The sequence below is a fragment of the Actimicrobium sp. CCC2.4 genome (assembly GCF_034347385.1).
Classification (GTDB): domain Bacteria; phylum Pseudomonadota; class Gammaproteobacteria; order Burkholderiales; family Burkholderiaceae_D; genus Actimicrobium.
Genome location: NZ_CP133777.1, coordinates 3965752 through 4023422 on the forward strand (window position 1 = coordinate 3965752; position 57671 = coordinate 4023422).

Below are 57671 nucleotides of genomic sequence, written 5' to 3' on the forward strand. Positions count from 1 at the left end.
ACCCAGACCCAGTGCGGTCAATTGGCCAACGGCTTCATAGGTCAGCGTGCCGGAGCGCGAGACCACGCCGATACGGCCGGCCTTGTGGATATGACCTGGCATGATGCCGATCTTGATTTCGTCAGGTGTGATCAGGCCGGGGCAGTTTGGTCCGAGCAGCAAGGTCTTGCTGCCGGATTTGGCCATGCGGTCCTTCAAGGCCATCATGTCGCGGACAGGAATGCCTTCGGTGATGCAAATGGCCAGATCGAGTTCGGCTTCGACGGCTTCCCAGATCGCGGCAGCAGCGCCGGCGGGCGGCACGTAAATGACCGACACGTTGACGCCGGTCTTGGCCTTGGCTTCAGCGACGTTGGCAAAAATCGGAATGCCTTCGAAGTCTTCACCGGCTTTTTTCGGGTTGACGCCGGCGACAAAACAGTTCGCGCCATTGGCGTAGTCGCGGCACATGCGCGTGTGGAATTGACCGGTCTTGCCGGTAATTCCCTGGGTTACGACTTTGGTATCTTTATTGATCAGAATCGACATAGTTGTTCCTAGTGGCTCGTGGTGGGGCGCGCGGGTTAGTGTGCTTTGGCGGCAGCGACTACCTGGCGGGCGGCGTCTTCCATCGTGTCGGCGGCGATGATCGGCAGGCCGGACTCGGCGAGCATTTTTTTGCCCAGGTCTTCGTTGGTGCCCTTCATGCGCACGACCAGCGGGACGGTCAGCGAGACGGCTTTGGACGCCACGATGACGCCTTCGGCGATCACATCGCACTTCATGATGCCGCCGAAGATGTTGACCAGGATGGCTTTCAGGCCCGGGTTCTTCAACATGATCTTGAAGGCTTCGGTCACTTTTTCTGCCGTGGCACCGCCGCCGACGTCCAGGAAGTTGGCCGGCTCGCCGCCGAACAGCTTGATGGTATCCATCGTGGCCATGGCCAGACCGGCACCGTTGACCAGGCAACCGATGTCGCCGTCGAGCGAGATGTAGGCCAGGTCGAACTTCGAGGCTTCGACTTCGGCTGCATCTTCTTCGTCGAGATCGCGGTAAGCGACGATTTCAGGCTGACGATACAGCGCGTTGGCGTCGAAGTTGAACTTGGCATCGAGCGCGATGACCTTGCCGGAACCGGTCAGGATCAGCGGGTTGATTTCGGCCAGCGCGGCGTCGGTTTCCCAGTACGCCTTGTACAAGCCTTGCAATTGGGTGCGGGCATCGACGATCGAGGCAGCCGGCACGCCGATCTTGGCCGCAATACCGTCGGCTTCGGCATCAGTCAGGCCGACAGCCGGATCAATGGCGATGTGGTGCAGCAGTTCGGGATGGCTCTCGGCGACTTCTTCGATGTCCATGCCGCCTTCGCTTGATGCCATCAGCACCACGCGTTGCGTGACACGATCGGTCACCAGGCTGACGTACAGTTCCTTGGCGATATCAGCGCCTTCTTCGATCAGCAGACGACGCACTTGCTGGCCTTCCGGGCTGGTCTGATGCGTGACCAGTTGCATGCCGAGAATGGCCGTGGCGTATTCGCGTACTTGCTCGAGGGTCTTGGCGACCTTGACGCCGCCACCCTTGCCGCGACCGCCCGCATGAATCTGAGCCTTGACGACCCAGACCGGACCACCGAGTGTCTCGGCTGCCTTGACGGCGTCCTCGACGGAATTGCACGGAATGCCGCGCGGGGTGGTGACGCCGTATTTGCGGAGGATTTCCTTACCCTGATACTCATGAATTTTCATGCGAGCTTCCCTTCAGACGCTGATCGTAAAAATGCTGGTTGACTAACTGGATTGAAACGGTTCCGCGACCTTGATGGCCCATCGCGGATAGTAGAGCGCGACCGCTGCGCCATCCGTGCGCAAGGCATGACAGCGGTCGAGTTGAAATGGTTTTTGTTGCTGATCGCCAGCGGCACTGCTGCCGTCGCGCGTGTCGATGACATCGCCGGCAAAGGCCTGGATCGTGGCGGTCGGCAGGATCTGCGCGAGCTCGGTCAGATGCGTGCAGCCACCGGTGCCGCCGATGCGGGCTGTCAGTTGCTGGCGAAAACTGCGCATCAGGTTCAAGCCGACCATAGCCTGATAGGCCGGGCTGATGGTGTCGCAATAGCCGGGGTACGGCACCGCATCCGAGACCGCTTCGACGGCCAGGATGTCGAGATCCCGGTTGATGGACAGGCGCAGCTTGAGGTCGTGGATGGGCGCGCCGGCCGGGCGTTCACCGGAGGCTAGTTTGACGATGCGGGTTTTGGTGTCGGTGATGCGGGCTTCGATATCCCACAGGCCGTCGTCACGCGCATACGCCTCGACCGTGAGGGTACGGGTATGTTTGAGTGCGCGACGGGAAACGGGTGGAGATAGGGGCATGCGGACCACTGCCATAAAAGAGCGACAACGAAGATAACTGCCGCATTTGCGTTCAGTAAAGGCAGATTCTGCGTTCACAACCGCTCATGCGGCACTGCAAAAACCGAGAAAGTGTAGCACAGCTCGATTTGCCGTTACCACCCGGTAGACCGGCAGCGACGATATTTCGCTTCGCTTACGGCCGCTTGTCCATGGCCTATTGCCTAAAGCCTGCGCAACTCATCTGATGCCGGCCCCAATCAGTCGTCATCGCCTGGCAACCACTCGTCGTCACCGCGCAGGCGCATCGCCGCCTGAATCGCCTTGTGCGAGAACCCGCGTTGCTGCATGAAGCGCATTTGCTTGCCGCGCGCGGCGGCGTCGGCGGGTGGCGCGCCGAATTTGCGCAGCCAGACTTCGCGGGCACGCGCCAGCTCGTCGACTTGCAGGCGTCCTTTCAGATCGCTCAAGGCTTCGCCCTGGATGCCATGGCTTTGCAGTTCGGAGACGATGCGGTTGTTGCCGAACCGGGCGGCACGACGATGGATCAGGGATTCGGAGAAGCGGGCTTGCGAGAGAAATTTGGCGTTTTCCAGCCAGTCGAGCAAGGCGTCGACATCGTCGCCCTCTTGCGCATGGCGCTGCAACTTGCGCGCCAGTTCAAGACGGCTGTGTTCACGCATCGACAGAAAGCGCAAGGCCCGCGCCTTCAGACTGACTTTAACGCTGCCACCCGGCCTTGCCATCAGGCCGGTAAGACGGTTGTCAGTCTGTCAGCGCGGGTGACATCGCTCATTCGGCGACGACATCCTTGCCTTCGATCGCGGCTTTGTCGGCGGCTTTGTCAGCCGCTTTTTTCTTGGCCGGCTCGGTACCTTTGAGGGCGCCCAGTTCAGGCACGCCCAGCGAGACACGCACCTTGTTTTCGATTTCGCGGGCCAGCTCGGGACGCTCTTTCAGGAAGGTCCGTGCATTGTCCTTGCCCTGGCCGATCCGTTCGCCGTTGTAGCTGTACCAGGCTCCGGCTTTTTCAACGATCTTGGCATCGGCACCGAGGTCGAGGATTTCACCTTCACGGGATACGCCTTCGCCATACAGGATGTCGAAATGCGCTTCTCGAAATGGCGGCGCGATCTTGTTCTTGACGACCTTGACTTTGGTTTCGTTGCCGATGACTTCGTCGCCGGACTTGATCGAACCGGTACGACGGATGTCGAGCCGCACCGACGCATAGAACTTCAGGGCATTGCCGCCGGTGGTGGTTTCGGGATTGCCGAACATGACGCCGATTTTCATGCGGATCTGGTTGATGAAGATGACCAGCGTGTTGGTGCGGTTGATCGAACCGGTCAGCTTGCGCAGTGCTTGCGACATCAGTCGTGCCTGCAGGCCCGGCAGCGAGTCACCCATGTCGCCTTCGATTTCGGCACGTGGCGTCAAGGCCGCGACCGAGTCGATGACGATCAGGTCGACGCCGCCCGAGCGCACCAGCGCATCGGTAATTTCAAGGGCCTGTTCGCCGGTATCGGGCTGCGAGATCAGCAGTTCGGACAGGTTGATACCCAGCTTCTGGGCGTAGCCGACATCGAGCGCGTGTTCGGCATCGATGAAGGCACAGGTGCCGCCCAGCTTTTGCATTTCGGCGATGGTTTGCAGCGTCAGCGTGGTTTTGCCGGAGGATTCTGGACCGTAGATTTCGACGACACGGCCGCGTGGCAAGCCACCGACGCCGAGCGCGATATCGAGGCCGAGCGAGCCGGTCGAGACGACCTGGACTTCTTCGACCACTGCACCGTCAGCCATGCGCATGACCGAACCTTTGCCGAACTGTTTTTCAATCTGGGCCAGCGCTGCGGCCAGCGCCTTGCTTTTATCTGAACCGGATACGGCTTTTTTGTCGTCCATGAATGTACTTTCAGCGGTAGGTAGCTAACGAGATGGCGTCAGCAAAGTGAATCACAACCCGAACTGTATAAAAAAACAGTGGTTTATGCAAGCAGGGGTTTTTGCGGGAGATCAACGATGATTGACGGCGTCGCTCCGGCGACGGCGCGCAGACCGGGATCATCATGCTCCACGGGGCTAGAAGATACATGACGAAATAATAGTCTGTGCGTCCAATGGTAATCTTCGACCTCACTACCCTGATCGCTACCCTGTACCGGCCTGTGCCGTGGCCATTTATTCCACCGGATTCGCACCGCCCCTTGCCCTACGACACCACTCCTGCTATCCATTCACCGCGCCGGCGTGCCAGCGACCGCATCGTGCCCGTCGAGCCGCCGCGCTCCAGGCCGGTGACGACGACGGTCGCGGCCATCCTCATGCTGCTGTTGCATGGACTGGTGCTATGGCTGATCCTCTACCATCAAAACAATCTGCCATTGCCTGTGCAGGGCAAGCGCGATGTCGAGACCACGCTGATGATGATCCCGAATACGCCGGACCGGTCCGCCCAACCGAAGCGGGCGCGTGGCGCCGATGTGCCTGCCAAGCCCGTGGTCAAGCCGGTCGCCAGGCCGCGACCGCCGCCGCAGCGGCAAGCCGCAGCACGTCCGAGCAAGCCACGTGCGGCACCCGAACCCGCCATCACGCAACAGCCACTGAAACGCGCCGTACCGCCGCCGGAGCCCGATCCCGCAGATGATTTTTCAAGCCGGCTGGCAGCGCGCCAGCAACAACGTGCCGAGGCCGAATCGCAGGAGCGTCAGACCCAGGCCGCGCGCGGTACCCCCGAGCAGCAGGATAACGAACGCGGCCGTCAGGCCGCACTGGCCAATATTGCGACCAGCATGAAGGCGGCCGGCATTGAAAAGGAAAGTGGCGGCGGCCTGTTCCAGTTGCGCAGTGTCGGCGCGCACAATGCGGAGTTCCTGTTCCGCGGCTGGAAAAAAGAAGCCAGCCGTAACTGGAGCCAGATTCTCAATGTCGAACAGGGCAGCGAAGAAGACGTGCGCATCGCCGTGGTCAAGAAGATGATCGAGATCATCCGCGAGCACACACAGGAAGATTTCACGTGGGATTCACGCCGCTTGGGCAAGACCATCACGCTCAGCGCCAAACCGGCAGATCAGGCCGGACTGCAGCAATTTCTGCTGCGCGAGTTTTTTCCGGATTACAGTCCGACGCGGCGCTAGCGCTGTCTTGTCTGAACCCACCGAACGCAGATCGTAGGGTGCAACAACCGCAGGGCATTGCACCGAATGGATCACTTGCGGTTGATGAGACTGTAAGCACTCCGTCATGACCAAGCCGGGGGCGGCCCGCATAAACGCTAACATCCCTAGACAGCACGCGTCGTAAGTTGGGTTGGGTTGGGTTGGGAAGCCCAGCATTCATGCGGGTTACGGTCGTCGGTAGCTTGGCTTGTCTGTGCTCCGCCACGACCTAGCCGGGGGCGGCCCGGCAGCCGGACCGGCATGCGGTCCCTTCTTTTTGCTTCGCCAAAAAGAGAGTAACCAAGAAAAAGGCGACCGCGAGACTGCTGCCCTTCGGGTTCCCAAAAGCCGGAGCCAGTCAGGGGGAAGGCCGCAAACTCGCTACGCTCAGACAGTGCGGCCTTCTGATCCCCTGCCTGACTCCGGCTTTTGGCAGCTATCTCAATGCGGAACAGGTCAACGGCCACTTCAACGGCAACGGCAACGGCAACGGCAACGGCAACGGCAACGGCAACGGCAACGGCAACGGCAACGGCAACGGCAACGGCAACGGCAACGGCAACGGCAACGGCAACCCCGTGTCGTTGCCGTTGAAGTTGAAGTTGTTTTTGAAGTTGCTTTGGAAGTTGCGGTTGCTTTTGACGTGGTTGTTGACCTTGACCTGCTCCGCATTGAGGCAGCTGCCAAAAACGGTAGTCAGGCAAGGGATAAGAGGGCCGCACTGTTTGAGGTGAAGCAGGGGTTTCGGATCGCATGCGATCCGCCTGCGTAACGGGATTCGCTTGCAAGCGAATCTGCGCCCTGCAAGGGCAGCGAGTTTGCGGCACTCCCCTTGCCTGACTACCGTTTTTGGGAACCCGCAGGGCAGCCGCATCGCGGTCGCCTTTTTCTTGGTTACTTACTTTTTGGCGAAGCAAAAAGAAGTGACCGGCTGCCGGGCCGCTCCCGGCTTGGTCGTGGCGAAGCACATAAAAACCAAGCTACCGGCGACCGTAACCCGCATGAATGCTGAGCTTCGCAACCCAACCCAACTTGCGAAGCGTGCTGTCCAGGAACGCTAGCGCCTATGCGGGCCGCTCCCGGCTTGGTAGTGGCGAAGCACAAACAAACCAAGCTACCGACGACCGCAACCCACATGAATCCCGGGCTTCGCAACCCACCGATGAACCGTGCAAATGAGGAAAGTTAGCGCTTATGGGTTGTCATCCTGCCTTGCCCGAACCCGCCGAACACAATAGACTCTGCGCATTCCAACCCGGGCCAATAACGATGCGTATCCTGCTTGCCGAAGACGACAGTGTGCTGGCCGATGGCTTGACGCGTTCGCTGCGCCAGTCCGGGTATGCGACCGATTGCGTGCATAACGGGGTCGAAGCCGATCTGGCCCTGTCGACCCAGGATTTCGATTTACTGATCCTCGACCTCGGCCTGCCGCGCATGTCAGGGCTGGAAGTGCTGCGCAAGCTGCGCGCCCGCAACTCCCATTTGCCCGTACTGATCCTGACCGCCGCCGATTCGATAGAGCAGCGCGTCAAGGGTCTCGATCTGGGTGCCGACGACTACATGGCCAAGCCGTTTGCACTGTCCGAACTCGAAGCCCGGGTGCGCGCCCTGACCCGCCGTGGCGTCGGCGGCGGACCGACCGTAGTGCGGCACGGCCCGCTGTCGTATGACCAGGTTGGCCGTATTGCCTACCTGAACGAGCAGATGCTGGACTTGTCGGCACGCGAACTGGGTCTGCTGGAAGTGCTGCTGCAACGCACCGGCCGGCTGGTCTCGAAAGAGCAGCTGGTTGACCACTTGTGCGAATGGGGCGAAGAAGTCAGCAACAACGCCATCGAAGTCTATGTCCACCGGCTGCGCAAGAAGATCGAGTTCGGCGGCGTGCGCATCGCCACCGTGCGCGGCCTCGGGTATTGCCTCGAAAAATACATCGACGCTCCGGCAGCGACCTGACGTGCCAACGCGGGACACTTCTGATCCGGCGCTTCACGCCGGCATCGATGGCACCGACGAGCCCATCCGGCGCTCGCTGTTCGGCGAAATCCTCGACTGGATGCTGGTGCCGTTATTGCTGCTGTGGCCGATGAGCATCGCCATCACCTATCTGGTGGCAAAGTCAATTGCCAACCAGCCGTTCGACCGCGCTCTCGATGACAGCGTGACCGTGCTGTCGCAGCAGGTGCGCGAAGTCGATAGCAAAGTGGTCGCCCTGTTGCCGGGTGCCGCACGCGACATCCTGCGTGCCGACGAGATCGATACCGTGTACTACCAGGTGCGCGACGTCGATGGCGACTATGTCGATGGCGACCACGACATGTCGGTGCCGGCCGACGAAGAAAACGCGCCGACCGGCACGGTCCAGTTTCGCGATGACCGCATCCACGGTACCGACGTACGCATCGCCTATGTGCAGGTCGACCTGCGCCCTTCCCGGCTCATGCGCGAACAAGCCAGCGATACCATCAGCGAACCGCGCATGGCGCTGGTGCAGGTCGGCGAAACCCTCGACAAGCGGGCCAGACTGGCCAACGACATCATCAAGGGCGTGATCCTGCCGCAGTTCATCATCCTGCCGGTGGCGCTGGCGCTGGTCTGGTTTGCGCTGGCCCGCGGGCTGGCGCCGCTGGCCGAACTGCAGCAACGTATCCGGGCGCGCCGTCCGGATGATCTCAGTCCGATCGATTCGGGCCAGGTGCCGGAAGAGATCTCGCCGCTGGTGCGCTCGCTCAATGACATGCTCGAACGGCTGTCGCAGACCATCGACTTACAAAAACGCTTCATTGCCGATGCCGCTCACCAGATGAAGACACCGCTGGCCGGCATGCGCATGCAATCCGAGCTGGCGTTGCGCCAGACCTCGCAGGATGAAATCCATCGCTCGCTCGAGCAGCTCTCGAAAAGCTCCGAGGCTGCAACGCGTCTGATCAACCAGCTGCTATCGCTGGCGCATGCCGAAAACCGCTCCGTGCGGGCGCGCGCTTTCGAGCCGATCGAACTGTGCGAACTGGCCCGCACTGTCGTGCAGGACTGGGTGCCGGCCGCCCTCGCGCGGCAGATCGATATCGGCTTCGAGCAACCCGGACATCCGGTCATGACGGTTGGTAATGCGATGCTATTGCGCGAATTGCTGAGCAACCTGATCGACAACGCACTGCGCTATACGCCGTCGCTCGGCAGCGTGACCATCCGCGTGCGCATCGACGAAGGTCGCCAGCAGGCGATGCTGGAAATCGAAGATACCGGACCCGGCATCGCCGCCGCCGAGCGCAGCCATATCTTCGAGCGCTTTTACCGCATCCTCGGCAGCAATGTCGAAGGCAGCGGCCTGGGCCTGGCGATCGTGCGCGAGATCGCGTTGCAGCACGATGCCGAGATCGATGTCTTCAGCAACCCGCACAGCCATGACCCCAAAATTCCGGGCAGTCTGTTCCGCGTTGCGCTGCCGATGGTACAGCCGCTGTCGTTCATCGAGGACATCGGCTGATGCGCGAATTCCTGCCGGGCGCGCCACTCGACGCCGCTGCCCACTGGCGCCTGACCCGGCGTTTGACGCTGCAATTGCTGGCTGGCTGGCTGGTCATGACGGTCGGTATCATCTGGTTTGCACGCGAACTCGATGCGCTGGTCGTCTTCGGCTGGCCGCTGTCGTTTTACCTGGCCGCGCAAGGGGCGACGCTGGTCTATGTCGCCATGATTGGCTGTTATGCGTGGCGCATGCGCACGCTGGATCGCCGTTACGTACCGGAGCCTGCCCATGACGACTAGGTCATTTTCCAGCCGCCTGAAAATTTACTACGGCTGGTTCACGGCCTGCTTCGTGCTGTTTCTGCTGGCACTGGCCATTCTTGAAAAGGAAGGCATGCCGCGCATCTGGATCGGCTACCTGTTCCTGTTCGCCACTATCGTCATGTATGCCGGCATCGGCGTCATCAGCCGCACCGCCGATGTGTCCGAATATTACGTCGCAGGGCGACGCGTGCCGGCCATCTTCAATGGCATGGCGACCGCCGCCGACTGGATGTCGGCAGCGAGTTTTCTGAGTCTGGCCGGCGGCCTGTATTTGCAGGGCTTCGATGGCCTGGCCTACGTGATGGGCTGGACCGGCGGCTTCGTGCTGGTGGCCTTGCTGGTGGCACCGTTCCTGCGCAAGTTCGGCCAGTACACGGTGCCCGATTATCTGGCCGCCCGGTACGGCGGGCGCTACGGCAATGACATGGTGCGCACGCTGGCCGTGTTCGCTACCGTGATCGTATCGTTTACGTACGTGGTGGCGCAGATCTACGGTGTCGGGCTGATCACGTCACGTTTTACCGGCGTCGATTTTTCGGTCGGTATATTTTTGGGACTGGCCAGTATCCTGGTCTGCTCCTTCCTCGGCGGCATGCGCGCAGTGACCTGGACCCAGGTGGCGCAGTACCTGATCATGCTCATCGCCTACATGATTCCGGTGGTCTGGATGTCGGTCAAGCACACCAGCGTGCCGGTGCCGCAGGTGGCGTACGGCACCGCGCTATCGGCGCTGGGCGAGCGCGAAAAAGTGCTCAATGCCGACCCCAAAGAGCAGCAAGTGCGCGACGTATTCCGGCAGCGCGCCGCCGAGCTCGACTTGCGCCTGCGCGAGTTGCCGGCGGCCTGGTCCAACGGCCTGTTCGATGCCCAGCGCCGGGTCGAACAGCTCAAGCGCGACAACGCCACACTGATCGATATCAAGAGCGCCAGCCGGGCCCTGGCCGCTTATCCGAAGGATGCCAACGAAGCGCGCCAGGTCTGGACCGAGTCGCGCAACAATTATCTGGCACGCGCCGCGCCCATCCTGCCGCATGCCACGCCCTTCCCGGGCACCGACGCGGCGACCTCGGACAGCAAGCGGAATAATTTTCTGGCGCTGGTGCTGTGTCTGATGATGGGCACGGCCGCGCTGCCGCATGTGCTGGTGCGCTACTACACGACGCCGTCGGTGCACCAGGCCCGCAAGTCGGTGTTCTGGACGCTGTTCTTCATCATGCTGCTGTACATCACGATTCCGGCGCTGGCGGTGCTGGTCAAGCTCGACATCTACAGCACGCTGGTCGGTTCCGAGTTCTCGCACCTGCCGGGCTGGGTCTCGTACTGGGCCAACCTCGACAAGCTCCATCCGCTGGTGAGCATCGTCGACATCAACCATGACGGCATCGTGCAACTGGCCGAGATCGTCCTCGATGGCGATATCGTCGTGCTGGCCACGCCGGAAATCGCCGGCCTGCCCTATGTGGTATCGGGTCTGATCGCCGCCGGCGGACTGGCAGCGGCACTATCGACCGCTGATGGCTTGCTGCTGACGATTTCGAGCGCGCTGTCGCACGATGTCTATTACCGGAAAATCGATCCGACTGCCTCTACCCAGAAGCGCGTGACGATCTCCAAGCTGTTGTTGCTGGTGGTGGCGCTGGTGGCGGCTTACGTCGCTTCGCTCAAGCCGGGCAATATCCTGTCGATGGTTGGCGCGGCATTTTCGCTGGCGGCATCGATGCTGTTTCCGGCGCTCGCGCTGGGCATGTTCTGGAAACGGGCGAACCAGCCCGGCGCGGTTGCCGGCATGCTGGTCGGGCTGATCGTCTGCGTGGTCTACATGCTGCGCACCTATCCGGCACTGGGCGGCTCGATTGCGGGGCAGTGGTTCCAGATTGCACCAATATCGGCCGGCATCTTCGGCGTACCGGCCGGCTTCCTCGCGTTGATTGTCGTCAGTTTGCTGACGCCAGCACCAGACCAGCACACCCTGGCACTGATCGATCGCTTGCGAAGACCGCAATAGCGTCCCGGGTCACATAGGCCGGCAGATCGTCATATCGGCTGGCACATTTCTTGATACCCTGTCATCAGGCCCGCTGCCCGCAATGCGTCGCAGCGTCATCAGAAAAACTGCAATGGGACACAGCATGGCGAATTTTTTCGATGAGATGTACTCCAGTGGCACCACCGGCGTACGAGAGCACTATCACGAGTTTCAGGCCTGGCTGACCGAACAGCCCGCCACGATCATCGCCCGCAAGCAAGCCGAAGCCGACCTGATCTTCCGCCGCGTCGGCATTACCTTCGCCGTCTATGGCGACGATGCCGACAACGATGCCGGCACCGAACGGCTGATTCCATTCGATATCATTCCGCGCATCATCACCGCGGCCGAATGGGCCCAGCTGGAAACCGGGCTGGTACAGCGCGTGAAAGCGCTCAACATGTTCCTGCACGATATTTATCACGACCAGAACATCATCAAGGCCGGCGTGATCCCGGCCGAACAGATCTACAAGAACGCCCAGTACCGTCCCGAGATGCAGAACGTCTCGGTAGTCAACGACATCTACGCCCATATCGCCGGCGTTGACATCGTGCGTGCCGGTGCCGGCGAATTCTATGTCCTCGAAGACAACCTGCGGGTGCCGTCCGGCGTGTCGTACATGCTGGAAAACCGCAAGATGATGATGCGGCTGTTCCCCGAGCTGTTCGCGCGCCACCAGATCGCGCCGGTCGCGCACTATCCCGACATGTTGCTTGATAACCTGCGCTCGGTAGCACCGGTGGGCGTGATCGATCCGACTGTCGTCGTGATGTCGCCGGGAATGTACAACTCGGCCTATTTCGAGCACGCGTTCCTGGCCCAGCAAATGGGCGTCGAACTGGTCGAAGGCAAGGACATGTTCGTCGACAACAACCTGGTCTTCATGCGCACCACGCGCGGACCGCAACGGGTCGACGTGATCTATCGCCGCCTCGATGACGACTTCCTTGATCCAAAAGCTTTCCGGCCCGACTCGGCGCTGGGCGTGCCGGGCTTGCTGGAAGCGTATCGCGAAGGTGGCGTCACGCTGGCCAATGCGATCGGCACCGGTGTCGCCGACGACAAGTCGATCTATCCGTTCGTGCCGGACATGGTGCGTTTTTATCTGAGCGAAGAACCTATCCTCAACAACGTACCGACCTTCCAGTGCCGCAAAAAAGAAGATCTGGCCTACACGCTGGCCCATCTGCCGGAGCTGGTCGTCAAGGAAGTCCACGGTGCCGGCGGTTACGGCATGCTGGTCGGTCCGGCCGCCTCGCAAGCCGAGATCGAGGACTTCCGTGCCCGCCTGATTGCCAAGCCCGAAGGCTACATTGCGCAGCCCACGCTGGCGCTGTCGGCCTGCCCGACCTATGTCAAGGCCGGCATTGCCCCGCGCCACATCGACCTGCGCCCGTTCGTCCTGTCCGGAAAAACCATTTCGATGGTACCCGGCGGGCTCACGCGCGTGGCCCTCAAAGATGGCTCCCTGGTGGTCAATTCCTCCCAGGGCGGCGGCACCAAAGACACCTGGATCCTGGAGAAATGACATGCTGAGCCGCACCGCTGACCACTTGTTCTGGATGGCCCGTTACACCGAACGCGCCGAAAATACCGCGCGCATGCTCGACGTCAATACCGAAACCGGCCTGCTGCCGCAATCGAAAGATGCCGCCATGCGCGGCTGGCGTGCACTGCTCGAGATCTCCGAACTACAAACTTTGTTCGACCGCAAATACGCAAAAGTGACGCCGAAGGACGTACTCGATTTCATGGTCAAAGACATGAGCAATCCGTCCTCGATCGCGTCCTGCCTGAAGCAGGCGCGCGAAAACGCCCGTGCCGTGCGCGGCACGCTGACCACCGAAGTCTGGGAAACCCACAATGCCACCTGGCTGGAATTACAGGGCAAGCTGCGCGATGGCGAGCTCGAAGACGATCCGATCAAGCTCTTCGAATGGGTCAAATACCGCTCACACCTGTCGCGTGGCGTCACTATCGGCACCACGCTCAAGGACGAGGCGTTCTATTTCATCCGCATCGGCACCTTCCTGGAACGGGCCGACAACACCGCCCGCATCCTCGATGTGAAATTCCACGGCACCGGCCCGAACCAGACCACAGTCCACGACCAGCAGATCGATTTCTACTACTGGGCCGCGCTGCTGCGGTCGGTCTCGGCATTCGAGATCTACCGCAAGGTCTACCGGGACGTTATCACCCCGGCCCGCGTGGCCGAGCTGCTGATCCTGCGCGAAAACATGCCGCGCTCGCTGCTGGCCTGCATGACTGAACTGGTCAGCAACCTGCAATACGTCGGGACCGATGCCTCGCGTGAGACCGAACGGCTGGCCGGCATGCTCAAGGCCGAATTGCAATATGGCCAGATCGCCGACATCCAAGCCGCCGGTCTGGATAATTACCTGACCGAATTTCTCGAACGCATCGGTGACCTCGGTGCACGGGTCAGCCGTGACTTCCTGGTGCCGCTGGCAGCCTGATGAATCGGGATGCCCTGCGCAGACAGCACCGGACATCCTGATTAATTTTAATTTCCAAAAAGAAAATACCCGCCAGAGTCTGTAAAATCGTTTACTCGATTTATTACCGGTATGCACCATGACTTATTGCGTTGCCATGCGTCTCGACGCAGGTCTGGTTTTTCTCTCTGATTCCCGTACCAATGCCGGCGTCGACCATGTCGGCACCTTCCGCAAGATGAGCGTGTTCGAGATTCCCGGCGACCGGATGATGGTCATGCTCACCGCAGGTAATCTGGCCATCTCGCAATCGGTACGACAACTGCTGACCGACCACAAGAACAAGGCCGGCCGCACGCTCTGGACCGCGACCTCGATGTATGAAGCGGCCCAGATCCTCGGCGACGCGATCCGTACCGTACATGACCGCGACTCGCAGGCACTCGACAAATTCGGCATCTCGTTCAATGCCAGCATGATCTTCGGCGGCCAGATCAAGGGTGAACGCTGCCGGCTGTTCCAGATTTACAGCGCCGGCAATTTTATCGAATCGCTTGATGACAGTGTCTACCTGCAGATCGGCGAAGCAAAATACGGCAAGCCGATCATCGACCGCGTGGTCAGCCTCGATACCTCGCTCGATGAAGCGGCCAAGTGCGCGCTGATCTCGATGGATTCCACGCTGCGCTCGAACATCTCGGTCGGCCTGCCGCTCGACCTGCTGGTCTACGAAGCCGATCGGCTAGCCGTCACCCGTTTCGTCACTATCGATGAAAAAAATCAATACTTCCGCATGATCCGCGACAGCTGGGGCCAGCAGCTCAAGCGCGTCTTTGACGGCATCGACAACCCGGTCTGGGATGCCGCGCCCGAGGTCATCGGCAACGTACTGAGCAACACCGACATGCGCGGCAAACCGGTGCGGGTGCCGGCACCGTCCGAACTGTCGGTCACGGTTGCGCCAGTGGCGTTGCAAGTGCTGGCGCAGGACGCGGTAGGCGGGGTGCAGCAGTAGCTGCAAAGAACGGGGCGGGTGTGCGCAGGGCTTTGAATGGTAGAAAAAGTTTTGCTACCGAAAGGCGTACTATCTCTCCCCACGATATCGTCACGAGGCACCGCATGAAAGGCATTGTTTTTAATCTGCTCGAGGAAGCTGTCAGCAAGGAGTTCGGCGAAGCAACCTGGGACAAGCTGCTCGATGAAGCGAATTTGTCCGGCGCCTACACTTCCCTCGGCAACTATGCCGACGGTGAAATCGTCGCCCTGGTCGGCGCGGCATCGGAGGCGCTGAACTTGCCGCCTCAGGATATTCTGCGCTGGTTCGGCCAGCGCGCCATGCCCATGCTGGCTATCCGCTATCCCGATTTTTTCATCGGCCATGAGGGAACGCGCAGTTTTTTGCTCACCCTCAACAACATCATTCATCCCGAGGTGCATAAGCTGTATCCGGGGTCGATGACACCGGTGTTCGATTTCGGGGCAAGCGACGATGGCAGCCTGCTCATCGGCTACAGCTCAGCGCGCAAGATGTGCACATTGGCGGAAGGTTTCGTGATGGGCGCCGCAGAACATTTCCATGAGCGGGCCGAAATTACGCAACCACAGTGCATGCACGACGGCGCTTCCAGGTGCGTGCTCCATGTCCGATTCCACTAACAACGCTCTGGCGACACCTGCCGACGCCGAAATTACACGCCTGAACCGGCGTTTGCGCCGCGAAACCTCGGCGCGCCAGGAAGCAGAACTGATTGCCGAACGCGGCCTGCGCGACCTGTTCCAGCGCCAACAGGAAATCGTCTTGCTCGAAACGATAGCCGCGTCAGCGAACGCCGCTGCCAGCGTCGAAGAAGCGATGCGCCATGCCCTCGCCGCCATATGCAAGTTCGCCTACTGGCCGCTGGGCCATTTGCTGCTGGTCGACGACGACGCCAGCCGCCCCCTCAATTCCACCCCCATCTGGCATGACGAGAGCAACGGTCGCTACGACACGCTGCGCACGCTGACCGAATCGATCGCTTTCGGACGGTGCATCGGGCTTCCGGGCAAGGTATGTGAAGGCAGCGCACCGGCCTGGATCAACGCCGGCAGTCCCGATGCAGGTGCCTATCCGCGCCTGCCGGAAGCGCAGCGCGCAGGCCTGTGCTCCTTGTTTGCGTTCCCGGTCATGATCGACACCGAAGTGGTGGCGGTGCTCGAATTTTTCAGCATGGCCTACCAGACTCCCGATGAGGCGCTATTACGCCTGATGGCGCAGATCGGCATCCAGCTCGGGCGCGTGGTCGAGCGCGAGCGCACCAGAGAAAAGCTGATGCATGACGCGCTGCACGATCCGCTGACCCGTTTGGGCAACCGCAAGCTGTTCCTCGACCGTTTGCAGCAGGCCCAGTTGCGCGCCCGGCGCATGCCCGGCTACCAGTTCTGCGTGCTATTTCTCGACCTGGACCGCTTCAAAGGTATCAACGATGGGCTGGGTCATCAGGCCGGTGACCAGCTGATCATCGCCACAGCCAACCGCCTGAGCGCCTCGCTGCGCCAGACGGACCTGGTCTCGCGCGGTGCCGGCGACCAGAGCGGCAGCAGCAGCGGCAGCGGCGATATCCTGGCGCGTATGGGCGGCGACGAATTCACCATCCTGCTCGACAATATCAACAGTGCGCAGGTTCCTGTGCGCGTGGCCGAAAGACTGATGAGCGCCATGGCCGACGCCTTCGTGCTTGACGGGCAGCAGGTCATCGTCACGGCCAGCATCGGCATCGCACTCAACAAGAACGGCTACGACGACGTGCAAGACATGCTGCGCGACGCCGATATCGCCATGTACCATGCCAAGCAGCAGGGCCGGGCGCGCTGGGTCATGTTCGACAGCGCGATGCAGGAAAAGGCCTTGCGCCGCCTGCAGCTGGAATCGGAACTGCGCCTGGCGCAGGAGCGAGGCCAATTGTGGCTGGCCTACCAGCCGGTTGTCACCCCGCGCGACGGCGTGATCCGCGGGTTCGAGGCACTGCTGCGCTGGGAACATCCGGTGTACGGCGCTGCCGGCCCGGCCGAATTTATCCCGGTGGCCGAAGAGATCGGCCTGATCAGCGCGATGGGTGGCTGGATCCTCGGTCAGGCCTGCCGCCAGTTACGCCTCTGGCAGGACGAGAGTGGACAGCCAATGACCATGAGTGTGAATCTGTCGGCGATACAACTGTCCGGCAATGGCCTGGTCGCACTGGTCGCACAGACCCTGAAAGAGACCGGCATCCTCGCCGGCACCCTGACACTGGAACTGACCGAAAGCATGGTGATGGCAGACCCTGAGCACGCGCTGGACATTTTCCGGCAGCTCAAGGAGTTGAACGTCAAGCTGTCGCTTGATGATTTCGGCACCGGCTATTCGTCGCTCAGTCAATTGCGACGCCTGCCGATCCATACCTTGAAAATCGACCGGTCCTTCGTCAGCCAGATGGATCGCCACGACGACAAACGCCAGATCGTCGAAGTGATCGTGATGCTGGCCAACACCCTGGGCCTGGACGTGGTCGCCGAAGGCGCCGAAACGGCCGCCGAGGTCGACCTGCTGCAGGCGATGGGCGTCGATTTCGTGCAGGGCTACCACTTCTTCAAGCCTATGCCAGCCGATGCAGCCGGTGCGGCCTGGCGCGAACAACAACCATCTGTGCAGCACACATGACTCCCTCCTGATTTCCAGCGCAACCACCGGGCTGCATTGAACTTGACAGGCATAACCGTATCTGCGATCCGGCGGTGTCAGCGGCCATTCGTCGCTGAGCGATTCGCCATCGCCACGACTTCCTGCATGGTCCGGGCCGAGGCTTCCAGTGCATTCACGCCTCCATCAGCGTGCGTGCAAAAGCGATCAGCGACTGGTCGCTGCCGGCCGGACCGATCACTGAAAAACCGAACGGCGCACCATCGATGGTCATCAGCGGCAGCGATATCTGCGGCATTCCGGACAAGCCCGACAGGCACAGCATGCGGATGGCCTGGTTGCGATAATTTTCAAGCGCGGTTTCGGAGTCCGTCAGCAGCGGCGCGATGTCGGGCATGCTTGGCAGGACCATGACCTTGTCGTTGCCGAGCAGCGCCGCAAAGTGGGCTGCGAAGGTGGTGCGGATGGCCGAGTATTCCCGCATCTGTGCGGCGGTGACGGTACTCGACCAGCGGAAACGATCGGCCACGCCGGGGCCGAGTTGCAAGCAGTATTGTTCGATGCACGCGCCATGCTGCTGCCAGGCCTGATAACCCTGGATATGCCGGAACGCCCAGTACAGCGCATCGAACGATGGTGCCGCCGCGGTGACTTCGTGCAGCGTACCGAGGACCGGCGACAAGCGCCCCAACGCATCGGCAAAAACTTGCTGCACGCGCGGTGAGAGCAAGTCGAGCACGTCGACGGCCAGCAGCACTTGCGGTGCGGCGGGCAAGGCACAGGTATCAACGCCGAGCAGCACGTCGCCGACCCGCGCGAAGGTGGCGATGTCGCGCGTGAACCAGCCGCAGGTATCGAAGTCCGGTGCGAGGTCCATCGCCCCTTGCAGGCTCACGCGGGCATGGGTCGGACGCAAGCCGACCAGGCCGCAATGGCTGGCCGGAGCCCGTACCGAGCCGCCGGTATCGGTGCCCAGCGCGATATCGGCCAGCCCGTTCGAGACCGCCGAGGCCGAGCCTGAACTGGATCCACCGGGAATACGATCCGGTGCGCCGCCATTGCGCGGCGTGCCGAAATGCGCGTTCTTGCCGTTCATCGAAAACGCCAGTTCGTCGGTGCAGGTCTTGCCGACGAAGCGGGCGCCGGCACCTGCCAGCGCCCGCACTACCGACGCCGATGTGGGCTTGATGCCGGACAGTGCCAGCATGTGCGGATTGCCGCAACCGGTCGGATAACCGGCGACGTCAAAGATATCCTTGACCGCGAACGTCAGGTCCGACAGCGGGCCGGTGCCGGCGGCGACCGGTGCATCGGGATACGGAATGAAGCAATGGGCAGAAGGGGTCATGTCGATTCCTGTTCGGGTAATTCAGGTGCGGGGAGTGCAGGGACTACGGAACGGCCCGGCGAAAATCTCTTGCGAGGATGTACCGTCACGCCGTCGCCGCCGCCGCAAGAATACGTCGCCCGGAAATAATCCGTGTGATGATGCGCAGCGCGGGCCTGATCGCTGTAGAACAGATCCCGGATCCCGCCAATCACGACCAGGTTTTTCGAGAGACCGGTTGCCTACTCCCCCCCGAAAGCGAGCGCCAGCATGGATAGACTAACGACGCTGCTGAATCATTTTTCGCTGCGTGCCGGCGTCTTTTATACCGGCAAGCTGTGCGGCATCCACCACTTTGAGGAAGATGCCATGCACGGGCATATCCATCTGATCAGGCGAGGGCCGGCACAGGTGGTCGGGGTACGCGATGATGTCATCGATATCAGCGAGCCGAGCATCCTTTTCTTGCCGCGCCCGCAACAACATCATCTGGTTGCCGATGACGGTGCCGGGGCCGATGTGGTGTGCAGCACCGTCCTGTTTGGCATTGGCGGGCGCAATCCCGTCACGGACTCGCTGCCGGATGTCGTGCTGGTGACGCTGGCCACACTGCCCGGGGTGGAGGCGCTGTTGGGATTGATGTTTGATGAGGCGTTTTCCGGACAGGCGGGCAGTCAGGCGGCGCTGGACCGCCTGTGCGAAGTGTTGATGATCCGTTTGCTGCGGCACTGTATCGATCAAGGCGTGACACAAGGCGGCACCCTCGCCGGACTGGCTGACAGCCGGCTGGCCAAAGCGCTGATCGACATCCATGCCGATCCCGCCCGCGCATGGCAACTGTCGGACATGGCCGCCGCGGCAGGCATGTCGCGTGCGCGCTTTGCGGTCAAGTTCCGCGCAGTCACCGGCGATACGCCGGCCGACTACCTCGCCACCTGGCGTCTGCTGACGGCGCAGCGTTTGCTCAAACAGGGTCAGCCACTTAAGCAAGTGGCCTGTGATGTCGGGTACGGCAGCGCCAGTGCACTGACCCGGGTGTTCGTGCGCAAGCTGGGTTGCTCGCCGACCGACTGGCTCAATGAACGGAAAACATCGTCCGTCACCGCAACTTGAAACGCAGGGAAAACAGAACGAGACGCTCGGTTCACTGCGCAGGAGACAGCGGCCCTAAAATGAAAGCCTGCCGGACGCAGCCACGTGATGTCACGCTGGCATGCTGTCCCCACCCACTTTCAGGAGCCATATCCATGTCCAAAACTATCATTCACAACATCCCGCCGGTCGATCACGCGCACGCCACCGGTGCCCAAAAAGACGTCCTTGATCTGGCCTTGAAGCAGGTCGGTTTTATTCCCAACATGTACGCCAACATGGCCAACGCACCGGGCCTGCTGGGCACCTATTTGCAGGGCTACGATGTCTTCCGCAAGGAGTCCGGTTTCACGCCCTGCGAGCAGGAAGTCGTGTTTCTCTCCATCAGCCAATTTAATGGCTGCGACTACTGTACGGCAGCCCACAGCATGATTGCCGACAAGATGTCGGGCGTGCCCGCCGACGTACTGCAAGCCATCCGCGCCCGCCAGCCGATTCCTGATGCCAGGCTGGCCGCCCTGTCGGCGATGGCCGTCGAAATGTTTGCCAAGCACGGCCAACCGGAAGCCGCCATCGTCACGGCATTCATGGATGCCGGCTACCAGGAACGCGACCTGCTCTACATCATGCTGGCCGGCTCCGTCAAAGTGCTGAGTAACTACAGCAATCAAGCTTTTGGTACCGAAGTAGACAAACAGTTTGCCGCGTACAAGGTCGACTGATAACTGTCGCTCAAGGCCCTGTTTTTCCGGGCGGGCTGCCGCCGATATCTGCGCCCGCCCGCCGGGAAAGTCAGGCCGTGACGAGGCACCGCATTGCCCGTAATGTTCGGCAAGCATGGTCATGAAAAAGGATGGGATATGGTAAAGGTCAATCGGAACTTACCCTTGTCGCTGTTGTTCTTGCGCCTGGGAGTATTTATTGTGATGTTGATGTGGACGCTCGACAAGTTCGTCAATCCCGGTCACAGCGCGGCAATTCTTGAAAAATTTTACTTTTTGGCGGGTGCCGGCACACAAATTGTCTACGCACTTGGTGCGCTGGAAATGCTGCTCATTCTGGGGTTCGTGCTCGGCTACAAGAAGCAATGGACTTACGGCATCGTGTTATTGCTGCACGCCAGTTCCACCTTGTCTTCCTTTGGCCAATATCTGGATCCATGGAAGCACATGCTGTTCTTCGCCGCGTGGCCGATGCTCGCTGCGTGCGTCTCGCTTTATTTGCTGCGCGATGACGATACCTTGTTCGTAGTCGAAAAGAATCGGCTTGCACGCGTTGATGCCTGAATAAATCGCGGCATGTCATCGCAATGTGCAGCGCTTTTTTGGTTGGGGACGCGGAACCGGACGGCAGGTGCTGCCCCGAAAGTCATCGGCAACGCACTCGCCCTTCCAGTTCCACCGGCTCGGCGGTGCATCCGCGTAGGCACGATACCCCCGTGCCCATTCTACGAAAGTGTTGCCAATGGTGAGGACTGGTGCGCGTACGCCTAACCCTCTACCAGCTCCGCAATCAACCCGACAATCTCCGCCCCGTACGTCTCCAGCTTCTTCTCGCCGACGCCGCTGACACCGCGCAAATCATCGAGCGAGCCCGGTCGCGCCTTGGCGATTTCGCGCATCGTGGCGTCGTGGAAAATCACGTAGGCCGGTACGTTGTGCTTGCGGGCGGTCTCGACGCGCCACCAGCGCAGCTTGTCGAAAATGACCTGATCGAGTCCGGACAGTTCGTTCTCGACATAGCCCTTCGGTGCCTTGCCGGAAGCGGCCCGCTTGGCCTTGACCGGTTTCTGGTATTCGCGCAACTGGACCTGCTCACCGCCGCGCAAAACCGGCCTGGCGGCATCGGTCAGCTTGAGGGCGTTGTACGACTCGTAATCGACAGCAACCAAACCCAGCGCAATCGACTGGCGCAGGATGGCGCGCCACTCGGCTTCGCTGGTGTCCGAGCCGATGCCGAAGACCGACAGCTGGTCATGGCGCCATTGCTTGATCTTGTCGGAATCAATACCGCGCAACACATCGAGCACGTGGCCGGCACCGAAGCGCTGATCCACCCGGTAAATCGCCGACAACAACTTTTGCACCGGCACCGTGGCATTGAACGACACCGGCGGATTGAGGCAGGTATCGCAATTGCCGCAGGGCTGCGAACTCTGGCCGAAATACTCGAGCAAATGGCGACGCCGGCAACCGAGCGTTTCGCACAGACCCAGCATCGCGTCGAGCTTGACACCGAGCACGCGCTTGAAAGTTTCGTCGGCTTCGGATTCATCGATCATGCGGCGCTGCTGCACCACATCCTGCAAACCATAGGCCATCCACGCATTGGCAGGCTGGCCATCCCGGCCGGCACGCCCGGTTTCCTGATAGTAGCCTTCGATACTTTTTGGCAGATCCAGATGGGCGACGAAGCGCACATCGGGTTTGTCGATGCCCATGCCGAAGGCGATTGTGGCGGTCATCACGATGCCTTCTTCGCGCAGGAAACGCGCCTGGTTCCGGCTGCGTTCCTCGAACTTCATACCGGCGTGATACGGCAAGGCGCGGATGCCGCTGGCGTTCAGGAATTCGGCGGTCTCTTCGACTTTCTTGCGCGACAGGCAGTACACGATGCCGGCGTCGCCCGTGTGCTCGGCCTGGATAAAGTCGAGCAACTGCTTGCGGCCGTTGGCTTTCTCGACGATCTGGTAGCGGATGTTGGGACGATCGAACGACGAGATGAACATCCTGGCGGCGTCGAGCTGCAGACGATGGGCGATCTCGGTACGGGTTTGCTGGTCGGCGGTGGCCGTCAGCGCAATGCGCGGCACGTCCGGAAAACGCTCGTGCAGGATAGACAGCTTGATGTATTCGGGACGGAAATCATGGCCCCATTGCGACACGCAATGCGCCTCGTCGATCGCAAATAGCGCGATCTTCGAGGCCGACAGCAGGTCCAGGCAGCGCGGCGTCATCAACCGTTCCGGCGCGACATAAACCAGATCGAGTTCACCGGCACGCACCATGCGTTCGATGCGCGAGGCTTCTTCGTAGGTCTGGGTCGAGTTCAGGAACGCAGCCCGCACGCCGACTTCGGCTAGCGCATCGACCTGGTCCTGCATCAGCGCGATCAGCGGTGAAATCACCACGCCGACGCCGTCGCGCAGCAGCGATGGAATCTGGTAACACAGCGATTTTCCGCCGCCGGTCGGCATCAGCACCAGGGCGTCGCCGCCCTGTGCGATCAGCTCGACAATTTCGGCTTGCTGGCCGCGGAAAGAGGAATAACCGAAGACTGTTTCCAGCAAGTGCAAGGCGCGTTCGGGGGTACTGGTGTCGGTCATTCCGTCTTCAAAAATGTGTTGGTGATGGATCGTAGCGCGGCTCGGTCAGCTCACTTAGTCAGCTCACTTAGTCAGCTCACTTAGTCAGCCCAAACCACCAAACCACTGTAAGCGGTCGCGAGGATGACAAACCCGAACACGATGCGGTACCACGCGAAGATGGTGAAATCGTGCGAGCTGATGTAACGCAGCAACCAGCGCACGCAAAAGAATGCCGACACGAAGGCCGCCAGCGTGCCGATACCGAACAGTGGCAAGTCCTCCATCGACAGCAATTCACGCGCCTTGTACAGCGAGTACACGGTGGCCCCGAGCAGGGTCGGGATCGCCAGGAAAAACGAGAACTCGGTGGCCGCCTTGCGCGATAGACCGAACAGCATGCCGCCGATGATGGTGGCACCCGAGCGGCTGGTGCCGGGAATCAGCGCGAAGGCTTGCGCCAGACCGACCTTGAGCGCGTCGAGCGCCGTCATCTGGTCGACCGAGTCGATCCGTGGCGGCACCGGGCTGAGTTTGTTGCGACGCTCGACCCACAGAATGATCAGGCCACCGGCAATGAAGGCCAGCGCGACCGGCACCGGCGCAAACAGCTTGGCCTTGATGGCGCTGCTGAAAATCAATCCGAGCACGGCGGCCGGGATGAACGCAATCACCAGGTTGATGGCAAATTTCTGTGCGCCGCGATCGCTGAACAGGCCGGTACAGACATGCAACAGACGGGCGCGATATTCCCAGACGATGGCCAGGATGGCACCGGCCTGGATGACGATTTCGAAGGTCTTGACCTTCTCGCCGGTGAAGTCGAGCAGGCTGCCGGCGAGGATCAGATGACCGGTCGACGAGATCGGCAGGAACTCCGTCAAACCTTCGACGATGCCCATGATCAGGGCTTTCAGAGCGAGAACAATATCCATGGGTAGGGGCGTTTGGGAGGAGTGAAAAATCCCGCAGAATCGATGTCCTGCAGGTTGGAGATAGGGTGGCGGGCTTACTTTGCCGGCGCAAAGATTACCACGAGGGCGGTCGGCTGCGTCGTGATACCGGTCGGGACGAAGGCAGTACCGCCATAACGCAGGTCGTCCGCAGCGAAGGTATAGAGCGGCATGTCGCGCAGAATATCTGCCGCCATCGGCCCGGCTGCCCGCGCCACCTGACTGGCCAGGCCCGGATCGATCCCATCGAGCGCGATACGATCGATGCGCGGCTGCACCACCACGACCGCACGCTGCTGTGCATCCAGCTGCAAGCGTCCCGACAGCACGAAATCGCCTTGCCAGACACGCCGCGTGAAGGCCGGCGCGACGCGCGCATCAAGGGTGACGCTGATCCGGTTGTCATCGGCTTGCAGCGCCAGGCGCGGATTGCTCAGGTGGATATCGATCAGATCCATCGGCCGCTGGTTCAGCGGGAAGCGGCGCTCGACCGTCTGTTGCAGACGCGCCAGCGGAATGACCGCCTCGCGCGGACCAGGCAGGCTGACGCAAGCGGACAGACTCTGAAGAACCACCAGCAAGATGGCATAGCGCAAGAGATGGAACGGCACAGGCATCCTTTTTCGATAGAGAACAACAACGACAGCAAGACTTCATGAGCCAGCGCAAATCAGCTGCGATTACCACTCCTATAGTCCTGAGAGTGCGCAGGATTTTGCCACATCGCGTATCCCTGTAAGTCTCTCACCACAGAAAGGACTTCTCATGAAAGCCTATGGCGCTGAATTTTTCGGAACATTCTGGCTGGTACTTGGCGGCTGCGGTAGCGCAGTGCTGGCAGCGGCATTTCCCGGCTTGGACATCGGCCTGCTTGGCGTGTCGCTGGCATTCGGCCTGACGGTACTGACGATGGCATTTGCCATCGGCCACCTGTCGGGCTGCCATCTCAATCCGGCCGTATCGATTGGCTTGTGGGCCGGCGGCCGCTTTCCGGCCGGTCAGGTCGGACCCTACATCATCGCGCAGGTGCTTGGCGCACTGGCCGGTGCCACCGTGCTGTACCTGATCGCCAGCGGCAAGGAGGGCTTCGATGTGGCGGCCGGATTTGCCTCGAATGGCTACGGCGCACAATCGCCGGGCGGCTATTCGCTGCAGGCGGCGGCGCTGTGCGAAGTCGTGATGACGATGATTTTCCTGATGGTGATACTGGGCAGTACCGACCGCCGTGCGCCACCGGGATTCGCGCCGCTGGCCATCGGCCTGTGCCTGACTCTGATACACCTGATCAGCATCCCGGTCACCAATACCTCGGTCAATCCGGCGCGCAGCACCGGTGTCGCGCTATTCGCCGGCGGCCCCTACCTGATGCAGTTATGGCTGTTCTGGATCGCTCCGGTCGTCGGTGCACTGCTCGGCGCGCTGGCTTACCGCGCCCTTGCCGGCACGCCTAGCCCTGCGTCGCAGGCTGGACCAGTATCCATGGCTTGACAATCACGCTCCACAACAAGGGATCGGTCTCGGTCCAGGCAGCGGCCAGTGCGTCGCTGACCTTACTCACCAGGCCATCGCCCATCCAGGCACTGACAGCGGCGGTATCGTCCAGAGAAATGCGGACCGCCACATCGATCAAGTCCAGCGAGGCATCGACGGTCACCATCGCGCCCGACGCAAAATGCGGCAGCAATTCGTGCCACTGCAGGCGGGCGGTCTCGCCATTGAGGCGGGTGTGGATAAGCTGGTAGGCGTCTGTCAGCGTCGCTGGCGGATGATTGGTCGAATTCATGGCGGGTCGGTCTTCCGGATTCAATAGTGCGGTGGCGGCTCGTGGGCCAGGCGGCCTTCGCCGCTGGCATCGCCGGCGTTCTGCAGATGCCGTGCCAGCGCGGCGCATAGCACTTCCAGTTCAGTAATCTGTTTTTGCTGGCGCACCACCACCTCATTGAGGGAATCGACCAGATCTTCCTGGCGCGACAGTTTGATTTCGATATCGATCAGGCGGTCTTCAGTCATCGGGTGCGGTCGTAAAAAACATCTCGGGGGCGGATTGTCGCATGCCCCACCGTCACGCCCCACCATCACACCCCGTCAACGCGACGATGGCCGACCGGCCAGCCTTGACGCTGCGCAACCTCCCCCGTATATTGCAGCAGGCTTACTGACTCGCCAGTAAGTTAAATCCCTCTGTTCACCCCGCTCACCCCGGACCGATGATCCCCTGCCCATTCAAAACCCCGCCCCGCTGGACCCGCCGCAAGGAAGCCCGCCCGCAAGAGCTGCTCGACGCGGCGCTCGCGCTGTTCGTCGAACGCGGTTTTTCGGCGACCCGGCTCGATGACGTCGCGCGCGTCGCCGGCGTCTCCAAAGGCACGCTGTACCTGTATTACGCCAGCAAGGAAGAGCTGTTCAAGGCCGTCGTGCGCGAGAACGTCGTGCCTCTGCTGGGCGAGGCCGAAGCCATGATCCGCGACCATGCCGGCAGCAGCGCCCTGCTGTTACGCCAGATCCTGCTGGGCTGGTGGGAGCGCATCGGCGAAACCCGGCTGTCGGGCATCACCAAGCTGGTCATGGCCGAAGCCCGCAACTTTCCGGAACTGGCCAAGTTCTACAACGAAGAAGTCATCCTGCGCGGTAATGCCATGCTGGCGCAGGTGCTCGAACGCGGCGTCGCCAGCCGTGAATTCCGCCCGCTCGATATCGCACAGGCCACCAGCGTCATCGCCGCACCGATCATGATGATGATGATGTGGAAGCATTCATTTGGCAGTCCCTGCGCATTGCCAACGATCACGCCGCAAGCCTATTTGCATGGCGTCACCGACCTGCTGCTGCAGGGTTTGCTAGCCCACGAAGACAGGCCGCCGGCAGGGGTGATTTGTTAGAATGCTGCACGTTGCCGGCAGCGCCCCCACCGGCCCACCCTTTCACGCACTGAGAACCCCGCCATGAACATCGAACAAGCCCGCTTCAACATGATCGAACAGCAAATTCGCACCTGGGATGTGCTCGACCAGGATGTCCTCGATCTGCTGATGGTGGTCAAGCGCGAATCCTTCGTGCCGGCCGCCTACGCCGCGCTGGCCTTCGTCGATACCGAGATCCCGCTGCCACGCGGCCAATCGATGCTGATGCCGAAATTCGAAGCCCGCATGCTGCAGGAAGCCAGTGTCAAGAAACACGAAAGCGTGCTCGAAATCGGCTCCGGCTCCGGTTACATGGCCGCCCTGCTGGCGCGCTGTGCACGCCACGTCACCAGCATCGAAATCGAAGAAGACCTGCAGGCGCTGGCCGAGGACAACCTGTGCCGCTACGGTATCGACAATGTCGATGTCATCCTCGGCGATGGCGCGCGCGGCTGGACCGATAACGCGCCTTACGACGTCATCGTGATTTCCGGATCGCTGCCGGTCCTGCCACAAGAATTTCTGCCTCAGATCAAGATCGGCGGACGCATCCTGTGCGTGGTTGGCGATGCGCCTGCCATGACTGCGCAAGTCATCACGCGCGTCTCCGAGCTTGGCTACGACACCGTCAATCTGTTCGAGACCGTCATCAAGCCGCTGCGCAATGCATTCACGCCGTCGCCATTCAAGTTCTAAGGAGCCGCTGCCATGCACCACCTGACTGCTCCCGCACTGCACGCCTGGCTGGCCGATACCAGCCGGCCTGCGCCCTTGCTGCTCGATGTCCGCGAGCCGTGGGAATTCGAGACCTGCCACCTCGCCGGCGCGGTACCGATGCCGATGCGCAGCATCCCGACGCGACTGGCCGAACTCGATGACGAGACTCCGGTGGTCTGCATTTGCCACCATGGTTCGCGCAGCATGCAGGTCGCCAATTTTCTTGAGCAACAAGGGTTTACCGAAGTGACCAACCTGACCGGCGGCATGCATGCATGGGCATTGCAGGTTGATCCGGCTGTGCCGACCTACTGACATCCCTGTATCCACCCCCGATTCCACCGGAGAATCCATGCGTTATTTCGTCATCGCCCCGCTGCTGGCTTGTGCGTTCCTGTCGTCCCCGGTACGAGCGACCGACCTGTTGCAGGTGTACCGGGATGCCCTGGTCAACGATGCGGTGATTGCCAGCGCACGTTCGGCGCGCGAGGCAGGACAGGAACGCAGTGTGCAGGGTCGCGCCGGCCTGTTGCCGGTGCTCGGGGTCGGTGGCAGCTACAACCGGGTCAATGCCACGGCAGCCACGCGCAGCATCGACTACAACGTCAACACCTACGCGCTGACACTGACGCAGCCGCTACTGCGCATGGCTAACTGGGAAACCTACCAGCAAGGAAAACTGTCGGTTGCCATTAGCGATGCCGTCTACGCGCAAGCGCAGCAAGACCTGATCGCCCGGGTCGCGCAAGCCTACTTCGATGTGTTGGCAGCGCAGGACGTGCTGGCCTTCCTGAAAGCCCAGGAAAGCGCGATCAGCGAGCAACTGGCTTCCGCCAAGCGCAACTTCGAAGTCGGCACTGCCACCATCACCGACAGCAATGAAGCGCAAGCCCGCTACGACCTCGCCATCGCCCAGCAAATCGCGGCGCAAAACGACCTCGACGTGAAGATCGCCGCCTTGCAACAAATCATCGGCAAACCGGCCGGCACGCTCGCCACGCTGCGTCCCGGCCTCAAGCTCAGCCCACCGGAACCGGCGCAGATGGCTCCCTGGGTCAGTAGCGCCGAGGAACAGAATTTTGGTGTCCTCAGCCAGCAACTGGCGCTCGAGATTGCCCGTCGCGACATCAGCCGCAACCGTGACGGCCACTTGCCCACGGTTGACCTGATCGCCAGCCGTGGCACCACCAACCAGAGCAGCCCCAGCCTGACCACGCAGAGCGGCTCGATTACGTCCAGTACGGTCGGCGTGCAATGGCAAATCCCGTTGTTTGCCGGCTTTGCCGTCACCAGCAAGGTTCGTGAATCGATCGCCCTGGAAGAAAAAGCCCGCGCCGACCTCGACAACATCCGGCGCATCGCAGCGCAGGCAGCGCGGCAATCCTACCTGGGCGTCAACAGCGGGTTGGCACAAGTCAGGGCCTACGAGGCAGCCGAAATTTCCAGCCTGTCGGCGCTGGAATCGAACCGGCTCGGGTATCAGGTCGGCGTACGCATCAACATCGACGTCCTTAACGCCCAGCAACAGCTTTTTTCGACACGGCAATTGCTGGCCAAAGCGCGCTATGACACGCTGATTGCGGGTTTGCGCTTGAAAGCAGCGGCGGGAACGCTGAAGGAAGATGACCTGGCATTGGTGAACGGGTTGTTGCAGAACTAAGCTGGACATTTCAGGCACACCGGCATGACGTAGCGTGGTCACGGCTTCACCGTGCCCACGCGGTGCAGTGACCTGACCGGATAGCACTCCACATCGCCAAACCGGTCCGCTTTTGCCCGCGGCCGCATACCCGCTTCGTCTTTCACCCCCCAAACCCCACCACCACCGCACTCGACCCCACCGCTTTTGACACGCCTCAACAAGCCATCCGATACCCGAACTCCCCCTGATTGAACAACGTAAATTGTAATCTCGCCGCCATCGATCCCTGATCGGAGAGCGATAGATAACTATGCCCGGTTGCCATTGCCGTCCGATGTCGACTCTCACGTTCCACATCACAGGGGACTGCCATGCCCGCCACCGCGCTCTCGCTGCTTGACCTGATTTCGCCGTACCAATTACTCGGCACCACACTTGGCGACTGGCAGGTGGCGCTGGGTGCGATCTATGTCGATCACTATGAAGCGACCGGCTCGGCCGAGGGCAACACGATCCGTGGTGTCGCCAAATTCGCGGTATCGGCCCGTCCGGTACTCGACCTCCCGAACGCCCGTTTCACGCTCGACGCCACCGCCGGCGGCGTCCATCCGCAAGATGATCCCACCCGGCGCGACCCGTGGATCGATATCCGCGATACGCAAATCGCCTTCGAATTTTTCGCCCCGCGCATCGGCTCGCCCCTCATCGCCGGTGCCACCGGCATCCCCGCCACCACCGCCAACGTGTTCGACGTGATCGATGCGATGCCGCTCGATGTGCCGGTGTCCGACTACCCCGGCGCGCAGTTCACGCTGAACATGCTGCTGACCACCGTGGTGCTGCGCCCGCCCATGCTCAAGGGCGCCAGGCTGCGCGCCGATGGCTTGCTCGAACCCGATCCGGCCCATCCGACGGTGTCGTTCTCGCTACCCAAACTGCGCATGCAACTGGCGCAGGATGCAGCGGGCAATCTGAACTTCGACATCCTCAGCGTCGGTGCCACCGGCCTCGACGATGGCGGCGATATGGCCAGCGCCGAACTGATCACGATGGATCCGCCGTATGCGTTCATCGGTGATTCGCGCGTGGTCGGCTTCGGTTTTCGCAGCGCCGTACTCGACCTGTCCGATGGTTACACACCGCCCGACATCCTCGAACAGTTCGGCTACGACGACAGCTGGACCGGCCTGTATTTGCCCATCGTGCGCCTGTTCGTCGCGCCCCACGGCATGAATGATTTCGCGGTCTCGGCCGGCGCCAGCAACTTGCTGATCGGCCTCGGCAGCACGCCAGGCATCACCGGCGACTTCGCGCTATCGGTGATCAATCAGGGCAGCGCGCTCGGTGTCTCGGCGCGCTTCTACGGTCCCGGCAATCAGCCGTTCGGCATCACGCGATCCGGTACGACGGCGACCGCGATGCTACCGCGCAGTACCCGCATGGTGGTCGACGCCGCCGGTCGGCGGCCACCGTACACCTACACTGCAACGCTCGATGGCACGCCACTGTCGCCGGTGGCCGGACAACCGAATATTTTCGACGTCGACCTCGGCAGCGACAACGCCGGCGTGATCGCACTGAGCGTCACCGATGGCGGCACGCCGGCGACGCCGGCGACGCTGACCATCAACGCCGGCCCGCGTCCCGGCAATGCGCTGCCGGCACCGGCCACCGTGGCACAAGCCAACTTCACCACCGACACGATCACGCGCGACGCGCTTGCGGTCGGCGCGCCGTCGCTGCGCCTGCTGGCCCGCACCGACGCCACCATTTCGCTGACGCTGGACCCGCCCGATCCACTGACCGCCTGGGAAGTACGCAAGCCGCCCGGCGGCGCAGTCATCGCCTCCAATGGTCCAAGCGTGACAATCCCGCTCGGCCCCAACGAAACCGCCGCGATCAAGGCCACTACCGCCGCCGTCGGTGCCGGCCCGGAAACCGTCAGCGCGTATTTCCGCTTCGATCGTCCGACCAATAGTCATCTGGCCGAACACGATCCCTCCACCACCATCGACCATGTCGCCGGCTTGCCCGGCACGCTAGGCCCGCTGCCCAATCCGTACGCACTGAACCCCGACAATTCCAGCAGCGGCGCGGCAGTGACCGCCGCCCCCGAAAGCCCGTTCAGCGGCCAGCATGTGATCGACGCCTACAGCGCGCGCGTCAATGCGGTGCCGGCAGGCGCGACGATCGCCATCACCGGCTGGGCCAGCAATGAAAACGATCCGGCCGACCTCGACTACAACTTCCTGCTCTCGCGCCGTCGCGCCGAAGCCTTCGGCCACATCCTGCGCTCCATCAACCCGGCCAAGAACTTCACGTTCACGCTGCTGGGCAAAGGCCCGACCGGCACTGCCGACCTGAACACGCGCCGCACCAACTGGCGCGCCGACGCCGTGTTACCGGCAGCACCGCTGGCCGGTACCGTCACCACCGGCACCGTCACGCGCGGCTCGACCAGCACGCCGGTGCAACCGCCGCAGACGCCCGACCCGGCTCCGACCGATCCGACGCCGCCAAGCTGGTTCCGCTCGCTCGGTGCCAAAGTACGCATCGTGCGCGATGAATTCGTCGCCGTCGAAATCGATGGCGAGTTCGATATCAACACCCCGTCCGAACAGTTCATCCAGCAAAACGGCGGTAGCGCCGGGGCCGAACCGACGCTGCGCGGCATGGGCAGCAACCCGGCCGATGGCATCGTCAAGGCCCGCATCGTGTTCCAGATCGATAACGCCACCGGCGACTGGACCGCTCTGGCCTATCTCGGTGCCGATCCGGCCGACAAGGATGGCTTGCTGATGACCGGCCAGTTGCCGGGACAAGCGCTGCAAGGCCCCAACTTCGGGCGCAACCTGCTCGGCATGACCGCGCTGTTCGCGCCGCTGCTCGACGCCACGTCGCCGGCCAATCCGGCTTCCGGCGACATGGTGCCGGCGGTGCTGGCGGTGGGCGGCGTGGCGCTCGCGACCGGGCTGGCGCAAGCTGGCTTTTTCAATGTCGAACGGGTGATTTTGTGGGGTGGCGAGATCACCGTGCGCAAGCGCAGCAACGGCACCGAAGTGGCGCTGCTGGCCGATGTCGAAACGGCGCTGTCGGCCGACGTACAGATAGGCGGCATCAGCCTGCTGACGATCCCGCGCAAGGCACCGCTGGTGGTGCGCTACAAGGCCATCGGCATGCGCTTCGGGAACAGCCCGGGCGAGCGTAATTTCCAGTTCCGGCCGGTGTTCGATGCCTCGAAGGGTTACACCATCGACCTGTCCAGCCCCGGCGCGATCAGCGTGCCGGACCCGCTCGGGCAACTGATCCGCATCCTCGGCGCGCGCATCGCCCGCACCAATCCGCTGTCGTTCGAGATCGACCTCGGCCTGAACCTCGATCTCGGTGTCATCTCGTTCGACCGCGCTCGCGTACGCATCAAGTTCAGCGACCCGGTCGGCGTCGAACTGACCGCCTTCGGTGCCGGCGTCAACATCCCCGGCGTGCTGATCGGCAAGGGCAACTTCGAACTCGGCGCAGAAATCGGCGGCAGCCTCGATCTGCAACTGGTGCCGATCAATACCCGTGTGCGCGCCACACTCAAAATCGCCAACCTGCCCGGTGCAACCGGCGTGTTTATTGCGATGGATCTCGAGCTGCCGGTCGCGATTCCGCTGGGCGGATCGGGTCTTGGTATTTATGGTTTCCTTGGCATGTTCGCGATGAATTACGGCCGCGACGAAGCCGGCCTGAGCGGCCCGACCATGGCGCTCGACTGGCTCAAAAACCGCGCCGAGGGTGACCCGACCAAGCCCTCCGCCTGGACCCCGCAAATCGACCGCTGGGCCTTCGGCGTCGGCGCCACCGTCGGCACGATGGGCAGCAGCGTGCTATTCAACCTGAAAGGTGTGCTGCTGCTCGAACTGCCCGGCCCGCGCATCCTGCTGATGATGAAAGCGCGCCTGTTGCAACCGATGCCGGCGCTCAAGAACAAGAATGCCGAAGGCAACCTATTGGCCGTCATCGACCTCGACGCGGGGCGCGGCACGCTGACCATCGGTATCGTCGCCGATTACACGGTCGACCCGCTGATCAAGATCCGCATCCCGGTCGAAGCCTTCTTCAACCTCAAGAAAGGCGGCGACTGGCACCTCTATCTGGGCCAGCGCAGCGACCCGATCCAGGCCATGATCTTCGGCGTCATCGATGCCTCGGGCTACCTGATGATTTCCGGTGACGGCTTGCCGGCCTACCCCGAAGCGAGCCTGCCGCAGGTCTTTGGCTTTGCCATCGGCACCGGTCTGCGCGCCGCCTTCGTGTGGGGCAACGTGTCGGTGCGACTGTACTTGCGCATCAGTGCCGGCTTCGATGCAGTGATCGGTTTCGAGCCATTCCGTCTTGCCGGCAAACTGTTCATCCGCGGCGAACTGGTGCTGTTCATCATCAGCATCAGCGCCTATGCCGAACTGATCGTCGATGTCGGCGAAGAGCTGTTGCCGGACGGCCGGCGCAAACGCATCTCCAGCATCGATGGCGAAATCTGCGGCGAGATCGACCTGTTCTTCTTCAGCATCGAAGGCTGTGTCAGCTTCCACCTCGGTGCCAGCAGCGTGCCGCAATTGCCGGCGCCGCCGCTGGTACGCGACCTGAAACTGATCTCGCGCTCGCCGGCTCTGGTGCTGGGCACCGGCACCGGTCGCCCCATCGACGGTGCGATCGGCACCGCGCCGCAAACTGCCGGTCCGGACGTGCCAGTGGTGCCTATCGATGCGATTCCGGTGCTGATGCTGTCGGTGCCACCGATCGATGACACGCTGACTTTCTTCGGCAAGACCCCGCTCAATGATCCCGGTGCGAAAGAAGGCGGCTGGCAACAACAAGGCAAGAACTGGGTGCGCTACGACCTGACCGCCGTCGAACTGACCGGTGCGATCGGTGCCGGCGACACGCCGTCGGTCTGGTGGACGCTGAAAGACCCGACGGCCGACAACATCGAAGTGCAGCTGGCCTTGCTGTCGTGGATACCGACGGCCACGCCCAAAGCATTCACCCGCAGCACCTTCCAGGAACAGACCATCGAGGAACGCTGGGGCACCGTCTGCGACCAGGCCGCGCCACCGACTTCGGTGCTGTGGACTTTCCGCTTCGAGCCACTTGGTCCGTCAGCCGACGGCTGGCTGCTCGATGGCGAAGCCTGGCCCGATCCGGCCGACACGGTGCGTTCACAAGTACCGTCGACCACCTTGCGCGTCACCGAAGCCTGGCGCTGCGGCGTCGACGTCATCGACCGCAAGCGCGGCATCTATCCGGCCTTCGTCGATGGCGTCGCCGCACCCTGCCCGCGCGACAGCCAGGCCGATGGTCCCCCGGGGATCGCCGGGCGCGGTGCGATTGCCGCGACGCCAGTCGTCGCTGCACCAGTGCGCATCGATGCCGTCGCCGCCCGCCGCGCCGCCCGTCTCGACCAGCGCGAACTGGTGCGCGAACAGGTCGACATGGTCGCCGGTCGCAAACTCCTCGAAGTAATTCCCGACAGCCCGACCAGTTGGTCGACGGCGACCGCAAGGCTGCAATCCGGCCTCGCGGTCAGCCGCGCCGAATGGCTCAGTGCGACGCTCTCCGGGTCCGGAATGAACACCCCCGCCGCCACTACCGAACCGGCACGTTGCCAGTCCAAGGCGCTGGCCAGCCCGATGCTCGACGATGGCCGCGTGATCGCGCTCGGCGATCCGGCCGATGGCAAGACCGTCGAGCAAGCGTGGAAAGTACTCGGCTTCCAGCCGCCCGACCTGTTCAATTCGGTCGTGCTGCACAGCGGCGAGATCGTCGCCGGTCGCCTGCTGCTATTCGTCCTCAACACCATCGTCAGCAAAAAAACGCTGCTGGTGCGCCAGCGCGACAGCAAAGGCAATCTGCTCGACGAACAAGCCATCACGGTCGCCGACATCGTACCGGCCAAACCGATACCGGCCGAATGGCTCAGTCTGTCCGGACCCTGGCATGACGATGTCCAGCTGGCGGCCGGATTCCTGGCCCGGCTGGGCGGGATCCCGAGCGTCGCCAGCACCACGATCAAGGCCTACGTACCGGTGCTGGTCGAACTGAAAGGGCAAGCTAAAGTGGCGACCATCGAGATCGGCCAGAGCCGCAACGAGCCGATCAATACCGACCAGCAACGTTTCCTGTTCCGGCCGTTTTATGTCTCGGCGATCGAACTGATGAGCGGCGCCGAAGTCCGCCGGCACGACTGGGATACCAAAACCGTCAAGCGTAATCGCGGTGCGCTCGACGCCGTCTTTGCCGAAGACAGTGCCGGCCATGCACTGCTGAAACCCGATACCGCGTATCAAGTCAAGGCCACCTGGCAGGTACGGCAATCGACGCAGGATGCCCGCCCGAACGCCACCGAAACCGCCGCCATCGCGCCCACCCCCGACAGCCGCACCTTCCATTTCCGTACCGATGCGTTGCCGCCGCAAGCGCTCGATCCATGGGTGCTGATCACCTTCCCCGAGGACGGCGAAAGTCATGTCTTCGGCAAAGAGCGGCTGTCATTCGTCTTCGCGACCAACGATGTCAGCGAACTCTACAAGGCGTATGGCAAGAAGCTGCAGGTACGCATCAAGGCCGCGTCGTTCCGCCGACCGGTGTCGACGCCGGCGGTGCCGCATCCGTATCCGATCACCGAGGCCACGCTGGTCAAACTGCCCGGCAGCATCCTGTCGCCGTGGGAAGACAGCCTGCGCGACCTGCTCAAGGACAAACCCTGCGTGCCGGTCAACGGCAGCGTTACGCGCCACAGCAGGATCGACATCCCGATCCCGCTGGACCCGACCACCGATTACATCGTCGACATCGAATACGTCGACCTCGGTGCGCCCGACGACACCATCGGCAAGCTGGTCTACCGGCGCGGGTTCTCGACCTCGGCTTTCGGCACCCTCGGCGAATTCGCCAATACCTTCCTCGGCACGCGGCCCGAACACCGCTACGCCCAACCGGGCAAGCTGGCCACGCTGGCGGCGACCTTCGCCGGCCATGATCCGCAAGGTAGCCAGCTCGACGAAGCGATGCTGGCGGCCGGTCTGGAACCGATGGGCACGCCAAGTGCGCCGCGCCTGATCGCGCTATGGGAACAAGCCACGCCGGCCGCAATCCCGCAACCGGTGGCAGTGATCATCGACGCGCCGGAACCACTCTGGCGCAGCCGCCTGATCCCGACCAAGGTCGTCGATCCGGTGCCGGATGCACCGCAGCGCTACGAAATGAAACCAGCGGTCTGGCTGCAACTGCAGCAACTGGCCGGCTCGCCCGACGTGGTCGCGAAGATCATTCCGGCACCGGGCGGCCAGCGCGCCATCGTGATCCTGAAACCCGGCAGTCGCGGCAAGGGCCTCGCGCTGGGCCTCAAGCGGACCCAGTTTCCCGAGCCCTATCTGAACGATCCGTCGGTACCGGCCGCCCCGGTCAAGATCACTTATGTCTCGCTACTGAGCGCCCCCTGGGAGGAAGCATGACCCGCCTCGTTGATCCATTCCGGTTCCATGCCCGTGCCGCCATCACCGACTGGATGCGCATCAGCCGCAGTCGCGACGAGTCCGATCCATCCTGGCTGACAGACTGGCAGCGGCGCAAGCTGGAGACCACCGCCGTCGCGCAATTGCGCTGGTCGATCAATCCGCAGTTGTCGCCCTTGCTGCCGGATGCCGATATCGGCATGCCCAGTGCTGCCTTCCAGGTCTGGGCCCGGCAACCGTCGTTCAAGCAAGCCAAAGACCTGCCGTTTTTTACTTATCTGAACCAGGACGGCGCCACCATTGCCTGGTGGTTCGGTAGCCAGTTGGTGTATGTCGCCGTCACGCTCACGGTCAGCGGCCCGGCCAACATCATCGCGCTCAATGGCCCGGCCGGAGTCGATACGATCGAGAACCTGAAGACCATCGGTGCCGGCAACCAGACCGTGGTGCTGGGCGGCACGTCGATCACCGGTCTGGCGATTAGCACCAATGGTGGTGCCGGCGGCGTCAGCATCAGCAAGATCACCGGTGTCAGCGCGACTGATTACGCCAATGCCGATGACTGGCGACTGCTCGAGATCGTCGGCTTGCCGGTCGATCAGACCGCATGGGCCGATGTTGAACGCCACGCCGACAAGCAAGGCATGGCGACTGCGCCGGGCTCGCCGGTCGATGCCGCACGCGACCGCTTGCGCCGCGGTGCGCCGGCCTTCGGCTGGGATGACAAAGTCGGTATCAATCCGGCACCGCGCTGGGAACTGCCCGACTTCGACGGCCTGATCAAGGAGCTGCACAAGGACTTGCTGCCGCGCCTGCATCCGGTCATGAAACTGGCCCCGGTGCTGCAACCGCGCCAGCGCAACACCGTCGCCATTCCGGGTCCGAGCGGTTCCGGCGGTACCTTGTCGGATCCGTCACAGGCCACGCTGCCGCCGCTCGGCCTGACGCTCGTGGCGGCCGGATCCGATCCGCTGATGGCGCTGGCGCTCGGCTTCGGCACCGCCTACGAGGCATCGCAATTGATCAGCCAGATCGGTCCCATCGACACCCCGACCATCGCAGTTATGGCCAGCACCACCGGCAACCGGCTGCCCGACTTCATGATCACGGCGATCTGGGACAAGGGAATGGATGGCCAATCCCCGGCACTGGAAATGGCGGCACTGGCCATAGGCGCGAGCTTGCCCGTGCAGCCACCAGTACCGGCCAGCCTGCTCGCGCAAGTCCAGTCGCGCAACCGGCCCGCCGCGCCCGACCTGCCCTGGACCAGCGCGGCACGGGTGTCCTGGAATCGCCTGCCGCGCTTGAAGATGCTCACCACCAGCGGCTTTGCGATGGCGCGCGCCCAACCGGCGCAACCAGCCACGACGGCCAGTGCGATCATGCGCGTGCGTCCCAGCGGCGGCTATGCACCGATCACGCTGACGCGCAATGCGAAAGACAAGGAACAGAGCCGCCACTCGGGGGTTGACGATAGCCTGTCGCTGCCGCTAACGACGGCTGGACTGGCCGAACGCTACGGCATTGCGCTGCAGGATATCTGGGGCCAGTGGTCGCATTGGGGCATCGTCGACTACACCGATGGTCAGCCGGCACCGGACCGTCCGCGCATCCTCAAGTGCGCGCTCGATGCCGCCGTTCCCGCCAGCGGCCGCGTCTGTCCGGGCACGCTGACGATCGAACTAGCCTGGGATTGGCAAGTGCGGCGCCCGCAGCAAATCGAGTTGCGCTGCCGCCTGTTCGCCGCACCGCAACGGTCCTACACGCCGCCGCCCGACCTGACAGTGCCGGCCGGCATCCAGAGCGCGCTGGCACTGGCGCCGGGCGCGCCGCTGCTGATCACGTTCGCCGGCGACAGCGCGACCGGCTTGCCCGCCAGTGTCAGCGTCGATTACTTCGACCTTGACGGCCAGCCGGTCACGCCGGGGCCGGTCGGTGCCGACGATGTGCGGCGCTACAAGATCACGATCAGCAGCCTGAACCTCGACTACGGCAGCGTCGGTCATGTCGGCGTTGCGCTTTGGGCGCGGGTACAGGAACGCGCGGCACCGCTGCGCACCAGTGCGTGGCTGGCACCGCTGATCTCAGGTTCCGGCGTCGAGCCGGGGCCGAATATCGCCTATGCCTCCGACCCGATCCCGCCGGTGCCGGCACCGCCCGAACTGGTCCAGCGCGCCAGCCTGGCGGATGCCCGTGGCGAACATCATGCGCGGGTATCGTGGGCACCGAGCAGCGGCGCGGTCGGGTACTTTGTCTATCACTCGACCGAAAGTGCGATTCTGGGTGCGGTCAATGGCGCCACCGCGCCGGCACCCGACCCGACCCGTACCTACACCGAACGGCTGGCGGTGCTGCGCAACCTGCTGGCCGCCGACACCCACCGCCACGTCTTCACCCGGCTCAATGCCGAAGCACTCAAAGCCACCACCACCGACCTGATCCTGCCGCGCGGCAGCAAGGAAATTCATCTGTACACGATGGTCGCGGTCAACGCCGGCAACATCGAATCAGCCTGGCCGACGACCGACGAAGCCGACGAGCGCATCCTCGCCATTGCCGCCGCCGGTATCGTCAGTCCAGCCGCGCCGCTGCTTGAAATCCGCCGCATCGAACGCGCCGTCGGCGTACCGAAATTTACGGTCCACGTCGACCTGACCAGCCAGCCCGGAGCCACCGTCAGCCGCTATGAGCTGTACCGGACCCGCGTCGAAGCGGCGGCGATGATGCTCGACACGATGGGCCCGCCGGTGGCGGTGATCGCTGCCAGCGCAGGCGCATGGACCGTCACGCCAGTGCCATTGCGCCCGACCGCGCTGGCCAGTGCCAGCGGCACCGACAGTCCGGACGGCTCCTGGAAAAAACTCTGGTACCGCGCCGTCGCCTGGGCCCACAAGGATGACGACCGGGCACTGTTGCCGGGGCGCTCGCCGCCATCGAATGCGATGTCGCTGGTGATCCCGCCCGATGGCCCGCCCGACCTGTCGGCCATCACGGCCGAATGGGCCGGCGGACCGCTGGGCGACGTGCTGCTACATTTCACCAGCAGAGCGCCGATCGCCGTTACCGCGCTGGGGCCGCACAAGCTGGTCGTCGATGCTGCCGTGCTCGATGGTCCGTCACAGACAACACAGCCCTCCTTGTTACTGGCCGCCGCCACGCTCGACACCGTTGCCACCGCCGCACCCGTCGTCACCGGCATGTGGCGAACCAGCGCGGTGCCTGCGGTACCGGCCAGTTACGCGGTGCTGCTCAAACGCGGCTCGGTCGATGACCGCGTCGGCTGCCTGGTCCGGCTGGCCGATCCGCTCGGTCGCATTACCGAGCGCAGCATCACGATCCCTGCCGGCCCAGTCGATCCGCTGCCGGACGTGCTGGACCTGAACCTGACACATGTCGGTGGCATCAGCAACATCAGCTGGCATTCCGGTGCACCGGCCGGCTTGCGTGCCGGCGGCCGCTACCGGGTACGCGTCACGCTGGTGCTATCGACCAAAATCATCGGCCCGCCGAAACCCGTGCCATTGCCGTTGCCCCGACCAACAGTGATCAGCGGCGGCAGTGCACGCGGATCGGTGGCCGCCATCCTGCGCAAACCGGTACCTGACGACACCAGGGTGATCAGTGGCATAGGGGCATTGGCCGGCATCGGCAGCATCGGTGGCATCGGCGGCATCGGTCCAAAAACCCTGCAGATCGAACTGGCGCTGGGCGACATCGCGCCAGCCGGCACCGCGCCGGCACCGACCCCCGCGCATCCCTGGAAACTCGAACGCCAGAACGGTGTGCATGGCAGCACCAGCTATGCGCTGGTCGTCGATGGCAAGGTCACCAGCGTGACGGTACGCATCACCGCACCCGATGGTCGTTTTTCCGAAGAGGTCGCGACATGAACATCACCCGGTTCACCACCGCACAAGCCCAGAACCGCTTGCAAAGCGATGGCCTCGAGTCGCTCGGCCTGACGTCGCTGTTGCTGGCACCGCGCTGGTCGGCGAACGCCGTACCGGTGTTCAATGCCGCTGCGCTGACGCTGTCGGTGACGCAACTGTGCAGTCCCTTCCTCGGCCTGTTGCGCTGGCTGCCGCATGGCCATGACTACACCGATGCGCAAGGCGCGCCGATTGATGCGCCCTGCGGCGTGATTGCGCTGCATCCGCATGCGGCAGAGCGGCTGTTCCGGCTGGCCAGTGCGCGCCTTGCGCCGTCGGGCCAACTGATGCATCCGTTGCCGGTGACGATGCTATTGCGACTGGGCGGCGTACCGAACGAAACCCCGCGCCGCATCGAAGCCGGCGACACGGTCCCGGCCCCGCTGGGCACGCCGTTGCCGGCACCGGTGGTGATTTCGTTCCATGACAACCGCGGCCTGATTATTTGCCCGGTTGCGGTGGCGGCCCTGTTCGCCGACCTGATCACCGGCCTGCCCGGCCTGCGCTACGCAAAGGCCACCGGCGCGCCAGGCGATGCCGGCGGCCTGACGCCGATCAGTGCGCTGGCTACCGGCAACCTGGTGCAGTTCGCCGACTTGCACGGCGGCCTGTACCGCACCACGCTGGCAGCGAATTTTCTGAATGTGGTCACGCCGGGCGCGCCACCGACCAATGCGGCAATCGATCACGCCAACGGCTACGCGCTGCTGACTGCCGGCCAGACCATCGCAGCCGATGCCGGCGATGGTGGCCGCTTGCGCTTCGGTTACGCCACGCGCGGCACGCTGTCGCGTGCACCACTGGCGCTGCCGGTACTGCCCGCCGCGCTAGCCGCACCACCGTTTGCCAGCATCGCCGCACCGCAATTGCCGCGCCAGTTCCTGCGCGTGGTCGTCGTCGATCCCGAGTGGCATTTGCTGGGCAACCGGCTGGCGGCGACCCGCAACGCGATCCCCGGCGATGACGCCAACACGCCGACCGACATCCTGCCACCGGTGCGCGACCGCATCGCGATCAATTACACCGTCGACGGACTCAACACGCTGGCAGCCATCGATGGCGTGCTGGCGCGCTTTGCCGCGGCTGGAACCGGCATGGTGATGGCTTGCTCGCCGGCGTTTGCGTCGGTCGGCTTGCCACCGTTGCCGGCACCGGGCAACAGCGTCGGCTGGCCGGCGCTTCCGGCGGCGGCCGGTGCGCCCGGGATGGTCGGCAATGTCTCGCCGGCCACCGGCGCGACCGCGCAATGGCTGGCATCGCCATCGCAGGATGTGCTGCTGACCATTCCCGCAGCGGCCACGACGAAGGATGCGCATGTGCGGGCCTACACGCGCCGCTTCATCGAGATCGAAAGCATCGGTAACCAGCCGTCCTTCGTGCGTGGCGATGGCGGCGCGGCACTGGCCGATGGCGTCACGCCACTGCAAATCCTGCTGGTCAATCCACTCGGACTGGGTGCCGGTGATCCGCATCCGGCCGGCGCGGCGCTGGATCTCGACATCGTGATTACGCCGCGTGCCGGCAAGCGCCGGCTCTGGAGCGGTATCCGCCTGCCGCTCGGCACCGGTGGCGTGCCGGTGGTCAATGCCTTCGGCGGCACCGACCGCTTGCCGCTGGTGCCCCTGTCGATGCAGGGCTGGTGTGCGGTGCCGCTATTCGGTTTGCCCCGCGCAATCGTGCCGGCCGGCGGTGGCACGCTGGCGACGATTTCACGCGGGCTGGCGTCCGAAGGCGTGCCGCGCACCGGTCCGCGACTGCCGCTGATGGCGCGCTTCGAGACCGTGGTGGCGGCCGGCATTCCGGACGCGGCGGCGACCAATGGTGCGCTGTCGTGGCAAGCAGTCGTGACCGGCGCGCGCTGGATGCCGGAGTCGCGTTCGGCGGCGCATGCGCTAGGCAATCCGGGCAATCCGGCCGGGCCGGACGTGCATGCGGCGGGAGCGAGTGTCAGCGGCGCGCTGGCCTATGATTTTGCGTGGCATGCGCTGCGCCGGGCGAAACCGCCTATCCCGTTTCCGGGTGCGCCGGCGCTGCTCGATGGCTGGCTGATTTTTGGGGTCGGCGACAACATGAACGAACCGGCGACACCGGCCACCGATGCCGCGCCGAATGCCGGCACCGGCATCGGTGCCGCACTGCAGACCGTGGCCGGCATTTGCGAAAATCCGGAGCTGTCGCTGGCCCCCGAAAGTGCCTTCGCCAATCCGACGGCAGTGCAGGACATCGTCAACTTCATCAGTAACGCGATCAATCCGGGCGGCACGCCACCGATGATCACGCTGGCCAATGGCGACCGCTTGCTGGCGCAAGTGCGGCGCGAATATTTCGTCGCCAAAAATGGCCGGCGCGATGCACTCTGGTCGCTGCGCCGCGCGCTCGGCGAAGCGCGCGAACTGATCTATATCGAAGGTGCGCAGTTCGCCCGCACCGCGGTGGCCGGTGCGCCGCAAAAACATGCGCTGGATCTGGCCCAGGTCATCATCGACCGGATGACGGCGCACAAGGGCTTGCACGTGGTCGTCGCCCTGCCGCGCGAAACCGACTTTGCACAAACGCCGCCACCAATGAATTTCGAGACCTTCGTGCAGCAGGCGCTGGCCGCGCGCAAGAATCTGGTGGCCGCGTTTCCGCTGGCGTTGCAGGCGCGGCTGGCGGTGTTTCATCCGGTCGGTTTTCCGGGACGAAGCACGGCAATACGCTCGTCGGTGATCGTTGTCGACGATGTCTACAGCCTGGTCGGCACCAGCCACTTCCGCCGGCGCGGGATGACCTTCGATGGCGCGGCTGATCTGGCGTCGTTCGACCGGGTCATCGAGGATGGCTATTCGAAGAAATTGCGCGATTTCCGGCGCGCGCTGATGGCGACGCGGCTCGGCATTGCGGTGGCCACCGGCCCGGTCAATGCCAGTGCCGAATGGGTCGCGCTGGCGCAACCGCGTAGCGCCTTCGGCGTGGTGCGCAACATGCTCGAGCAAGGCGGACTGGGCGACATCAAGCCGCTGTGGGAGGGCAATAATCCGGACGTGCTGCCGGCATCGCTGGAGGCAGCCGATCCGGATGGTGTCGATGGGGTGACGCTGCTGGGAACGCTGGCGGGGTTTCTGAGTAAGGCATAACAGGCGACCGTAAAGCGCGAGATGAGCAGGGATCGATCCGCGATACGCTCGCTGATTGGTCCGGAACCTCTGGCGAGCTATGCCCACTCACAGGCTGCCCTGATTCGTCACTGGCGACCTCAGGGTCTCTCTCTCCACGAATGGAAAACCGCATGCAACGTCTCAATAGCCATCTGGCCCCTTTGTGGGTCGAAACCCATCAACAGCAACGACCAGAGAATGTCCGGCAACACCACGACCGCGTCGAAGAACTGATCGACGAAGCGAACAGCCAGCCCCAACTCCCTATCCCCGCGCACTTGCATCATGCCGGCCACCAGCAGGTCATTCATGCCACCTCCGGCGATATCGCGCTCTTGCGACTGGGGCGCGCCATCGCACTGGCCACGCGCGCTTTGCTGCCCGACGGCCCCGGCAACCAGCGTCTGGCATTAGCCGCGACAAACGGCACCTGCATGGCGCGCATGCTGGGTGCGCGTCGTACCACGCCTCCGGCATACGGTTATCCGGCGTCGGAAACAACAGAAATAACCGCGGAGTTATCGGTGTTGGCGGCGGGCGGTGCCTGTGCCGAACACGCCGCAGTGGCATTGGAACTGGCTCTTTCAACCGGTAACACCGCGCGTATCTATTCCAGTGCCGATGACCACAGCTTTGTCATGCTTGCACCAGAACGCGGAATACACGCCGTCGTCATCGATGGCTGGACGACGTTTCCAACCAGTTGCCTGAGCGCTGACTCGACTTTCTTCCGGAACAGCGTGATCGTGCCGCAAGCAGACCGGCCGCCGGGCGCGATACCGTTCAACTTGCACACCATTGAGCGCCTGCGCCATCGACTCGAAGAAGCGCTTGGCCCCGAACCGATCCTGCAGGCGATCCTGCAAGACCGGGTGGCGGTCAATTATTTACCCTTTCCTGACCCGGCTTCCGACGCGCCAGTGCCCCGGAATGCTGGCGCATTCCTGTTACAGGATGCGGCCAGCATGATTGGCAGCGCGCCGATTCGTGAGGTCACACTGAGGCAATCCAACCTTGCCGGCAATCAGCGACCGCGCTACGTCACGGACAATGCCGTGCGTCAACACTTGTACGCCGTAGCAACCAACGCCAGCCACGCACTGATGCCGATGGTTGCGCAACTGGCGCGCCTGCGCGCGATGCAATCTCCGCTCCGTCGCGGCACTGTGCGCTTTCCGATGGACTGCGTTGTCCCGTTGGGCGGTACGATGCAGGGCCATATCCAGCTCACATTACGAGCGGTGGCGCAGGCCACGGTTCGGGACGCGCGCCTGCCTTCGGCCAACATCCTGTATTGCGACGACACCGGTGCGACGTTTTCGACGACGACGGCGCCACAGGCGCTCATTGATGCAGCACAACAGGGACTCGACAACGCAGAAACGCTTGATTTTCCGGACGGTTTTCGCGACCAAAAGCCTGAAGACACCCGTTTTGCACTCGCCCGCTTGCAGCACGCTGCCAGCCAGCCGGTGGTAGCGCTGACAGCCGACTTGCAACACACCGCGCTTGAGATCATTGATGTCAACCTGCCCGCCCTGCCGATTGACGAGCAGGCCGATGTGCTCCTGCAACTCGACGGGGCGCAGCTGACACTGCAGCCAGCGCAGCGGCAAGTCGCCCGCAACATCCTCGACCGGCATTACGCCAGACTGGCCTAGCACGCTCTGTTGCAACGACGCGAAGCGAGACTGGTGCCGCGCTGGAAACGCCAGCCGGATTGGTCAGAAAATCATCCCGGAGCATCTGCATCGCGCCGCCCCGGGACGTCTCCGCAAGGTCAATACTCAGCCAACGCCGGGTGACGAAAACTTGCCATCGGCCCACGTCCTGCAGGTAGCTGACGCTGGCAGCAGGCCACGGTCCGGAAAGGCGGCTTCAAAAATATTCGAACTCGACGCATTCGCGCCCCATCTTCTCGGCCAGCGCCTGCTTGAGCCCATCAGCCGGCAAGACTTTCCATTCGTCGGCGAGGCGCAATTCGCACTCGGCGCCGGCCCGGGTATAGCGCAGCAAAAACGGCAACCCGGCTTCCGAGCGATACGGCGTGAGCAAAGTCTTGATCTGCGCCGCATCAAGCTTGCCCGAATGCGCGAGCGTAATCTGCTTGCCGTACTGGATACGCGCCGCCGCGATGTCCATGACCTTCTCGGCGGTGATACGCAAGCCGCCCGAGAAGCGGTCTTCCGAGACCTTGCCCGAGACGCACAGGAATTCGTCTTCCTTGAACATGCGCTTGTTGGCGTCGTAGATCTCGTTGTAGACCGTGACGTCGACGGTGGCGCTGGAATCATCGAGCGTGACGATGACCATCTTGCCGCGCTGGGTCATTTGTACCCGCAGCGAGACGATGATGCCGGCAATCATGCGCGGGTCGCGCGATGGTTCCAGGCTGGATAGCTTGGTACGGGCGAAGCGACGGACTTCTTCGGCGTACGAGTTGAACAGGTGGCCAGACAGATAAAAACCAAGTGCGGTCTTTTCTTCGGTCAGGCGCTGCTTGTCGGTCCAGGGCGCGACCTTGACGTATTCCGGTTGCGTATCCAGATCGCTGTCGTCACCACCAAACAGGCTAACCTGGTTGATCGACGCTTCATGCTGCTCGGCCGCTTCCAGCGCCAGCGCGACCGAGGCCAGCAGGACCGCGCGATCGACCTCGAAGCAATCGAAGGCGCCGGCCCGGATCAGCGAATCGACGGTGCGCCGGTTGACCTGGCGCTTGTCGACCCGCTTGGCAAAATCGAACAGGTCAGTGAACGGGCCACTGGCCCGCGCCGCGACGATCGCTTCGATCGCGCCCTGCCCCGAGCCCTTGACCGCGCCGAGTCCGTAACGGATCTGCTTGGCGCGCTTGCCCGGCTCGCCAACCGGCGTGAAACGGTAGTCGGATTGATTGATGTCGGGCGGCAGCAAGGTCATCGCGCAGACATCGATGACGTCCTCGACCAGGATGCGGATTTTTTCGGTATCGTCCATCGCCAGCGACAAGTTGGCAGCCATGAACGCAGCCGGGTGATGGGCTTTCAGGTAGGCGGTGTGATAGGCCAGCAGCGCGTAGGCGGCAGCGTGGGATTTGTTGAATCCGTAGCCGGCGAACTTTTCCATCAAGTCGAAAATCTCGTCGGCCTTGGCTTCGGACAAGCCATCCTTGGCCGCACCGTCGCGGAAAATCTGCCGGTGCTCAGCCATTTCCTCGGCCTTCTTTTTACCCATCGCGCGCCGCAGCAAGTCGGCACCGCCCAGCGAGTAACCGCCGACCACCTGCGCCATCTGCATCACCTGCTCCTGATAGACCATGATGCCGTAGGTTTCGGACAGGATGCCTTCGGTGCGCGGGTCGGGATAATCGAAACGCTCGCCGTGCTTGCGTCGGCAGAAGTCCGGAATCAGATCCATCGGACCCGGCCGGTACAGCGCCACCAGCGCGATGATGTCCTCGAAACGGTCGGGCCGCGCGTCCTTCAGCATGCCTTGCATGCCGCGGCTTTCCAGCTGGAACACCGCGACCGTCTTGGCCTTGGTCAGCAAGTCGTAGGACGCCTTGTCGTTGAGCGGCAATTTCTCCAGACTGAAATCGGCCATCGCCGGATCGAGCCGCTTGATGTAGCGCACCGCCCAATCAAGGATGGTCAGCGTGGTCAATCCCAAGAAGTCGAACTTCACCAGGCCGACGGCTTCGACGTCGTCCTTGTCGTATTGCGAGACCACGCCGGCGTCGCCGCCCTGCGTGTACAGCGGGCAAAAGTCGGTCAGCTTGCCCGGCGCGATGACGACGCCGCCGGCATGCATGCCGATGTTGCGGGCGATGCCTTCGACCTGTTGCGCGAGGTCGAGCAACTGGCGTACTTCGTCTTCGTTTTCCTGACGCTCGGCCAGCAAGGGTTCTTCAAGAATCGCGTCGGCGATCGTGACCTGCTTGCCCGGTTTGAACGGGATCAGCTTCGAAATCCCGTCGCAGAAGTTGTAGCCCATGTCGAGCACGCGACCGACATCGCGGATCGCGCCCTTGGCGGCCATCGTACCGAAAGTGGCGATCTGCGAGACGGCCTCCTTGCCGTAGCGATCCTTGACGTACTGGATCACGCGGTCGCGGCCTTCCTGGCAAAAGTCGATATCAAAGTCGGGCATCGAGACCCGTTCCGGATTGAGGAAGCGCTCGAACAGCAGGTTGTATTCGAGCGGATCAAGGTCGGTAATACTGAGTGAATACGCCACCAGCGAACCGGCGCCTGAACCCCGGCCCGGTCCGACCGGCACGCCATTGTTCTTGGCCCACTGAATGAAGTCGGCGACGATCAGGAAGTAGCCCGGAAAGCCCATCTTGATGATGGTGTTGGTCTCGAAATCGAGCCGTTCGGCATAGCGCTGGCGCTCGGCTTCGCGTTTGGTCGCATCGGGATAGAGCTGCAACAGGCGGCGCTCCAGCCCGCTGCGCGCTTCGGCCACCAGGAAGTCGCCGATCGTCATGCCTTCGGGTGTCGGAAAATCCGGCAGGCGCGGCTTGCCGAGTTGCAGTGTCAGATTGCAGCGCTTGGCGATTTCATTTGCATTTTGCAGCGCGGCCGGGAGATCGGCGAATAGCGCGGCCATTTCAGCTTGCGTGGTGAAGCATTGGCGATCATTGAAGCGCTTGACGCGGCGCGCATTGGCCAGCATCTCGCCTTCCGAAATACAGGTGCGCGCTTCATGCGCAATGAACTCTTCCTTGGTCAGGAACTGGATCGGATGCGTTGCCACCACGGGCAACTGCAGGCGTGCGGCAAGCGCCACCAGCTGGCGCACCTGGGCTTCCTGGTTGGGCTGGCCGGCGCGCTGGATCTCGATATAAAAATGGCCGGGAAAGATGCGCGACCAGCGTTGCGCATTGCGTTCGGCAGCGGCCAGATTGCCGTTTTCGATGGCGATGCCGACATCACCAAAATGTGCGCCCGCCAGCGCAATGAGGCCATTGGCCGGGCTGAGTTTTTCCAGCCAGTCGGTGCGGATTTCGGCGCGGCCGCGATGCAGATTCGACAGCCAGGCTTGCGAAATCAGCTCGCACAATTGCAGGTAGCCGGCGGCGTTTTTTGCCAGCAGCAACAGGCGTGACGGCTTGTCGCGGTCGTCGTCGTTGGTGATCCAGACGTCGCAACCGATGATGGGCTTGATGCCCTTTTTGCGGGCGGCCTTGTAGAACTTGACCATGCCGAACAGGTTGGCCAGGTCGGTGATGGCCAGCGATGGCTGGCTGTCGGCGGCGGCGGCATCGACCACGTCATCGATGCGGATCAGGCCATCGACGATCGAGTATTCGGAATGGAGGCGGAGGTGGGTAAATTGCGGAGAAGTCATGGGTCGTATTGTACCGTCGACGTCGGGCTGGCCGGGTGGCGCGTGCGCGGCGACGGAACTTTGCACGGCGTCGCGCCACACAGTGGCTGCCGTACCCGACCTGCCCCGCTATCGCCAGAACAAGGACCCGAATCGTGCTTCGCTACACCAATTATCTCAACCGTATCCGCAATGACATCGCCGCCCATCCCGACCCGGACGCCACGAACAAACACGATCGACTGCTGGTTGATGTGATGAACACCGCGAATGCCGAAGCGGAAGTGGTCATTCCTGATGCGTTGCATCGCAGCGGTCAGCAGGAGATCAAACACGTCAGCGCCACGACCATCGCCCATCTGATCGAAGGCAAGCGTATCGCGCGCACCGTGCGCCGCCTGCTGCCGGAAGGCGCTGGCAACCAGCGTTTGATGATCATGCATCGCAATGGTTTTAATCGGCCAATGACCGAAGCAGCGCAGACGCTGGGCCGGCTGCATGCGGGCGTTCAATGGCGCGCGACCAGCTCGGTGCTCGCTGGCGGTGGCAACTGCCGGGAACATGCTGAAGTCGCTTTCGAGATTGCCCGATCGCTCGGACTACCCGTCGCGCTGGTGGCTAATCACCGCGCAGATCATGTCTTTGCGATACTGTATCCCGACGCATCTGACGCTGTCGTCATCGATCCCTGGACCGTATTTCCTTCGAGCTGCCTGCTCAGCGACTCGTCATTCCACCCGAACCATCAACTGGACCGCCACCGCGCCGGCAATGCCGTACCGGCGGGTTTTAATTTGTACAACCTCGGTCTGCTGCAACAGCGGATGACCCATGCTGTCGGCTCACAAGTCAACACACTGCACCAGATTTTTACGGAAAATCATCGGCAATTTTATGGCTTGCGGTCAACAGCGCTGGACAATACGCTGCTTGAGCACGGGTTAATGCACTACTACCAGATCCCGGCATCGGCCGCGACGCCGGAGACGGTTGCAGAAATGACAGACCTGAATCGCAAGTTGTCGGAAAACATCCTCCATGACGCGGCTAACCATATCGGTGTCACCAGCACTTTTACCGACCTGCCTGCCATCGGCCACCTCGGCAATACCGGTACATTCAATGAACGAATATGGGGAAAGAACAAAGCTATTAGAAGCGCCCGCAACGAGGTCAAAGTGGCCGCCCGCGACGAAGCCGTCGAATTGGCGCTGGATGGGGCAAATGCGTCACCGCTTCGCTGCCATACGGCATCCGTCACGAAAACGGCATTCCGTACCAAAATGAAAGGCCTCGGTGTTGCTACGGTCGAATATACGGCGACAGTCACGGCGCAAGCCAAGCCGATGCTGTGGGATACGGCCACGCATGGTCCTAATATCCTGTATCGCTCGAACGGCCAGGTCAGTTTCTCGACGATCCAGGCACCACAGTCACTGATCGATATCATGCAGACCGCGCTTGCAAAGGGGCAACGGCAACAATTTCCGCAACGACAGCGACAGGTTTGTCCGCCTCCGCCCTACTGCCATGCAGAAAAGACATCAATGGACGCCCGCTTGATGCATGAGTGCATGAACACCATCGCCGTTGCGGTGCAACATCTCGGCATCTTGCAACAGCAACAGCCGGCAGATCGGCCACAGCAGGAGCTTCAGATGCTGGAGGCAATCGATGATCGCTTCGATGATGCACCGGTGAGCATCAAGGTCAAAATCCTGATGAATATGACGAATGTACTCACCGGTATGCATACCACCACACTGGATCGGGCAATTGACTGCTGGGTCAACTGGCAGCACAGGACCTTGCCGGACGACCCGGCTGAAAAAGCCTGCCAACTGCTGCGCAACCAATGGCAGCAACACCTGGGCGACAAGCGGCTGGAGCCGGCCTTGCGACACGCGGTACTACAGGTGACCGATGCAGAAACTGTCTTTGATACGGCAGCGTCGTATCTGACCAGCCCTGTGCTGAACCGTGCCAGCGTGCTGGCCGTGATGCACGGTGCCGTCTCCCGCATCACCGAGACCAGCAAACGCGCTGCCGCCCAGGCCCGACTCGATGCCATCGTGCTTGCGCAAAACCCGCACCGCCTGTCGGACATGGACTTAGCGTTTTGGTGGGATACGGGGTCGTGACGGGAGCGACGAGGCGCAGCGCAGACCGCGGCGTTCGCAATATTTTGCCGCCACGAAGGTAACCGTGGGTAGCCATCGATACGAATCAGACAATCGACGATCGCGTCGCAGGAATGAAGACGGAGGTGGGTAAATGGCGGAGAAGTCGTGGGTGTGCATTTCAGGGGATGCGTCTTGGAGAAGACCGGGATACTTTGTTGTTCGTTTCGATTATTTCGATTAGCATGGACGCATCGTCGCCTCCGAGACACCCACATGAAACTCACCTTACCCACCACCCGCGACATCGCAGCAGCCAGTGTCGGCCAGCGCGCGCTGGCGGTCCTGTTACGGACCCAGGCCGAGACTCAACGCATCCATATTGTTGACGAACAAGAGCAATCGCACGTGATCGAGCTGCCGACCGCAGCTTTACGGCTGCTCATTGATATCCTGGCCGAGTTGGCTAATGGCAATGCAGTCCAGATCATGCCTGTTCATGCACAGGTCACGACACAGGAAGCCGCCGATCTGTTGAACGTTTCGCGTCCGCACTTCATCAAGTTGTTGAACCAAGGTGTATTACCGTTTCATAAAACGGGCAAGCACCGGCGCGTACAGTTTGCCGATGTGATGGAGTACAAAGCCCGGCGCGACGCCGACAGCGCTGGTGCCATGGATGCACTGGCGCAGCAAGCGCAGGGATCGGGGATGGGTTACGAATGAGGCACTCGGCATTCACCGCGGTGCTGGACGCCTGTGTTTTGTACCCTGCGCCCTTACGGGATTTTTTGATGCGTCTGGCGCTTACCGGTGCTTACCGTGCCCGCTGGAGCGAACGTATTCATGATGAATGGATACGTAACGTACTACTGAAATTTCCCGATCGAGCGGCAATGCTGACTCGCACCCGACTGCTGATGAACGAGGCGATTCCAGACTGTCTGGTCGATGGCGATGAAGCGATCACACAAGGATTGATACTGCCTGATCCGGATGATTTACATGTCGTCGCGGCGGCCATGCGATGCGGTGCGTCAGTGATCGTTACCTTTAATTTAAAAGATTTTCCGGACGCTGCCTTGGCTGCATACGGGATAGAAGCGCAACATCCTGATCAGTTTGTGGATGAGCTATTCGATTGCGACCCCGCGGCGGTGATTGAAGCTGCATTAAAACAGCGAGCATCCCTGAAACAACCTCCGATGACTGTGGATGTGTATCTGGACTGCATGCTCCGGCAAGGCATGGCCCGCACGGTGAAAAACCTTGTTGGTTATCGTAACGTCATCTGATTTGCGGCCCAATGTCTGCAAATCAGAAGGTTGATACCGGAAAAGTTTGACGACTTTAGTGGCGTTCAAGGAACCGGAGTTTTTGTCGCGCGCCGTATCGAGAATATCGACGCTTTATAATGTCGCCTCTAAAACCTCGCCATCCCGCCTCCATGCAGTCACCCATCATCAACATCGCTGCCTATAAATTCATCAGCATCGATGACACCGCCGCCGACAAGCCGCGCTTCCTCGATCAGTGCAACGCGCTGGCGCTGAAAGGCACGATCCTGCTCACGCCTGAAGGCATCAACCTGTTCCTGGCCGGTACGCGCACGGCCATCGATGTCTTTGTATTGTGGCTGCGCGCCGATGCGCGTTTTGCGGATATCGAGATCAAGGAAAGTGCCTCGACGGAACAACCGTTCAACAAGATACTGGTCAAGCTCAAGGCCGAAATCATCACGATGAAGATGCCGCTGATCCAGCCGGAAAAAGGCCGCGCGCCATCGGTACTGCCGACTACCTTGAAGCGCTGGCTCGATCAGGGCCATGACGATGCGGGCAAGCCGGTCGTGATGCTCGACACCCGCAATGCCTTCGAAGTCGATGTCGGTACCTTCGACCAGACCATCGACTACCGCATCGACAAGTTCAGCGAATTCCCGGCCGTCGTCGCCAGCCACCGCGAGGCCCTGGCCGGCAAGACCATCGTGACGTTTTGCACCGGCGGCATCCGCTGCGAAAAAGCCGCGATCCACATGCAGGAGGTCGGCTTTGACAGCGTGTATCAGCTTGATGGCGGGATCTTGAAATACTTCGAGGAAGTCGGCGGCGCGCACTACCACGGCGATTGTTTTGTGTTCGACCAGCGCACGGCGCTCAATGCGCAACTGGCACCGTCGCTGCCGGTGCAGTGTCCGGCGTGCACCGCGCAGGTGTCACCACGCGAACAATTGTCAGCAGAATTTGTGGCCGGAGAGCGCTGCCCGCATTGCTGAGGCAGCCCCCGCAACCACTAGTTGCGTGGTGCTTCGATCACCTTGTTGCGACCGCTACCCTTGGCGCGATACAAGGCCCGATCGGCGGCATTGACCAGCTCGTCGGGGCTCTGCATCGTCATATCCAGCGTCGCCACGCCGATACTGACGGTAACCTCCGCCACGCCGAGCGACTCGATCGCCAGCCGGTAGCGCTCGGCCAGCACCAGTGCGCCATCGCGCCCGGTATTGGGCAAGACAACGACAAATTCCTCGCCACCAAAACGCGCCAGCGTATCTTGCCCGCGCGACTTTTTCTGGAGCGTTTGCGCGACACGGTGCAACATCCGGTCGCCGGCCTGATGGCCATGCAAATCATTGAAGTGCTTGAAAAAATCCACGTCCAGCATCAGGAACGACAACGCCAGATCATAGCGCCGCGCTCGCGCAAACTCCTGGCGGATACGCTGCTCGAAAGCACGGCGGTTTTGCAGGCCGGTCAGGGCATCAGTGGCGCTGAGGACTTCGAGGCTTTGCAGCGCGGCCTCGAGCCGCAGAACGGTGCGCCGGGCGGTGACCTGCTGGCTGATCTGACGGGCTAGTGCGGTGAGGTCGGCTTGTTGCGATGCAGTCAGTTGGCGCGATGTGTGATCGAAAACAGTGATGCGGCCGATCGGCTGGCCGTCGGTGTCGAGCAGCAGCTCGGTCGCGATGTGGATCAGAGCCGGAAGCATTGCCGGCTGCGCGTCGATTTCCGGCAGGTGCAATTGGGCTGATGCGCCGCCTGAGACGGACATCGCCAGCGCGATCACATCGGCCTGGTCCTGTTGCGACAACACCGCATCCTGCCGCTCGTCCGGCTCGCAAGCTTGGTCCGTCTCTGGCAAAGAATGCGCGAGGCGGGCATTGGGGATGAGGTGAGCGGACAGCGTCATGATCGCGATCAAGAATTTCCGAGAAGGAAGATTGTAGCCGTGTCAGCGTGTGGAAGTGTAAATTGTTTAAAAAATATCACTTTGGGTTTGTGGCGGCTGAGAGTTCGGGCGATACACGGTGATGCGGTGTGTCGTGTGCCAGCGGTATTGATGAATATCGACATAGTCAGCCACCAGAATCTTTCTTATTTCAATTTATGGGGTGTTTTTGTAATAAGAGGCAGAGCAAGAGAGCTACATGATGGAAATCGACAACTCACGGGCGGGTATAACGGTCGCCCAAGATAGCGGATACCGCGCCGTCATCCCCGACCCATTGCCCCCGACGCCTGGAATTGTTGTCAAGAACGAGATAATTAACTTGCTTTCTCAGGCGGATATTGCGCCCTCGCGTGGGCACGATGACCCCGTGGCTACCCGACCAATTCTCAGGTAACCAAGGTGCCCTATTTTACCGCCCAAATATTCCGTTCAACCTTGCTCTGCGCATCCTCGTCGCCTAAACTTTTCAACAATGCTTTCCCTTTAAAATCAATGCTTGCAACTGACATTTGCTTTTGCAACGACAAGCCGTAGATGTCCTAATTTTGCAGAATTTTCGTGAGCAACCAAGGAGTCTCCTCATGGCACTAGCGACCGTTAAAGAAAAAGTGATCGCGAAGGTCAAAAGGTCTTCGTCTTCGGTTTTTTTGCGCAACGAATTTGACAGACTGGGCGATTACCGCCAAGTAAGCAGGGCCATCAGCGAAGTGGTATCAGGCGGCATGCTGATACGCGTCGGATTTGGTCTATATGCAAAAGCACGACCGTCAACAATCAATGGACAGCCTGTGCCGATAGAGCCTTTGCTCAGAATAGGCTTGGAAGTCATGAAAAAAATCGGTGTCGATGCGGATGTGGGTAACGACGCCATGGAGCTACGCGAGGGCCGCAGGACTCAGGTGCCCATGCTTCCGATTATCAATGTCGGAAAATCAAGGGTGAGTCGCAGGATCTACATCGGAAAACGGCAGGTCGTTTATGAAAAAGGTTGAAGAATCTTGTCGCCAAAAAATATCGGATCTAATTATCGCAAACGACCTGACTATTTCAGAATTTGCTCTTAAAAAGACTTCATCGTTACCGACGTGCTCCGAGCGATTTCGACAATAAAAAACGACAAATTCGATCTGGTATTTTGCGGAGGCACTTGTCTTTCGAAAGCGTATGGCCTTTTGGAGCGGATTTCCGAAGATGTCGATATTAAAGTTGTGCCAAAACCAGGCGTCCTGCTCTCCAACAACCAGCGGCGCGCCGCCGTTTCGAAGCTAAAGCAAGACATTGTCGAAGCGCTGGTACGTATTGGCTTTGGCAACGGGGAAATTGACCAGGAAGCACTCGACGAAAATACCTATGTGGTTTTCAACGCTGGGTATTCGACCCATTTCGAATTCGAACCCTCAATGAGGGCGACAGTGAAGTTGGAGCTAAATACAACGCACCTTTCGCTGCCAAGCGTCCAATTTGAAATTGGCCTTCTGTTCAATCAACTGGCCGGAATCGAGGACTCACAGAAGTTGAAGATGCAATGTGTCAATATTCGGGAGGCGCTGGTGGAGAAACTGGTTTCATTTCCACGACGACTGGCCATGCATTTAACCGCCCCCGAAAGATTCAAATTCGATACAGCCCTTGTTCGCCATCTTTTCGATGTGTACCGCATTATTCAAAACATGCCGGAGTTAAATCAAGAGCAGACATTGAAGCCCCTACTTGCCATCGCCATGGAGAAAGACGCGAAAGATTTCGCGAAGCAATACCCCAGATTTCTGGTGAATCCCGTCGGAGAAATCAATAATGCAATGAAGGTCGCAATGTCAGATCTTGCATATCGAAATATGTATGACAAATTCATCGCTGTGATGGTCTATGGTGCAGACGTACCCTCCTTCGATGAGGCGATTGGCTGTTTCGCCAATGTATTGACGGCAACGCTGCCTCCGTCAAATGTCGACTACTTGCATCACATGTCCGAGCCATTCCAATCAAAGTGATCGCAAGCCCTCCTCAATCGTCTTGAAACCCCTTCAAGCGCCATATCCTGGAACTACTCGGTAGTCGTGCGGTTGATGAAAAACGAAGGGTCACGTGCATCAGGGCCGAACGTCCGTCCTCCACGCCTTCGACAGGCTCGTAAAGTGGGCGCAACAAGCCCTATTTCACCGCCCGAATCTTCCGCTCAACCCTGTTCTGCGCATTCCACACAAAATCAGCAATCCCGCACTGCGGCGCATACTCCTGCACGATCTGCAGCAGCAACGCGCGCACCGCCTCATGATCAAATTGCACGCAGGCGGTATCGAGCCTGGTCAGCGCGACCTGCAACTCTTCCCACGGCAATTCTGCCTCCTGCGCCCGCAGGATCAACGGATGGCCGGTGCCGATGACGTTATCGCTGATCAGCAATTCTTCGTACAGTTTTTCACCGGGACGCAGCCCCACAAAATCAATATGGATCGTTCCATCCGGAGCCTGATCGCTGTGGACCTCCAGTCCGCTCAGATGCACCATCCGCTTGGCCAGATCGACGATCTTGACCGGGTCCCCCATGTCGAGCACAAACACATCGCCGCCCTCGCCGATGGCACCCGCCTGCAATACCAGCTGCGCCGCTTCGGTGATCGTCATGAAATACCGCGTGATATCGGGATGGGTGATCGTCACCGGCCCGCCGTTCATGATCTGCTTGCGAAAAAGCGGCACCACCGACCCCGACGAACCCAGCACATTGCCAAAGCGCACCATGCAAAACCGGGTCTTGTCCTGCGTCCTCGAAAACGCTTGCAGGATCAGCTCGGCCATCCGCTTGGTCGCCCCCATCACATTGGTCGGGCGCACTGCCTTGTCGGTTGAAATCAACACGAAGCACGACACGCCGGCAGCAATCGCCGTGCGCGCCAGATGCAGGGTCCCGAAGACATTGTTGCGGATTCCTTCGATCGGATTGTGCTCGACCAGTGGCACATGCTTATAGGCCGCCGCGTGATACACCGTCTCTATGCGGTAGGCCCGCATGACCTGCAGACACTTGGCCGCATCGAGCACAGAACCCAGAAAGGGAATCAGCTCGAGCTCGATCTCCAGAGA

At 61.8% G+C, this 57671-nt stretch carries 43 protein-coding genes (2 of these 43 only partly in view); 28 read left to right on the plus strand and 15 right to left on the minus strand.

The genetic code is table 11. The features are described 5' to 3' along the window. The 5 genes from sucD to recA all read right to left on the minus strand — a co-directional run. On the minus strand, positions 1-528 hold the 5' portion of the coding sequence (sucD, locus tag RHM62_RS18275; RefSeq protein ID WP_322123447.1) for a succinate--CoA ligase subunit alpha. It extends 354 nt beyond the left edge of the window; 528 of the gene's 882 nt are visible here — the first part of the coding sequence; its start codon is at positions 526-528; the stop codon falls past the left edge of the window. Positions 529-563: 35 nt separating this feature from the next. After that, a complete protein-coding gene (gene sucC, locus RHM62_RS18280) occupies positions 564-1730 on the minus strand; it encodes an ADP-forming succinate--CoA ligase subunit beta (protein WP_322123448.1) in 1167 nt (388 codons plus the stop codon). A 42-nt stretch (positions 1731-1772) separates the two neighbouring features. After that, complete coding sequence (locus RHM62_RS18285) at positions 1773-2357, minus strand: DUF2889 domain-containing protein (protein ID WP_322123449.1); 585 nt, start codon at positions 2355-2357, stop codon at positions 1773-1775. Positions 2358-2596: 239 nt separating this feature from the next. Then, positions 2597-3082 (minus strand): recombination regulator RecX, encoded by a 486-nt coding sequence (recX, locus tag RHM62_RS18290; RefSeq protein WP_322123450.1) that lies wholly within the window; start codon positions 3080-3082, stop codon positions 2597-2599. Positions 3083-3128: 46 nt separating this feature from the next. Continuing rightward, a complete protein-coding gene (gene recA / locus RHM62_RS18295; protein ID WP_009666155.1) occupies positions 3129-4241 on the minus strand; it encodes a recombinase RecA in 1113 nt (370 codons plus the stop codon). Between the two features lie 206 nt (positions 4242-4447). Here recA and RHM62_RS18300 point away from each other — a divergent pair, with 206 nt between their 5' ends. Beyond that, positions 4448-5473, plus strand: coding sequence for a hypothetical protein (locus RHM62_RS18300; RefSeq protein ID WP_322123451.1), 1026 nt, complete (start codon positions 4448-4450; stop codon positions 5471-5473). A gap of 146 nt (positions 5474-5619) precedes the next feature. On the opposite strand, the gene RHM62_RS18305 is transcribed toward RHM62_RS18300, so the two are convergent. Next, positions 5620-6249, minus strand: a complete 630-nt coding sequence (locus tag RHM62_RS18305; RefSeq protein WP_322123452.1) for a hypothetical protein — start codon at positions 6247-6249, stop codon at positions 5620-5622. Positions 6250-6763: 514 nt separating this feature from the next. Between RHM62_RS18305 and RHM62_RS18310 the strand changes: the two genes are divergently transcribed. From RHM62_RS18310 to RHM62_RS18350, 9 genes are all read left to right on the plus strand, one after another. Continuing rightward, positions 6764-7450: a response regulator transcription factor gene (locus RHM62_RS18310; protein ID WP_322123453.1), complete on the plus strand. Its 687-nt coding sequence runs from the start codon at positions 6764-6766 to the stop codon at positions 7448-7450. Between the two features lies 1 nt (position 7451). Continuing rightward, the gene (locus RHM62_RS18315; RefSeq protein ID WP_322123454.1) at positions 7452-8981 is read left to right on the plus strand and encodes a sensor histidine kinase; all 1530 of its coding nucleotides are present in this window, start codon (positions 7452-7454) and stop codon (positions 8979-8981) included. Further along, complete coding sequence (locus RHM62_RS18320) at positions 8981-9262, plus strand: DUF4212 domain-containing protein (protein WP_322123455.1); 282 nt, start codon at positions 8981-8983, stop codon at positions 9260-9262. The genes RHM62_RS18315 and RHM62_RS18320 overlap by 1 nt, the downstream gene beginning before the upstream one ends. Then, positions 9252-11291 carry a sodium:solute symporter family protein gene (locus RHM62_RS18325; RefSeq protein ID WP_322123456.1) on the plus strand — a complete coding sequence of 680 codons (2040 nt, stop codon included), beginning with the start codon at positions 9252-9254 and terminating at the stop codon, positions 11289-11291. Before RHM62_RS18320 ends, RHM62_RS18325 begins: the two co-directional genes overlap by 11 nt. 124 nt (positions 11292-11415) lie before the next feature. Next, a complete protein-coding gene (locus RHM62_RS18330; RefSeq protein ID WP_322123457.1) occupies positions 11416-12843 on the plus strand; it encodes a circularly permuted type 2 ATP-grasp protein in 1428 nt (475 codons plus the stop codon). 1 nt (position 12844) lies between these two features. Further along, positions 12845-13795, plus strand: a complete 951-nt coding sequence (locus tag RHM62_RS18335) for an alpha-E domain-containing protein (RefSeq protein ID WP_322123458.1) — start codon at positions 12845-12847, stop codon at positions 13793-13795. A 118-nt stretch (positions 13796-13913) separates the two neighbouring features. After that, positions 13914-14789 carry a proteasome-type protease gene (locus RHM62_RS18340; protein WP_322123459.1) on the plus strand — a complete coding sequence of 292 codons (876 nt, stop codon included), beginning with the start codon at positions 13914-13916 and terminating at the stop codon, positions 14787-14789. A gap of 104 nt (positions 14790-14893) precedes the next feature. Then, positions 14894-15430 carry a heme NO-binding domain-containing protein gene (locus RHM62_RS18345; RefSeq protein WP_322123460.1) on the plus strand — a complete coding sequence of 179 codons (537 nt, stop codon included), beginning with the start codon at positions 14894-14896 and terminating at the stop codon, positions 15428-15430. Continuing rightward, a complete protein-coding gene (locus RHM62_RS18350; protein ID WP_322123461.1) occupies positions 15414-17450 on the plus strand; it encodes a GGDEF domain-containing protein in 2037 nt (678 codons plus the stop codon). The genes RHM62_RS18345 and RHM62_RS18350 overlap by 17 nt, the downstream gene beginning before the upstream one ends. A 154-nt stretch (positions 17451-17604) precedes the next feature. Here RHM62_RS18350 and RHM62_RS18355 read toward each other — a convergent pair whose 3' ends face one another. After that, a complete protein-coding gene (locus RHM62_RS18355) occupies positions 17605-18777 on the minus strand; it encodes an amidase (protein WP_322123462.1) in 1173 nt (390 codons plus the stop codon). A 249-nt stretch (positions 18778-19026) separates the two neighbouring features. On the opposite strand from RHM62_RS18355, the gene RHM62_RS18360 reads away from it, so the two are divergent. From RHM62_RS18360 to RHM62_RS18370, 3 genes are all read left to right on the plus strand, one after another. After that, a complete protein-coding gene (locus tag RHM62_RS18360; protein WP_322123463.1) occupies positions 19027-19869 on the plus strand; it encodes an AraC family transcriptional regulator in 843 nt (280 codons plus the stop codon). 134 nt (positions 19870-20003) lie between these two features. After that, positions 20004-20570, plus strand: coding sequence for a carboxymuconolactone decarboxylase family protein (locus RHM62_RS18365; protein ID WP_322123464.1), 567 nt, complete (start codon positions 20004-20006; stop codon positions 20568-20570). Positions 20571-20735: 165 nt separating this feature from the next. Then, positions 20736-21134 carry a hypothetical protein gene (locus tag RHM62_RS18370; RefSeq protein ID WP_322123465.1) on the plus strand — a complete coding sequence of 133 codons (399 nt, stop codon included), beginning with the start codon at positions 20736-20738 and terminating at the stop codon, positions 21132-21134. A gap of 203 nt (positions 21135-21337) precedes the next feature. Here the strand turns inward: RHM62_RS18370 and recQ are convergent, their stop codons facing one another. The 3 genes from recQ to RHM62_RS18385 form a co-directional block, all read right to left on the minus strand. After that, positions 21338-23173, minus strand: coding sequence for a DNA helicase RecQ (recQ, locus tag RHM62_RS18375; protein ID WP_322123466.1), 1836 nt, complete (start codon positions 23171-23173; stop codon positions 21338-21340). A gap of 80 nt (positions 23174-23253) precedes the next feature. After that, positions 23254-24087, minus strand: coding sequence for an undecaprenyl-diphosphate phosphatase (locus RHM62_RS18380; RefSeq protein WP_322123467.1), 834 nt, complete (start codon positions 24085-24087; stop codon positions 23254-23256). A gap of 74 nt (positions 24088-24161) precedes the next feature. After that, positions 24162-24716, minus strand: a complete 555-nt coding sequence (locus RHM62_RS18385) for a DUF1439 domain-containing protein (protein ID WP_322123468.1) — start codon at positions 24714-24716, stop codon at positions 24162-24164. 154 nt (positions 24717-24870) lie between these two features. On the opposite strand from RHM62_RS18385, the gene aqpZ reads away from it, so the two are divergent. Further along, a complete protein-coding gene (aqpZ, locus tag RHM62_RS18390; protein ID WP_322123469.1) occupies positions 24871-25593 on the plus strand; it encodes an aquaporin Z in 723 nt (240 codons plus the stop codon). Here aqpZ and RHM62_RS18395 read toward each other — a convergent pair. Next, a complete protein-coding gene (locus RHM62_RS18395) occupies positions 25553-25888 on the minus strand; it encodes a DUF2288 domain-containing protein (protein WP_322123470.1) in 336 nt (111 codons plus the stop codon). The genes aqpZ and RHM62_RS18395 overlap by 41 nt on opposite strands. A gap of 20 nt (positions 25889-25908) precedes the next feature. Further along, positions 25909-26115, minus strand: a complete 207-nt coding sequence (locus RHM62_RS18400) for a SlyX family protein (protein WP_009666745.1) — start codon at positions 26113-26115, stop codon at positions 25909-25911. A gap of 197 nt (positions 26116-26312) precedes the next feature. On the opposite strand from RHM62_RS18400, the gene RHM62_RS18405 reads away from it, so the two are divergent. The 8 genes from RHM62_RS18405 (at position 26313) to RHM62_RS18440 (ending at position 45587) form a co-directional block, all read left to right on the plus strand. Then, on the plus strand, positions 26313-26984 hold the full coding sequence (locus RHM62_RS18405) for a TetR/AcrR family transcriptional regulator (RefSeq protein ID WP_322123471.1): 672 nt from the start codon (positions 26313-26315) through the stop codon (positions 26982-26984). A gap of 63 nt (positions 26985-27047) precedes the next feature. Continuing rightward, entirely contained in the window at positions 27048-27701 is a 654-nt protein-coding gene (locus RHM62_RS18410) for a protein-L-isoaspartate O-methyltransferase (RefSeq protein WP_322123472.1), read from the plus strand. A gap of 12 nt (positions 27702-27713) precedes the next feature. Continuing rightward, the gene (locus RHM62_RS18415; protein WP_322123473.1) at positions 27714-28037 is read left to right on the plus strand and encodes a rhodanese-like domain-containing protein; all 324 of its coding nucleotides are present in this window, start codon (positions 27714-27716) and stop codon (positions 28035-28037) included. Between the two features lie 37 nt (positions 28038-28074). Continuing rightward, entirely contained in the window at positions 28075-29382 is a 1308-nt protein-coding gene (locus tag RHM62_RS18420) for a TolC family outer membrane protein (protein ID WP_322123474.1), read from the plus strand. 353 nt (positions 29383-29735) lie between these two features. After that, positions 29736-36860, plus strand: coding sequence for a hypothetical protein (locus RHM62_RS18425; protein ID WP_322123475.1), 7125 nt, complete (start codon positions 29736-29738; stop codon positions 36858-36860). Further along, positions 36857-40750: a hypothetical protein gene (locus RHM62_RS18430; protein ID WP_322123476.1), complete on the plus strand. Its 3894-nt coding sequence runs from the start codon at positions 36857-36859 to the stop codon at positions 40748-40750. The genes RHM62_RS18425 and RHM62_RS18430 overlap by 4 nt, the downstream gene beginning before the upstream one ends. Beyond that, a complete protein-coding gene (locus tag RHM62_RS18435) occupies positions 40747-43905 on the plus strand; it encodes a hypothetical protein (protein ID WP_322123477.1) in 3159 nt (1052 codons plus the stop codon). The genes RHM62_RS18430 and RHM62_RS18435 overlap by 4 nt, the downstream gene beginning before the upstream one ends. A gap of 152 nt (positions 43906-44057) precedes the next feature. Beyond that, positions 44058-45587, plus strand: a complete 1530-nt coding sequence (locus RHM62_RS18440) for a hypothetical protein (protein WP_322123478.1) — start codon at positions 44058-44060, stop codon at positions 45585-45587. A 217-nt stretch (positions 45588-45804) separates the two neighbouring features. Here the strand turns inward: RHM62_RS18440 and dnaE are convergent, their stop codons facing one another. After that, entirely contained in the window at positions 45805-49257 is a 3453-nt protein-coding gene (gene dnaE / locus RHM62_RS18445) for a DNA polymerase III subunit alpha (RefSeq protein ID WP_322123479.1), read from the minus strand. 134 nt (positions 49258-49391) lie between these two features. Here dnaE and RHM62_RS18450 point away from each other — a divergent pair, with 134 nt between their 5' ends. From RHM62_RS18450 to RHM62_RS18465, 4 genes are all read left to right on the plus strand, one after another. Then, positions 49392-51377 (plus strand): hypothetical protein, encoded by a 1986-nt coding sequence (locus RHM62_RS18450; protein ID WP_322123480.1) that lies wholly within the window; start codon positions 49392-49394, stop codon positions 51375-51377. Positions 51378-51632: 255 nt separating this feature from the next. Then, positions 51633-52082, plus strand: a complete 450-nt coding sequence (locus RHM62_RS18455) for a helix-turn-helix domain-containing protein (protein ID WP_322123481.1) — start codon at positions 51633-51635, stop codon at positions 52080-52082. Further along, positions 52079-52651, plus strand: coding sequence for a PIN domain-containing protein (locus RHM62_RS18460; RefSeq protein WP_322123482.1), 573 nt, complete (start codon positions 52079-52081; stop codon positions 52649-52651). Before RHM62_RS18455 ends, RHM62_RS18460 begins: the two co-directional genes overlap by 4 nt. Before the next feature lie 152 nt (positions 52652-52803). Continuing rightward, a complete protein-coding gene (locus RHM62_RS18465) occupies positions 52804-53631 on the plus strand; it encodes a sulfurtransferase (protein WP_322123483.1) in 828 nt (275 codons plus the stop codon). Positions 53632-53648: 17 nt separating this feature from the next. On the opposite strand, the gene RHM62_RS18470 is transcribed toward RHM62_RS18465, so the two are convergent. Then, positions 53649-54545: a GGDEF domain-containing protein gene (locus tag RHM62_RS18470; RefSeq protein WP_322123484.1), complete on the minus strand. Its 897-nt coding sequence runs from the start codon at positions 54543-54545 to the stop codon at positions 53649-53651. A 623-nt stretch (positions 54546-55168) separates the two neighbouring features. Between RHM62_RS18470 and RHM62_RS18475 the strand changes: the two genes are divergently transcribed. Both RHM62_RS18475 and RHM62_RS18480 read left to right on the plus strand, forming a co-directional pair. After that, the gene (locus RHM62_RS18475; protein WP_322123485.1) at positions 55169-55579 is read left to right on the plus strand and encodes a DUF6088 family protein; all 411 of its coding nucleotides are present in this window, start codon (positions 55169-55171) and stop codon (positions 55577-55579) included. Between the two features lie 93 nt (positions 55580-55672). Continuing rightward, complete coding sequence (locus RHM62_RS18480) at positions 55673-56578, plus strand: nucleotidyl transferase AbiEii/AbiGii toxin family protein (protein ID WP_322123486.1); 906 nt, start codon at positions 55673-55675, stop codon at positions 56576-56578. A 160-nt stretch (positions 56579-56738) separates the two neighbouring features. On the opposite strand, the gene RHM62_RS18485 is transcribed toward RHM62_RS18480, so the two are convergent. Beyond that, a protein-coding gene (locus RHM62_RS18485) for a nucleoside-diphosphate sugar epimerase/dehydratase (protein ID WP_322123487.1) crosses the window boundary here: on the minus strand, positions 56739-57671 show its end. It continues 990 nt past the right edge of the window; 933 of the gene's 1923 nt are visible here — the last part of the coding sequence; its start codon lies beyond the right edge, outside the window — the gene reads right to left on this strand; its stop codon occupies positions 56739-56741.

Bases quoted from the DNA above. Each gene is read 5' to 3' on its own strand.
- sucC (WP_322123448.1), bottom strand. From the start codon at position 1,730: ATGAAAATTCATGAGTATCAGGGTAAGGAAATCCTCCGCAAATACGGC.
- RHM62_RS18285 (WP_322123449.1), bottom strand. From the start codon at position 2,357: ATGCCCCTATCTCCACCCGTTTCCCGTCGCGCACTCAAACATACCCGT.
- recX (WP_322123450.1), bottom strand. From the start codon at position 3,082: ATGGCAAGGCCGGGTGGCAGCGTTAAAGTCAGTCTGAAGGCGCGGGCC.
- recA (WP_009666155.1), bottom strand. From the start codon at position 4,241: ATGGACGACAAAAAAGCCGTATCCGGTTCAGATAAAAGCAAGGCGCTG.
- RHM62_RS18305 (WP_322123452.1), bottom strand. From the start codon at position 6,249: ATGCGATCCGAAACCCCTGCTTCACCTCAAACAGTGCGGCCCTCTTAT.
- RHM62_RS18310 (WP_322123453.1), top strand. From the start codon at position 6,764: ATGCGTATCCTGCTTGCCGAAGACGACAGTGTGCTGGCCGATGGCTTG.
- RHM62_RS18320 (WP_322123455.1), top strand. From the start codon at position 8,981: ATGCGCGAATTCCTGCCGGGCGCGCCACTCGACGCCGCTGCCCACTGG.
- RHM62_RS18325 (WP_322123456.1), top strand. From the start codon at position 9,252: ATGACGACTAGGTCATTTTCCAGCCGCCTGAAAATTTACTACGGCTGG.
- RHM62_RS18330 (WP_322123457.1), top strand. From the start codon at position 11,416: ATGGCGAATTTTTTCGATGAGATGTACTCCAGTGGCACCACCGGCGTA.
- RHM62_RS18335 (WP_322123458.1), top strand. From the start codon at position 12,845: ATGCTGAGCCGCACCGCTGACCACTTGTTCTGGATGGCCCGTTACACC.
- RHM62_RS18340 (WP_322123459.1), top strand. From the start codon at position 13,914: ATGACTTATTGCGTTGCCATGCGTCTCGACGCAGGTCTGGTTTTTCTC.
- RHM62_RS18345 (WP_322123460.1), top strand. From the start codon at position 14,894: ATGAAAGGCATTGTTTTTAATCTGCTCGAGGAAGCTGTCAGCAAGGAG.
- RHM62_RS18350 (WP_322123461.1), top strand. From the start codon at position 15,414: ATGTCCGATTCCACTAACAACGCTCTGGCGACACCTGCCGACGCCGAA.
- RHM62_RS18355 (WP_322123462.1), bottom strand. From the start codon at position 18,777: ATGACCCCTTCTGCCCATTGCTTCATTCCGTATCCCGATGCACCGGTC.
- RHM62_RS18360 (WP_322123463.1), top strand. From the start codon at position 19,027: ATGGATAGACTAACGACGCTGCTGAATCATTTTTCGCTGCGTGCCGGC.
- RHM62_RS18365 (WP_322123464.1), top strand. From the start codon at position 20,004: ATGTCCAAAACTATCATTCACAACATCCCGCCGGTCGATCACGCGCAC.
- recQ (WP_322123466.1), bottom strand. From the start codon at position 23,173: ATGACCGACACCAGTACCCCCGAACGCGCCTTGCACTTGCTGGAAACA.
- RHM62_RS18380 (WP_322123467.1), bottom strand. From the start codon at position 24,087: ATGGATATTGTTCTCGCTCTGAAAGCCCTGATCATGGGCATCGTCGAA.
- aqpZ (WP_322123469.1), top strand. From the start codon at position 24,871: ATGAAAGCCTATGGCGCTGAATTTTTCGGAACATTCTGGCTGGTACTT.
- RHM62_RS18395 (WP_322123470.1), bottom strand. From the start codon at position 25,888: ATGAATTCGACCAATCATCCGCCAGCGACGCTGACAGACGCCTACCAG.
- RHM62_RS18400 (WP_009666745.1), bottom strand. From the start codon at position 26,115: ATGACTGAAGACCGCCTGATCGATATCGAAATCAAACTGTCGCGCCAG.
- RHM62_RS18405 (WP_322123471.1), top strand. From the start codon at position 26,313: ATGATCCCCTGCCCATTCAAAACCCCGCCCCGCTGGACCCGCCGCAAG.
- RHM62_RS18410 (WP_322123472.1), top strand. From the start codon at position 27,048: ATGAACATCGAACAAGCCCGCTTCAACATGATCGAACAGCAAATTCGC.
- RHM62_RS18415 (WP_322123473.1), top strand. From the start codon at position 27,714: ATGCACCACCTGACTGCTCCCGCACTGCACGCCTGGCTGGCCGATACC.
- RHM62_RS18420 (WP_322123474.1), top strand. From the start codon at position 28,075: ATGCGTTATTTCGTCATCGCCCCGCTGCTGGCTTGTGCGTTCCTGTCG.
- RHM62_RS18425 (WP_322123475.1), top strand. From the start codon at position 29,736: ATGCCCGCCACCGCGCTCTCGCTGCTTGACCTGATTTCGCCGTACCAA.
- RHM62_RS18430 (WP_322123476.1), top strand. From the start codon at position 36,857: ATGACCCGCCTCGTTGATCCATTCCGGTTCCATGCCCGTGCCGCCATC.
- RHM62_RS18435 (WP_322123477.1), top strand. From the start codon at position 40,747: ATGAACATCACCCGGTTCACCACCGCACAAGCCCAGAACCGCTTGCAA.
- RHM62_RS18440 (WP_322123478.1), top strand. From the start codon at position 44,058: ATGCAACGTCTCAATAGCCATCTGGCCCCTTTGTGGGTCGAAACCCAT.
- dnaE (WP_322123479.1), bottom strand. From the start codon at position 49,257: ATGACTTCTCCGCAATTTACCCACCTCCGCCTCCATTCCGAATACTCG.
- RHM62_RS18455 (WP_322123481.1), top strand. From the start codon at position 51,633: ATGAAACTCACCTTACCCACCACCCGCGACATCGCAGCAGCCAGTGTC.
- RHM62_RS18460 (WP_322123482.1), top strand. From the start codon at position 52,079: ATGAGGCACTCGGCATTCACCGCGGTGCTGGACGCCTGTGTTTTGTAC.
- RHM62_RS18465 (WP_322123483.1), top strand. From the start codon at position 52,804: ATGCAGTCACCCATCATCAACATCGCTGCCTATAAATTCATCAGCATC.
- RHM62_RS18470 (WP_322123484.1), bottom strand. From the start codon at position 54,545: ATGACGCTGTCCGCTCACCTCATCCCCAATGCCCGCCTCGCGCATTCT.
- RHM62_RS18475 (WP_322123485.1), top strand. From the start codon at position 55,169: ATGGCACTAGCGACCGTTAAAGAAAAAGTGATCGCGAAGGTCAAAAGG.